Consider the following 55852-nt stretch of genomic DNA (forward strand, 5'->3'; position numbering starts at 1 on the left):
GATCGCGGGGTTCACGATGTGCACGCCGGCAGTGCTGGAGAGAACGGTGTAGCCGTCCGGATCGGCCTTCGCGACTGCCTCGGCGCCGATCATCGCGCCCGCGCCGCCGCGGTTCTCGATGTAGATCGTCTGGCCGAGGTTCTCCGACATCGACTTGGCGATGAGGCGCGACACGTTGTCGGTGGCGCCGCCGGGCGGGAACGGCACCACCATCCTGATCGTCTTGTCGGGGTAGTCGGCAGCGCGGGCGAGGCCGCAGGTCAGGGCCATCAGGCCGCCCAGAACGGCGGCAGCCACGCGGCGCCGCGCGGGGGTTCGAACCAGGGAATTCATCATGTCTCCTTGGGCAATGTCGATGTCATCTTTTGAGATTGATCCTAGGCCACGCATCCGCGCCCAGCCGTTCCAAACACGGCGCCTGCCATGCGGTCACGTCATGGCAGGCATGCGCCGCGGAAACGGGCTCAGAAGCGGTGGCGCAGGCCCAGCTCGTAGCCGCGCGAGGTGCCGCCGCCGGCCATGCCGGCCGGGCCGTCGGAGATGACGAAGCGCGCCGCGCCGCCGTTCGACAACTGCGCCGCGGTGGCGTACAGCGCCGTGCGCTTGGAGAGGTGGTGCACGTAGCCGATGCCGATCTGGCGCGCATCGTCGGCACGGGTGCTCGTGGCGCCCACGCGGCCCGAGGCATCGGAACGGACCCAAGACACCTTGACCTCGTGCGGCCCCATCGTCCAGTGGGCGCCCAGCAGCAGCAGCACCTGCTTGGCCGTGTCGACCTTGAACTCTCGCCAGGCCGCCGACCACTTGATGCCGAAGCCCTCGGCCGCACCGCCGAAGGTGGTGTCGCGGAACTTGCCCACCGCCGCGCTCTGGTTGTTCTCCGACGTGGTGCGTGCGGCGGACACGTTGAAGGCCTTGGCCGCATAGCCCAGCCGCAGACCGACCAGCTTGGCGCTGCCGCTGGTCACCACGCCGCCTTCCGATGCAGCCAGCATGAGCCCGCCCTCGAAGCCGCCCAGCGTGCTGGGCAGCAGGAACTGCACCGCGTTGTCGGAGCGCACCGTCGTGTTGTTGCTGGTGCCGAAAGCCGAGCGCACGGGCCCGAGCGGCGTGGCCGAGACGAGGTTGGCCGATCGCGCCGCGCCGATGTAGGAGAACGGGTCGTAGCGCGACCAGCTCACGTAGCTGGGCACCAGGTCGCGGCCCAGCCGCAGTTCGCCCCGCTGCGCGTGCGAAAGGCTGATGGTCGACCGCCGGTCCCAGAACTTGGTCGACGAGACCTGGGTGCCGCTGTCCGCCAGCAGGCCGTGCTCCAGGTGGAAGCCGGCGTTCCAGCCGCCGCCCAGGTCTTCACGCCCCGAGACGATGATGCGGCTGGTGGCGTTGGAGCCGCTGACCATCGAGGCCATGGACCCCACGCCCTCATTGCGGACCTGCCGGACGGCCAGGTCCAGCACGCCGGATACGTTGACGGTGCCTTGCGCCATGACGGCCGACGACGCGCCCAGGCAGGCGGCAGCGAGCGCTGCGAACTTCGGTTGCATTCGGTTTGTCTCCAGTGGTGTGATCGTGGTGCCGGCCCTCCCGGGCAGGCACGGCATCGTAGGAACGCGGACGCCGCTGCAGGTGTTCCAAATGCAGCGGCTGCGATGAGGTCAGCGCATGGCTAGACAACTTCCCGCAGCCGGGGTCTCCACGCCGCCGGCGCCCAAGCGCGGCAGGCGCCGCCCCCTCACGGGTGACGGCGCCGGTTTGCCTCTGGCCTGGCCAGCCGGCCGGCCGTTCAGCGCAGGATCAGCGCATCCACTGCCACCCCGCCTTCCGGCAGGGCGATGAACGGATTGATCTCGACGCTGGCCACCTCGTCGCGGTGCGCCACGGCGAAGCGGGACAGGTCGACCAGGGCCTGCGCGAGGGTGCCGAGATCGGCCTTCGGCTTGCCGCGTGCGCCGGTCAGCAACGGCAGGCCCTGGACCTCCTGGATCATCTCGCGCGCGGTCTGCAGGCTCACGGGCGCGCGGCGGAAGGTCACGTCCTGGAAGACCTCCACGAACACGCCGCCCAGGCCGAACATGACCATCGGCCCGAAGACCGGGTCGCGCACCGCGCCCATCACCGTCTCGACGCCGCCGGCCACCATCGGCGACACGATCGCGCCTTCGAGGCGCGCGGCCGGGCAGGCGGTGCGCACCTTGTCCATCATCGACGACCAGCCGGCCCTGACGGCCGCCGCGTCCTTGAGCCCCAGCAGCACGCCGCCCACGTCGCTCTTGTGCGCGATGTCGGGCGACAGCACCTTGAGCACCACGGGGTAGCCGCAGGCCTCGGCCGCGGCGGCCGCCTCGTCGGCCGAGCGTGCGATGGCCTGGCCGACGAAGGGCACGCCCGCGCCTTCGAGCAGCCGGCGCGCGGTGGCTTCGTCCAGCACACCTTCGGGCAGCGGCTGCGCGGCCTGCATGGCAACAGCCGCCTCCGCCGGCCGGTCGAAGCCCGCCGCGATGCGCGCCAGCGCGCCGATGGTGGCGGTGGCGCGCGAAGGGTCGGCGAAGTACAGGATGCCCTCGCGGCCCAGCTCGGCGGCGATCTCCGGCGTCGCCCGCATGCTGAGCGCCACCACCGTCTGCGGATGCGCGCGGCGCAGCTCGTACAGCGCCGACCGCACCTTGGCGAACTCCGCCTCGCTGCGGCCCATGCTGGCGTTGAAGCTGAGCACGCTGTCGAAGCCTTCGTGCCGGAACACGATGTCGAGGATGCGCGTGTAGAGGCTGCGGTCGCCCACGGTCTGCGCGGTGGTGTCGACCGGGTTCACGCCGCTGGCGAAGGGAATGATGTCGCGGATCGCCTGCTGCGTCTGCGGCGGCAGCACGGGCAGCGTCAGCCCCGCGCGCGCCGCCTCGTCGGCCGCGATCACGCCCACGCCGCCGGAAGGCGTGATGACGCCCAGCCGCGGCCCCCGCGGCAGCACGGACGTTGAGCACGCATAGGCCACGTCGACCATCTCCTCCAGCGAATCGGCGCGCCAGGCGTTGGTCTCGCGCAGGATGGCGTCGTAGACCGCGTCGGCGCCGGCCAGCGAGCCGGTGTGCGAGGCCGCCGCGGCCGCGCCCTGCGCCGAGCGGCCCACCTTCATCAGGATGACCGGCTTGCGTGCGGCCTGGGCACGCCGCAGAGCGCGGTAGAGCCGTTCGCCGTCGCGGCAGCCTTCCAGGTAGGCCATGACCACCGAGGTGGCGTCGTCCTGCGCCATCCAGTCGATGCAGTCGGCCACGTCGACGGCGGCCTCGTTGCCGGTGGCGATGAACTGGCTGAAGCGCACGCCGCGGTCGCCGGCAAGGCCGTAGAGGTAGGAGCCGATGGCACCGCTCTGGGTTGCGATGCCCACGCTGCCGGGCTCGAACAGCTCGTGCTCCAGCGCGGTCATGAAGGTGGCGTACATCGCCTGCCGCGCGCTGAAGACGCCGATGCAGTTGGGCCCCACCAGCGGGATGCCGGCCTCGCGGCAGCGCGCCGCGATCTGATCCTGGACACGCCGCCCCTCGTCGCCCATCTCGGCGAAGCCGGAGCTGAAGACGATGATGGAGCGCGCCTGCTGTGCCACCGCTTCCTCCACGGCCGCGGGCACGTGCTCGCCGGCCACGGCCACGATGACCTGGTCGACCGGCCGGCCCACGTCGCGCAGCGACGGATACGCCTGCAGGCCCTGGATCTCGCGCTGTCGCGGGTTGATCGGGTACAGCGGGCGGCTGAAGCCGCTGCGTTGCATGTAGGCGATGGGGCGCCCGCCGATCTTGCGCGGGTCGGCCGAGGCACCGACGACCGCGATCGACGCGGGGTTGAAGACGGGATCGAGCGGATGGGAGGAAGCCATGGTGTGCGGGGGCCTAGCTGCGCGGCAGCTCGAGGGTGCGGGTGGCGATCAGGTTGCGCTGCAGTTGCGCGGTACCGCCGAAGATGGTGAGCGGGCGGGTGGTCATGGCCAGCCATTCGAGGTCATGCACCAGGTCCATCGCCGGGGCAGCGCCGACGAGGCCGCCCACCGGTCCGGCCGTTTCCACGCAGGCATCGGCGATGCGCTGCGCCAGCTCGGCGTTGAAGAGCTTGAGCATCGAGAAGTCGTCTTCCGCGTCGCCGCCCGCCATCGCGGTGCTGCAGACGGATTCGAACAGCGCCTGGGCATCGGCCACGTCGCAGGCCAGGCGCTCCAGGCGCTCGCGGAAGCGCTCGCAGCGCGACAGGCCGAGCGCGCGGGCGCTCTCGCGCAGCACCTTCAACGCGTGGCGGGCCAGCTCGGGCGAGCCGTGGCTGAAGCGCTCGAAACCCAGCAAGGCCTTGCCGACCGTCCAGCCGTCGCCGATGGCGCCGATCACGTTGTCCTTCGGGATCGCCACGTCGTCGAGGAACACCTCGCAGAAGTGCGACTCGCCGCTGAGCGTGCGGATGGGCCGCACGCGGATGCCGCGCGTCGACATCGGCACGACCAGGAAGGTGATGCCCGCCTGCTTCTTCGCCTCGCGGCTGGTACGGGCCAGCAGGAACATCATCGACGAATCGTCGGCCATCGTCGTCCAGGTCTTCTGGCCGTTGACGATGAAGTGGCTGCCGCGGTCGACGGCCTCGGTGCGCAGGTTGGCCAGGTCGGAGCCGGCGTTGGGCTCCGAGTAGCCCTGGCACCAGAAGTCGTCCCCCGACAGGATGCGCGGCAGGTAGCGCGCCACCTGCGCCGGCGTGCCGTAGCGCAGCAGCACCGGGGCCAGCAGCCGCAGCCCCATGTCCATCGGACGGGCCACGCCGAAGCGCTCCAGCTCCTGCTGGTAGATGAGCTGCTTGCGCAGCGACAGGCCCATGCCGCCGTGCTCGGCCGGCAGCGCCGGCGCACGCCAGCCGTCGCGGTGCTGGGCGCGCAGCCAGCCGCGGGCGGCGTCGCCCGTCAGGCGGTGCAGCGGGTCGCGCAGCGGCGAGGTGTAGTGGGCCTCGATCCAGGCGCGCCAGCGCTGGCGGAAGTCCTCGTCGGCGAGAGCGTTCAGGTCGGTACGTGGTGGCATCGGTCAGTCCTCGTGCAGGCCCGTCAGCACGCCATGGCGGCGGCGCTGCTGCGGCGCGCTGCCCAGCCAGGCCGACAGCCGCATCGCCGATTTCAGGAAGAGGCCGGCATCGCCCTCGGCCGCGAAGCCGATGGCGCCATGCGCCTGGATGCCGAAGCGGCCGGCCTGCAAGGCGGCGTCGCAAGCGCGTGCCTTGGCGGCCGCGATGGCGGCGCGGGCCTGTGCGTCGGCCCGCGCATCGCCTTCACGGGCCGGGCCAGGCTGCCGCTGCAACGCCGCCATGCAGGCCGCCTGCGCCAGCGCGAGCTGGATGCGCACGTCGGCCGCCAGGTGCTGCAGCGACTGGAAGCTGCCGATCGTGCGGCCGAACTGCTGTCGCGTGCGCAGGTAGTCCAGCGTCAGGGCCAGCGCGGCCGAGCCGGTACCCACGAGCTGGCAGGCGGCCAGCAGCGTGGCCTCGTCGAGGGCCTGCTGCAGCGCGGCGGCCACGCGGGGGCCCTGCGCCAGCAGCGTGTCGGCCGGCAGCAGCATGTCGACATCGAGGACCGAGACGGTGCCACCGTCGCAGGCCAGCACGTCCTGCCACACGGCGCCTTCGGTGCCGCGAGGCATGCGCCACAGCGAGGGCCGGCCCTCATGCAGCGCGCTCACGAGCACGCTGTCGGCCATCGGCGCGCCCACCACGCCGAAGGCCCGGCCGGTCAGCCGGACACCGCCTGGCGCGGGCTCGGCGACGATGCCCGGCTCATCGGCGTCCATGGCCTGCGGATGCGCCTGCCAGGCCACCGTGCTCACGTGCCGGCCATCGATCAGGCCGCGGTGCAGCGGCGCCCACGCCGGCGACGGCGGCAGGGCCGCCATCAGCGCGGCCGGCATCATCGCGCAGGCGATGAAGGGCTCGGGCACCGCGTGCCGGCCCAGCGCTTCGGTGATCACGGCCGCGTGGGCCAACGCCAGGCCGCTGCCGCCCTGCGCCTCGGGCAGGCGCAGGGCCAGCCAGCCCTGCTCCGCCATCTGGCGCCAGAAGCCGCGGTCGACGGTGCTGCGCTTTTCAAAGACCGCACGCAGCCGTTCGCGGTCGTGGGCGTTCCGGAGGAAGTCCTGTGCCGCATCGGCCAGCAGGCGAGCGGTGTCGTCGTCGGGTTCGGTCATGCGCGTTGGCCCAGTCAGACGGTGGCGGCGCTGCCGAGGATCACGGTGCTCTGGCTCGACAGCACGCCGCCGTTGCCATGCGCCAGCGCCACGTCGCAGCCCGCCACCTGCCGCGCGCCGCATTCGCCGCGCACCTGCCGCGTCGCTTCGATCAGCAGCAGCAGGCCGTACATGCCCGGGTGGCAGTACGAGAGGCCGCCGCCGTTGGTGTTGGTCGGCAGCGCGCCGCCCGGCCGCAGCCGGCCGTCGGCCACCAGGGGGCCGGCCTCCCCCTTGGCGCAAAAGCCCAGGTCTTCCAGGAACAGCAGCGTGGTCAGCGTGAACGCGTCGTACAGCTCGCGCACGTTCACGTCCTTGGGGCCCAGGCCAGCCATCGCATAGGCCAGCTCGCCGGACCGGCGGGCCGCGGTCGTGGTGAGGTCGGGCATGTTGGAGATCGACACGTGGCTGGCCGACTCGCCGCAGCCCAGCACGTACACCGGCGGCTTGCGCAGCGAGCGGGCACGCGCCGCCGAGGTCATCACGACCGCGCCTCCGCCGTCGGTGACGAGGCAGCAGTCGCGCACCGTGAGCGGGTAGCTGACCATCCGGGCGCCCAGCACCTGCTCGATCGTCAGGTCGTTCTTCTCCCACGCGGCGGGGTTGAGCTGCGCCCACTGCCGCGCCGCGACGGCCACCTCGGCCAGGTGCTCACGCGTCGTGCCGTACTCGTGCATGTGCCGCGACGCGGCGAGCGCGTACGCGCTGGCGGGCAGGAAGGGCTTGAACGGCGTCTCGTAGGGGTTGACGTCCTTGCCACGCGTCGCGCTGCGGCCGTCGGAACGCTGGGTGCTGCCGTAGGTGATGACCGCCACCTCGCACAGGCCGGCCTCGATGGCGGCCTGGGCGTGGGCCACGTGCGTCATGAACGACGAGCCGCCGAGGTAGGTCGAATCGCCGTAGGTCGGATCGATGCCCAGGTATTCGCGCAGCGCCAGCGTCAGCATGCGGCTCTGGGTCGCGGCGCCGAAGAGGCCGTCGACGGCGCTCAGCGCGAGCCCGCAGTCGTCGAGCGCGCGGGTGATGCCCTGGGCCATCAGGTCCAGCGGCGACAGGCCGGGCGCCACCTGGCCCAGGTCGGATTCCGCGACGCCGACGATGGCGACGCTGCCTCGCTTCGAACTCATGGCTGCTCTCCTTCGCCGTCCGCCCCGGCCGGCACGAAGGCCGGCTGCGGCCCCTCGTCGGGCGCGCCCTCGGCCACGCGCAGCAGCACACGCAGGCCGATGTGCACAGCCTCGGGCGCCACCGCGTCGACGCGGGACATCATGCGGAAGCCTTCATCGACGTCGATCAACGCGACGTTGTAGGGCGCGCCCTCGCGCGGATGGACGACCGTGGTGGCATGCACCGTCCCCAGGCCTTCGCTGACGCGCCATTCGAGCGCCGTGCTGCCCGTGAAGGGGCAGACCAGGCGCGGGAAGAACACGGCGCGGCCGGCGGCCGGGCTGAACTGGTAAGCCAGCCGCCCCTCACGGAGGAACGCGCGGTAGCGCGCGAGCGGCGAAGTCGTGTCTTCGGTCGATGGCGTGGGCATGGGTGCAATGGCTCGTCTGGGGGCACCGTGCCATCTTGCCCCCTCCAGGCCGCACCAGGGCTTCTGGTTTGGCCCTCTGCCATGTCCCTACCGAATACCTGCACGCGCCACTGCCAACGCGATCCGCAAAAGGAAAAGGAAAAGGAAAAGGGGTTACGTCTTGCGACGTAACCCCTTCGATTCAGTTGGCTCCCCGACCTGGGCTCGAACCAGGGACCTACGGATTAACAGTCCGGCGCTCTACCGACTGAGCTATCGGGGAACTGAGCCTCGCAGTATAGCGTTATTTTTCTTCAGGTCAAAGATCTATCTGGACAGAAGCGCGAAAAGTCCGGGGGGCCAACGGATACAGGTAGACGTGTCCATACTGGAACGGCGACTCGCGCCAGGCGCCGCGGTCGCCCACGTTGTCGACGCCCAGGCGCCAGGTGAGCTGGCTGGCCGCCAGCCGCTGCACGTAGCGGGCACCCAGGTTCACCGTGGTCCAGCCCGGGATGCGCGCGCTGTTGTCGGCCAGCACCATGCGGTCGCCCTCGTGGACCAGCCCGGCCTGCAGTTGCAGGCCCGGCACGGCGCCCGGCGCATAGGCCGCCTGCAGGCGCAGCGAACGCGCGGGCACGTTGGTCGGGCGCCGGCCGTTGATGCCATCGATCGACGAGCCGCGCCGCTCGGCATGCAGCCACATCGCGCTGCCGCGCAACTGCCAGGGGCCGCGGTGCCAGGCGCCGCTGGCCTCCACGCCGCGGTGGCGGGCACTGCCGTCGATCCTGCGCGTGCAGCTGCCGTCGTCCTCGCAGGCGCCGATGTCTTCCGCCACCGGCCGGTCGATCAGGAAGCCGACGAGCGAGGCCGAGACCTCGTCGCGTTCATGCTTGACGCCCACCTCGGTCTGCCGACTCTTGATGGCGGGCAGCGCCTCGCCCGCGTTGGTGTAGCGGCTGCGGTTCGGCGCCACGTCCGACTCCAGCCCCTGCCCCCAGCTCGCGTAGACCATCGTCGCCGGCGTCCACTGGTGCGTGAGCGCCAGCCAGGGCAGCGTCTCGTTCTGTGCGTAGCCGGTCGGGCGGGAGCCGTCGGTGCGCACGCTGTCGCGGTGCAGCCGCGTGTGGCGCAGGCCGGCCCACAGGCGCCAGTCGGGCGCGAGCTGCACGGTGTCGCGCAGGTAGAGCTCGGTGCTGCGCTCGTCGCGGTTCGTGTTCTCGTCGGTCAGCTCGGGAGCCGGGTTGGTGAACACGTCGCCGTCGATGCTGCCCACGCCGGTCCAGTTGTAGGCCTGGCGCCGGAAGCGGCTCTCGAAACGCGTGAAGAGCACGCCCGCGGACAGCTGGTGCCCGATGCCGCCGGTCGCGGCACGGCCGCTCAGCGTGAGGTCGAGGGCATCGCTGCGGCGGCGCTCGTTCTCACTGCGGAAGTCGTAGAGGTCGAAGCTGCCATCGCTGCAGTAGCGCGAGTAGTTCTCCTCCGCGCTGCAGCCGAAGGGGTACGCGAGCCGGTCGTCGGTGGCGAGCCGCTGCGTCATGCCGTGCGCGGTGAAGCGCCAGTCCGCGCCCAGCCGCTGCTGCCAGCGCAGCGACGCGGTGTTGCCCTCCATCACCACCGGCTGCGACCAGGGCTGGTTGTTGAGGTTGGTGCGCGGGTCGATGTCCTTCGCGCTCGGCACCCGGTCGCCCAGCATGCTGAAGCCCGGCGCGCTCGGCTGGCGCTGCAGCGAGTGCTCGAACTCCGCCTCGATCAGCGTGTCCGGCCCGAGCCGCCAGTCGCCGGCCACGGCCAGCTGGCGGCGGTGGCCTTCGAGCGAGCGCGTCTGCGGATCGAAGTGGTCATAGGCCGCGTTGACACGCAGGCCGAAGGCTTCGTTCGCACCAAAGCGCTGGCCCACGTCGGCGGCGACGCCGATGCTGCCGTTCTCGCGCCACTCGATCGCCGCGCTGCGCACGCTGGCCTCCGGCCGCTTGACGACGAAGTTGACCAGCCCGCCGGGCGCGCTGGTGCCGGCCTGGATGCCGCTGGTGCCCTTGAGCACCTCGACGCGGTCCTTGTTGGCCAGTCCGATGGCGGTCTCCGCGTTGATCGGCAGGCCGTCGCGGCGGTAGTTGAAGCGGTTGTCCAGCACGAAGCCGCGCACGCTGAGGTAGCTCCAGTAGCCCTCGGAGTTGTAGGCGTCGGAAAGGCTGGCGTCGAGCCGCGTGATGTCGGACAGGCGCTCGATGCCGGCATCGGCCAGCGCAGGGCCGCCCGCGACGATGCCGGCGAATGGCGAGCGCGCCAGCGGCTGCTCGCCGAAGCCACCGATGCCGGGCGCCGCCTGCAGCACGCGCCCGGTGACCTGGATGGTCTGGGTGGACGGCTCCTGCGCATGGGCCGGCAGGCCGAGCGCGAGCGTGGCCGCCATGGCAAGGGCATGGCAGCGGAACGTGGGAAGGGCGTGGGTTGCCATCGTTGTCTCGGGTCGATGGCAGGGCGGCAAAGCGGAGACTGCATGCGGCGCCCGTGTGAGGCGCAGCGGACAAGGTCCGTCGGCTTCCCTGCGCGAGGATTACCTCAATCAGGTTCAAAGGGACTGTCTCAGTCGGGCCGCCACAGCACCTGCGCAGCCCAACACCCCCAGCGAAGGCTCCGGCACATCCGGAGCGGGCGCGATTCTAGTGGCCCTCGCCGCGGCTGGCGTGATAATCGGCGCCTTGCTAGGGGTGTCGCGCCGCAGCGCGACTGAGAAACACCCTTTGAACCTGAACTGGGTCATGCCAGCGGAGGGAAGCAGCACCGCCCGGCAGGCGGTTCTTCCTCCCCTCTTCGGCGCGGCCCGGGGCCCCGACCCGAAAGGCAGCGCGAATGACCCCCGCCGATGCACCCCACCACCACGCCTATGCACGCGTGCTGACCATCGCCGGCTCGGACAGCGGCGGCGGCGCCGGCATCCAGGCCGACCTCAAGACCTTCGCCGCGCTCGGCTGCTACGGCACCAGCGCCATCACTGCGCTCACCGCACAGAACACCTGCGGCGTGCGGGCGATCCATGGCGTGCCGCCCGGCTTCCTTCGCGCGCAGCTCGATGCGGTGCTCGACGACATCGGCACCGACGCGGTCAAGATCGGCATGCTGCATTCGCCCGACATCGTGCACACGGTCGCCGCGGCGATCGACCGCCATCGGCTGCAGCCCGTCGTGCTCGATCCGGTGATGGTGTCGACCAGCGGCTCGGCCCTGATCGACCGCGGGGCCGTCGCGGTTCTGGTGCGCGAGCTGTTCCCACGCTGCAAGCTGGTCACGCCCAACCTCGACGAGGCCGCCCTGCTCGTGGGCCGGCCGCTCACGGCGGCCGAGCAGCTCGACGGCGCGGCCGACGAGCTGCTGGCCCAGGGCGCCCGCGCCGTGCTGCTGAAGGGCGGCCACCTGCCGGGCGACCGGGTCATCGACGTGCTGGCGCTGCGCAGCGGCGAACGCCACCGCTTCAGCGCCCCGCGCATCGCGAGCCGCAACCTGCACGGCACCGGCTGCACGCTGTCGTCCGCCATTGCGGCGCAGCTGGCCCTGGGCCTGCCGCTGGCCGACGCGGTGGGCGCCGCGCATACCTACGTGCAGCAGGCGCTGCGCCATGGCGCAGCCGTGCGGCTCGGCGCCGGCAACGGGCCGCTCAACCACGGGCATGCGCCGCTGCCGACGCGCCTGCTGCCGCTGCACGGCAGGGCCGAAGCGGAGGCGGCATGACGGCGGCATCGCAGCACATCGGCATCGCCGGCGCCGGGCTGCTGGGCCGCCTGCTGGCCTGGCGGCTCGCCGCGGCCGGCCATCGGGTCACGGTGTTCGATCCGGCGGCGCAGGCCGCCGACCGCTCGCCGCCGCATGCCGCGGGCTGGACGGCCGCCGGCATGCTGAGCCCGATCGCCGAGCTGGAATCGGCCGATCTGCGCACCGCCGAGCGCGGATGGCGGTCGCTCGACCTGTGGGCGCAGTGGCTGCCGCAGCTGCCGCAGCCGGTGGACTTCCGCCGCGAAGGCAGCCTGCTGCTCGCCCACCGCAGCGATGCCGGCAGCGCCCAGCGGCTGCTCGCCGTGCTGCAGGGCAAGCTGGCCGCCGGCCTGGCGCCGCAGCCGCTCGATGCCGCCGCGCTGCGGGCGCTGGAACCGGCCGTGCACGGCCCGTCGCTCGGCTGGCTGCTGCCCGGCGAAGGACAGGTGCACAGCGTGCAGGCCATGCAGGCGCTGGCGGCCGGTGCCACCCTGCACGGCGCGCAATGGCGCTGGGGCACGGCCGTGCAACGCGTGGCCCCTGGCCGCCTCGACGGCGAGCGTTTCCACCACGTGTTCGAGGTGCGCGGCCTCGGCGCCCGGCCCGACCTGCCGGTGCGCGGCGTGCGCGGCGAGCTGCTGTGGCTGCACGCACGCGGCCTCGTGCTGCACCGGCCGCTGCGGCTGCTGCACCCGCGCTGGCGCGTGTACCTGGTGCCACGGCCCGACGACATCGTGCTCGTGGGCGCCACCGAGATCGAATCCGAAGACCGCTCGCCGATCTCGGTGCGCAGCACGCTCGGTCTGCTCAGCGCCGCGCACAGCGTGCTGCCCGAGCTGGCCGAGGCCCGCATCGTGCACACCGACACCAACCTGCGCCCTGCCCTGCCCGACAACCTGCCGCGCATCGATACCGTGCCGGGCCTGACGCGCATCAACGGCCTCTTCCGCCACGGCTGGCTGCTGGCGCCGGCCCTGGTGGAGGAGGCGCTCGCGGCCGCGCTGCCCGGCGCGGCCGGCCGCGCCGCGAAGGAGGCCGCATGAACCACGCCCTGCCACCCGACCCGCCGCGTGCCACGGTGACGCTGGGCGGCGAGCCGCACCCGCTGCTGCCGGGCGACACGCTGGCCGCGCTGCTGCAGCGCCTGGGCCATGCCCCCGAGGCGGTGGCCACGGCGGTCAACGGCGCCTTCGTCGCCCGGGCGCTGCGCGACAGCCACGTGCTGCGCGACGGCGACCAGGTCCATTGCTTCAAACCCATCGTCGGAGGTTGACCATGACGATCGACAACACCCCGGACGCGGACGACGCGTTCACGCTGGCCGGCGTCGTGCTGCGCAGCCGCTTCCTGCTGGGCACGGCGGGCTATCCGTCGCCCCAGGTGCTGGGCCGGGCCATCGAGGCCTCCGGCGCCCAGGTGGTCACGCTCGGCCTGAAGCGCGAGCTGGCAGGCGGCGGCGACGCCCATGCGGGCTTCGTCGAGATCGTGCGCGACGCGGTGCGCACACGCGGCGCGCACCTGCTGCCCAACACCGCCGGCTGCCGCAGCGCACGCGAGGCGGTCACGCTGGCGCACATGGCGCGCGAGCTGATGGGCACGCACTGGATCAAGCTCGAGGTGGTGGGCGACGAGCACACGCTGCAGCCCGATCCGTTCGAGCTGGTGGCCGCCGCCGGCGAGCTGGTGCGCGAGGGCTTCGAGGTCTTCCCGTACTGCACCGACGACCTGGTGACCTGCCAGCGCCTGCTCGATGCCGGCTGCCGCATCCTGATGCCGTGGGGCGCGCCCATCGGCTCGGGCCAGGGCCTGCTCAATCCCTGGGCGCTGCGCACCTTGCGCGCGCGGCTGCCCGAGGCCACGCTGATCGTCGACGCCGGGCTGGGCGCCCCGTCGCACGCGGCGCAGGCGATGGAGCTGGGCTTCGACGCGGTGCTGCTCAATTCCGCGGTGGCGCAGGCGGTCGACCCGGTGCGCATGGCGCGTGCGTTCGGCCATGCGATCGAGGCCGGCCGGCTGGGCCGGCGCGCGGGCCTGATCGCCGCGCAGGACATGGCCGTGGCCAGCACGCCCGTGGGCGGGCGGCCCTTCGAGCTGTGAGCCGCACCATGTGGGACGAGCAGTACGAGCAGCGGGTGTGCGAGGCCTTCGGCGTGCCGGCTCCGACGCCGCTGGCGGCGGCGCGGGCGCTCGGCTTCGTCGAGCGCGAGGCCGAGATCCTGGCCCGCATGTTCGAGGCCCAGCAGCACCGCCTGCCCGCCGGGGCCTCGCTGGCAGGCTTTGCGCTGCAGGCCGGCAACTTGCCCGTGCAGCGGGCCGCGGAAGGCTTCGCGCCGCTGGCCGAGCGGTCGATGGGCCTCTACGCGATCGTCGACAGCGCCGACTGGATCGAGCGCGTGCTGGCCGCCGGCGTGCGCACGGTGCAGCTGCGCGTCAAGCAGGCCGAGCCGGGCCGGCTCGCCGCGGAGATCGCCCGCAGCGTCGCGGCCGCCCGCGCGGCCGGGGCGCAGCTCTTCGTCAACGACCACTGGCGCGAGGCGATCGCCCAGGGCGCCTACGGCGTGCACCTGGGGCAGGAAGACCTCGACACCGCGGACCTCGGCGCCATCCGCCGCGCCGGCCTGCGGCTGGGCGTGAGCACGCATGCCTACTGGGAGGTCTGCCGCGCCTGGGCGCTGCGGCCGAGTTACATCGCCTGCGGCCCGATCCACGCGACGCAGCTGAAGGTCATGCCGTGGACGCCGCAGGGCGAGGACAACCTTGCCTACTGGTGCGCCCTGCTCAGCGAGGTGCCGGTGGTCGGCATCGGCGGCATGGACGCAGCACGCTGCGCCGAGGCGATGCGCTGCGGCGCGGACGGCGTGTGCGTCGTCAGCGCGGTCACGGGCGCGGCCGATCCCGAAGCCGCCATCGCCGGGCTGCAGGCCGCGGTGGCACGGGGCCGGGCCGCGCCCCGCCGGCCGGTGCCGATGCTGGCCCGGTCGACGCTGCGGGCCTGAGCATGCCGGCCGGCGTCACGGCGCCGCCAGCAGCGCCCTCAGCTTGACGAAGGCCAGCGCGGCCATGATCGCGTCGTTCACCGCATCGTGCGCGTGCCGGGTGGGCAGGCCCAGGTCGGCCATCAGCGTGGCCAGACGCAGGTCGATGCCCGCGCCGTGCTGGTAGGGCGGCAGGCGGCGCTGCTTCCAGTCGTAGTACATGGCGGAGATCTCCAGCTTGGGCTGCGGCAGGCGCACGCCCAGCATCGGGAAGATCGCGCGGTTGATCAGCGCGACGTCGAACTCGAGGTAGTAGCCCACCAGCGGCCGAGGCCCGATGAAGTGCAGCAGCCGGTGCATCGCCTCGTCGATGTCCACGCCCTGCGCCACGTCGCGCTCGCGCAGGCCGTGCACCTTCACCGCCTCGGCAGAGATGGCCTTCGAAGGGCGCACCAGCAGGCTGAAGCGCTCGCTCGTCAGCACGCGGTTGCCCACGATGCGCACCGCGCCGATCGAGATGATCTCGTCGCGGTGGGGGTCCAGGCCGGTGGTCTCGCAATCGACGGACACCCATTCGTCGGCGGGCGCGCGGTCGTAGAGGAAGCGGAAGCGCTGGTCGCCGAGGTGGTAGAGCATCCATGCACGCACCAGCCGGCGCCAGGGCGCGCTCCAGACCGTGTTCACACCAGGTCCAGCCGGAAGCGCTGGAACAGCATGGTCCGGAAGCGCTTGACCACGCCCAGCGTGTCCTTCAACAGGTCACGGTCGAGGCTGCTGAGCTGGTTGACGACGATGCCGCCGTAGGGCCGGCCGGCCTTCTGCGCCTGCAGCCCGGCCTCCAGCCGCAGGCCCATGAAGAAGTGCAGGCTGTCCACGAGGGCGCCGGCCAGGTCCGGCGGCAGGCGGTGGTCGGCGGCCAGCGCCTCGATGCGTTCGACCGTGCCGGTGGCCCGGATCCGGTGCGCCAGCGCCAGGGCGCGCACCCCATGCACCAGCGGGAACAGGCCGGCCTTCTTGATGTCGAGCCGCTCCGCTTCGTCGCCCTGCGGCAGCAGCCGGCTCCACCAGCCGCCGCCGCTGTCGAAGGCGTTGATCGCGGCGGCGAAGCGCGCGAGCAGCACGTCGTTGTCGATCACCAGCTGGAAGACCTCGCCGCGCAGCGTGTCCAGCAGCTTCGCGTCGCCGCAGACCGCGTGCGCGTCGATGAAGATGGCCAGCGCCATCAGGCTTTCGGGCGTGGGCGCCAGCAGCCAGCCGCGCACCGTGCGCGCGAACTCGGCCGCGGGGTGCCGCCACTCGGGATTGCTCAGCATGATGCGGCCGGGGCATGGCGGGTAGCCGAAGCCGGCCAGCGCGGCGGAGAAGCGGTCGCACAGCGCGGCCAGGCCGGCAGGCGGCTCGTAGCCGTCGCGCAGCACGAGGCCGTTGTCCTGGTCGGTCTTCAGCAGCTGCTCGCCGCGGCCCTCACTGCCCATCACGAAGAGGCAGCTGTTGGCCACCAGCTCGGCCGGGGCGATGAGCTGCCAGGCGCGCTCGAAGAGCCGGGCGTTCAGCTCCTGCACCAGCCGGGCGATCTGCCGCACCGGCGTGCCGCCGCGGTGCAGCAGCGCGATCAACCCGCCGATGCGCTCGGCCGGGCCCTCGAGCGCGGCCAGATCGGCGGCCTCCAGGATCTCACGCGTGATCAGGTACGAATGGTTGGACAGGAAGCTGAGCAGGTCGACCTGGTCCAACGTGCCGAGCACGCGGCCTTCGTGCGCCGGCTGGCCCTCCTCCGGCTCCACCACCACCAGCCGCCGCACCTTGTGGCGGATCATCAGCGCCTGCGCGTCGAACAGGTACGCCTGCGGCGCGATGGTGACGAGCGGCGCGCTGCTCAGCGGCCCCACGGCGAGCCGGTCCAGCGGCACGCCCTGCAGGATCGCGCGCTGCAGGCCGGTGGTCGTGAAGATGCCCAGCCGCGGCGGCGTGGCGCCGGCATCGCGCACCAGCACGCGGTCGGTGCGCTGCGCGCTGAACAGCCGCGCGACCGAGACGATGTCGGTCGACGCATCGACCTCCTGCACCGGGCGGATGGCCGCCTCCTGCACCCGGGCCATGGTCAGCGACTGCAGCTCGTGCTGGCTGCCGTGGCGCGACAGCGCGCTCAGCTTGTTGGACAGGTCGGCGAACAGCAGCGCGCCGAAGGTCGCGTTGCGCGAGATCAGGTCGTTGACCGCATCGTGCGCGAGCTGGTAGGCCAGCACCTCCTCGGCCGCCACGAAGCGGCTGCTGGCCTTGCCCGCCACCAGCGCACGCCCGTCGAAGGTGTCGTCGGGGCCGTAGGTGTCGACCAGCCCCTCGCCGTCGAACTGCCGCACGAAGCCCTTGATGACGACGAACAGGTGCGTCGGCCGGGTGCCCGGCTCCAGCACCGCCTCGCCCTCCTTGAAGTAGGCGATGTCGACGTGGTCGCGCACGAGCTGGCGCTCGTCGGCGTTCAGGCAGTCGAACGGTGACGCGTTGAAATTGAATGCGCTGGGCACGTTGCCTCCGGAGCCGCACGCCATTCTGGTCACCGATGCTGACACGAGCCTTGGGCGGCGGCTAGCATCGCGGCGGCCCCGCCGTCGCGGGGCACGGAGACCTCCATGCCGATCGAGTACCGCCGCCACCGGCCGACGTACCGCCTGCAGAAGTACCTCATGCCCATGCCCATGGCCTGGGCCGCCCTCGCCGCCACCCTGTGCGCCGCACCGGCGCAGGCGGCCTTGCTGTGGGACTGGCAGTACGTGGCGAGCGGCGTCGACGCGCGCGGCACGCTGACCACGGCCGACAACGCCGACGCCGACGGCTACTACCTCGTCACCGGCATCACCGGGCTGCGCAACGGCGACAGCATCGTCTCGCTGCAGCCCCACGGCACCGCGATCCCGGGCAACGAGCCGTTCGCGGTCGACAACCTCGTGCGGGCCGACGGCCGGCTGACCACGCACGGCATCGGCTACGCGACGGCCGGCGGCACCTACGCCAACCTGTTCCTCGCCAGCTGGCTGTCGCCGGCCGCTTACGTGGAGTTCTCGTCCGTGCCGGCCGTGCCTTCCACCGCCGAGGTGCAGGTGAGCTTCAGCGTCATGCCGTCCAGCGTGCCGGAGCCTGCCACTTTCCTGATGGCGGCCCTGGGCGGTGCGGCCCTGTGGCTGCGCCGCGGCCGCGGGGCCGGCCCGGGCCGGGCCGCGGACCGCCGCGCCTAGGGCAGGCGGTGGTCCATCGCGTCGATGTAGAGCACCGCGCAGTCGTAGCCGAACTCGAGCGCCTCGTCCTGGCTGCGCAGGTGGTGCTGCGGCAACGGGACCTCCACCTCGTCCTCGCTTTCGGAGCCGCGCACGGCGACATGCAGCGGCCACCCGGTGCCACCGCCCGGCCTGGCCGTCGACAGGCGGATGCGGTAGCCAGCGTGCGCGCCGATGGCCTCGATGCGCGGGCCGCTGCGGGTGATCTCGTACTTCATGGCAGCCCCTTCATACGTCCACTTCCACCGCGTCGCCCTTCAGCTCCATCAGCTCGCGCCGCGCGGCGGCCTCGCCCTTGCCCATCAGCTTGGTCAGCGACTGGATGGTGCCGCCGATGTCGAGCGCCCCCACGTCCACGCGCAGCAGGCGGCGCGTGTCGGGGTTGAGCGTGGTGTCCCAGAGCTGCTCGGCGCTCATCTCGCCCAGGCCCTTGAAGCGGCTGATCGTCCACGCGTTCTCGCGCGCGCCTTCCTTGCGCAGCTTGTCGAGCGCCGCCGTCAGCTCGCCGTCGTCGAGCGCGTAGATCTTCGCGGCCGGCTTCTTGCCGCGCGCCGGCGCGTCGATGCGGTAGAGCGGCGGCTTGGCCACGTAGATGTGGCCCTTGGCGATCAGCTTCGGGAAGTGGCGGAAGAACAGGGTGAGCAGCAGCACCTGGATGTGCGAGCCGTCCACGTCGGCGTCCGACAGGATGCAGATCTTCCCGTAGCGCAGGCCGCTCAGGTCGGGCTCGTCGGCCGGGCCGTGCGGGTCGACGCCGACCGCCACCGCGATGTCGTGGATCTCGTTGTTGGCGAAGAGCCGGTCGCGCTCCACCTCCCAGGCATTGAGCACCTTGCCGCGCAGCGGCAGCACGGCCTGGGTCTCCTTGTCGCGGCCCATCTTGGCGCTGCCGCCGGCCGAGTCGCCCTCGACCAGGAACACCTCGTTCAGCAGCAGGTCGCGGCTCTCGCAGTCGGTGAGCTTGCCCGGCAGCACGGCCACGCCGGAGCCCTTGCGCTTCTCCACCTTCTGGCTGGCGCGCTGGCGCGTCTGCGCCTGCTTGATGACCAGCTCGGCCAGCCGCTTGCCGTGCGCCACGTGCTGGTTCAGCCACAGCTCGAAGGTGGGCTTGGCGTACGACGACACCAGCCGCAGCGCGTCGCGGCTGTTCAGCCGCTCCTTGATCTGGCCCTGGAACTGCGGGTCGAGCACCTTGGCGCTCAGCACGAAGCTGGCGCGCGAGAACACGTCTTCGGGCATCAGCTTCACGCCCTTGGGCATCAGCGAATGCATCTCGATGAAGTTCTTGATGGCGCCGAAGAGCCCGTCCTTCAGACCCGCCTCGTGCGTGCCGCCGGCCACCGTCGGGATGAGGTTGACGTAGCTCTCGCGCAGCGTCGTGCCCTCTTCCGTGTAGGCGACGCACCAGGCGGCGCCCTCGCCCTCGGCGAAGTTTTCGGTCTCGGCCGCGCTGGCGTACTGCTCGCCCTCGAACAGCGGAATGATCGGGTCGGCCGCCAGGTGCTGCATCAGGTAGTCGCGCAGGCCGCCCTTGTAGAGCCACGTGGTGGTCTCGCCGCTTTTCTCGACCGTCAAAGTCACCGTCACGCCGGGCATCAGCACGGCCTTGCTGCGCAGCAGGTGCACGAGCTCGTGGCGCGGCAGGTCGGGGCTCTCGAAGTACTTGGCGTCGGGCCACACGCGCACCGAGGTGCCGTGCCGGCGCTCGCTGGACGCGGCCTTCACCACGGTCAGCGGCTCCACCACGTCGCCGCCCGAGAACGCGAGCCGCGCGTGCTGGCCATCGCGCCACACGGCCACTTCCAGGCGCGTGGCCAGCGCATTGGTGACGCTGACGCCCACGCCGTGCAGGCCGCCCGAGAAGCTGTAGGCGCCGCCGGCGCCCTTGTCGAACTTGCCGCCGGCATGCAGGCGGGTGAACACGATCTCCACCACCGGCACCTGCTCTTCCGGGTGCAGGCCGAAGGGAATGCCGCGGCCGTCGTCGTCGACGCCGATGGAGCCGTCGGCATGCAGCGTGACCGCGATGCGCTTGCCGTGGCCGGCCAGCGCCTCGTCGGCCGCGTTGTCGATCACCTCCTGCACGATGTGCAGGGGGTTGTCGGTGCGGGTGTACATGCCCGGCCGCTGCTTGACGGGCTCGAGGCCCTTGAGCACGCGGATGGACGCTTCGCCGTAGGTCGGTTGCTTGTTTGCCATGACGGCGGGAGTTTAGGGCGCTCGCCCGCCACGGCGGCGGCCCGGCTCAGCGCGGTGCGATCCAGCGCGCCGCTACGCGCGCCCGGTCGTACACGTTGGCCGCCGTGATGCCGTTCGAGGGCAAGCCGATGTTGCAGCTGTAGCTGATGCCAGCCGTGTACACACACAGCGGCCGGTACAACAGCTCGACCCGGTCCAGCGCACGCCCGTCGTCCGGCACGTTGAACGCCCAGGTCGCGAAGCCCTTCATCGGATCCGTGGTCGGCGAGACATGCCACGGCATCGCGAAGGTGCGCACGCTGCCGTCCTGCCATGTGACCCGCAGGTGCAGGTCATAGCCCGCCCGAAAGCCGTCGACGCCGGTACCGCGGCGCATCAGGTCGAAGTGCTCGGGCCTGGCGGGTTCCCACAGGCGCATCAGGTTCCCCCGCGTGGTCCGCACGTCGTAGATCGTGCTGGTGGCATCGTCGGTGACGTTGAAGGTGCCGAACACGGTGAACACCGGCACATCGACCTCCTGCGGAAACTTGAAGTCGTAGTAGCGCTCGAAGCGCTGGCCCGCTGGCGCCGGCGGCGGCACGTCGAGGAAGCCGGCGTCGCCGCCGGGCGGCCGCTGCAGTTGCACGTAGGCGTTGGCCGTCGCGGACCAGCGCTTCACGGTCCAGGTGCCATCGCTGTCGACGGTGGCCTGCGCACGCCCCCAGTCGGACGGGAACTGAAAGCGGGTGGCCACCGGCTGCTCCGCGCTGGAACCGGGCAGTAGCCGGCTGAAGTACGGCACGGTCCCGCCCACAGGGTCCGGGTCGCCGTTGAAATAGCGCAGCAGCTTGAAGATGGCGGAGTCCGAGAAGTGGTCGAGCTTCCGGCCGGCACGTAACGTATTGCAGCTTCGTTGCATGGGATCGTGCTGCTCCAGCGCGGTGTCAGCGCATACCGCCTGCACGATGCCGTGGTCCAGCGGGTCGTACGCCGCGGTGCGGCCGAAGCCCCCGCCGAGCGGCTGGCCGTCGCCTTGGACGGTCTCGCCCACATAGGGATGCATCAGGGCCGTCGGGCTCGTCTGGCGGGCACCGGTCACGCTGCCCAGGTGCGGCAGGCCCATCGCATGGCCCATCTCGTGGTTGAAAGGCAGGCCGAAACCGTCCGCGATGCCGACGCTGCTGCCGCCGAGGCCGCCTCCCAAGCCGCTGCCGAGACCGAGAGCGCCGTACCAGAGCGAGAGCTCGGTCATGCCGTTGGCACGCTGCAGCGCCGCCACCAACGCCAAGGCGGAGGTCAGGATCCCATAGCCGCTGTAGGGCACGCAGGTGCCGGCGGCCTTCTGCGCGGGGGTGCAACTCGGCATGCGGTCCGCCCACTGGGCGGGCGTCGATTGCGTGGCACCATTGGGCGTGAGGGAATCCCCGCGGGGGGGAATCACCAACCTCGGCAACGCCAGGTCGAACGGCAGCGTGGCCACACGCAGCCCGCTGATCGGCAGCTTGCTGCCAAACTCGGCCAGTTCGTCGCCCATGGGTTGCGGCCGGGTGTCACCGAACAGCAGCATGTTCGCGATGACCAGCGTCAGTTCCGGACTGGCCCCCACCTTGAGCTCGGACGCGCTGCGCGACACCGTTGCGCCCCCGTCCAGGTCGATCGACAGCGCCAGGCCGGGGCGCAGCCACGCCGCCGGCAGCGCCAGGGCATAGCTGTTGCCGAGATCCTGCTTCAGCGGCTGCGGTCGCATGTCGACGGCGGCTGGCAGGGCGGCCGGCGAGCGCAGGCACAGGGTCTCGCTCCGGCCGTCGGGCCAGCGCGCGGTGACGTGGCCGGTCGGCACGGCGGTGCCGGAGGGGGCGCTGACGTCCACCTTCACCAGGGCCGGGCGGTTGGCCACGAGGAAGAAGAACGGCCAGCCGGTCTCCATCAAATGGGTCTGCGCCAGCCAAACGCGGTCGATGCGCGCCGCGGGGTTGGCGCTGGGAGTGGCGGGGCACGCCCCGCCCAAAGGTGGTGCAGCCCAGCCGACCGGCTGCGGCGCAAAGCGGCCGCCCGGTGTGCTGGCCAGCGCCTGGGCGCCTAGTGCCATCAGCAGGGCGGCGCAACGGGCCCGGCCCCAAATCCTTGCAGAGAAGAACATCCTCGATCCCTGGTTGTGAAGGAGCGCGGATGCTCTTCGGCAAGCCCTCATTTCTTGAAACACCAGGGTTTCAAAAGAAACAACACGTCATCAAACTGCTGTCAACGCGCTGATATCGGCATTAGTACGCGGCCGAAGCTGGCTTGCAGGCATTGACAAACGAATCAAAAATTGATTGGAACTTGCAGTCATTTTTATGATTGACAGGGACATCGACGAACGCGACCAGGCGACCGGCCCGTTTCGGATAGATTCCGACGGATGCATTCACGCCCCTCGCGCCCGCTGTCGATGAACCAGGTGCTGCTGTGCGGCGCGATGGTGGTCACCCTCTCCATGGGCATCCGGCACGGCTTCGGCCTGTGGCTGCAGCCGATCACGATGGACCGCGGCTGGACGCGCGAGACCTTCGCGCTGGCGATGGCGGTGCAGAACCTCGCCTGGGGCCTGGCCGGCCCGCTGGCCGGCATGCTGGCCGACCGCTTCGGCGCCTTCCGCGTGCTGCTGGTCGGCGGCATCTTCTACGCGCTGGGGCTGGTGCTGATGGCGCTGTCGACCTCGGGCGTGGCGTTCATGGGCAGTGCGGGCCTGCTGATCGGCATGGCGCAGTCGGGCACCACCTACGCGGTGATCTACGGCGTGATCGGCCGCAACGTGGCGGCCGAGAAGCGCTCGTGGGCCATGGGCGTGGCCGCCGCGGCGGGCTCGTTCGGGCAGTTCCTGATGGTGCCGGTGGAGAACTGGCTGATCGGCGGCTTCGGCTGGCAGAACGCGCTCTTCGTGCTGAGCTTCGCGGCGCTGGCCATCCTGCCGCTGGCCTTCGGCCTGCGCGAGCCGGCCGCGGCCACGGCGTCCGCCGGCCCGCGGCAGAGCCTGCCGCAGGCGCTGCGCGAGGCCTTCGGCTACCCCAGCTTCCGGCTGCTGATGGCGGGCTACTTCGTCTGCGGCTTCCAGGTGGTGTTCATCGGCGTGCACCTGCCCAGCTACCTGAAGGACCATGGCCTGTCGCCCCAGGTGGCCACCTACGCGCTGGCGCTGATCGGCCTGTTCAACGTGTTCGGCACCTACACGGCCGGGGTGCTCGGCCAGCGGCTGGCCAAGCGCCACATCCTCGCAACCATCTACGCGCTGCGCACGGTGGCGATCGTCGCCTTCCTGTTCGTGCCGCTGTCGCCGGCCAGCGTGTACGTGTTCGCCGGGGCAATGGGCTTCCTGTGGCTGTCGACCGTGCCGCCCACCAACGCGGTCGTCGCGCAGATCTTCGGCGTGCAGTACCTGTCGACGCTGGGCGGCTTCGTCTTCCTGAGCCACCAGATCGGCAGCTTCCTGGGCGTGTGGCTGGGCGGCAAGCTCTACGACACCACCGGCAGCTACGACGTGGTGTGGTGGCTGGCCGCTGCGCTGGGGCTGTTCGCGGCGCTGGTGAACCTGCCGGTGCGCGAGACGCCGATCGTGCGCCGGCCGGCGGCGGTGCCGGCATGACACCGCGCCTGCGCCGGGCGGCGGGCTGGGCCGTTGCCGCGGCCGTGCTGGCCGCGGTGTTCATGGCCTACCTGCAGCCCACCCTGATGCGCGACCTGGCCGACCAGCTCTGGAGCTGCTTTTGAGCGGCAACGGGGCCGGGCCGGCCGCCGTGCCTTGCGCGGCCTCGCAGGGGACCGCCGGAGCCGAGCCGTCGGCCTGGGTGCAGCGCTGGGCCGGGCTCATCGCGCCGGGCGGCACGGTGCTCGACGTGGCCTGCGGCAGCGGCCGGCACCTGCGCTGGCTGGCGCAGCGAGGCCTGCGCGTCACGGGCATCGACCGCGACGCGGACGCGGTGGCACCGCTGCAGGCGCTGGGCCGCATCGTGGTGGCCGACATCGAGGCCGGCCCGTGGCCGCTGCCGGCCGGCGAGCGCTTCGACGCGGTGGTCGTCACCCACTACCTCTGGCGCCCGCTGCTGCCGACGCTCGTCGGCGCCCTTGCCGAAGGCGGCGTGCTGATTTACGAAACTTTTGCCGCCGGTAACGAGACGGTCGGACGCCCCGCGCGGCCCGAGTTCCTGCTGCGCCCCGGCGAGCTGCTGCAGGCGGCGCAGGCGCTGCGTGTCGTCGCGTACGAGGACGGTTTCATCGACGCGCCGCCGCGCTTCGTGCAGCGCATCGCCGCCGTGCGCGCGGGGCCCGCAACAGCCGCACTGGCGCGTTACCCCCTGTGAGGCGGCCCCGTCCCGACGGTTAAACTCCGCCGATTCCGAGGAAGCGGTACCGCTATGAAACCGATTGTTGGCAGCATCGTCGCGCTCGTCACGCCGATGCACGAAGACGGCAGCGTCGATTACCCCACGCTGCGCGCCCTGATCGACTGGCACATCGCCGAAGGCACCGACTGCATCGGCGTCGTCGGCACCACCGGGGAGTCGCCCACGGTGTCGGTCGAGGAGCACTGCGAGATCATCCGCGTGTCGGTCGAGCAGGCCGCGGGCCGCGTGCCCATCATGGCCGGCGCCGGCGCCAACAGCACGCAGGAGGCGATCGAGCTCACCCGTTTCGCGAAGAAGGTCGGCGCCGACTGCTCGCTGCAGGTCGTGCCGTACTACAACAAGCCGACGCAGGAAGGCATCTACCGCCACTTCCGCACCATCGCCGAGGCCGTCGACCTGCCCGTCGTGCTCTACAACGTGCCCGGCCGCACCGTCGCGGACATGAGCGTCGAGACCGCGCTGCGCCTGTCCGAGGTGCCGGGTGTCGTCGGCATCAAGGAAGCCACCGGCAACATCGAGCGCGCCGCCTGGCTGGTGCGCCAGAAGCCGAAGGGCTTCTCGCTCTACTCGGGGGACGACGCCACCGCCATCGCCCTGATGCTGCTGGGCGGCCAGGGCAACATCAGCGTGACGGCCAACGTCGCGCCGCGCGCGATGCACGAGCTGTGCATGGCGGCGGTGGCCGGCGACGCCCGGCGCGCCACCGAGATCCACATGAAGCTGCTGCCGCTGCACAAGCAGCTCTTCTGCGAACCGAACCCGATCCCCGTCAAGTGGGCGATGGCGCGCATGGGCCGCTGCGGCCCGGCCATCCGCCTGCCGCTGACGCCGCTCGACGCCGGCCTGCACGGCGCCGTCGAGCAGGCGCTGCGCGACGGCGGCGTGCTGGCGTCCTGAGTCTGCCCGCCCTCTCCCCTCCACGAAACACTTCGCCCGGCGTGCCCTGCGCCGGCGCCCTCACCCGATGCGTCAATTGAACCGTTCCTCTACTGCGCTGGCCGTGCTGGCGCTGATGACTGCACTGGCCGGGTGCTCCAGCGTCGAGGGCCTGATGTCGGGCGACAAGATCGACTACCGCAGCAAGTCGAAGCAGTCGCAGTCGCCGCTCGAAGTCCCGCCCGACCTCACGCAGCTCGCCCGCGAAGGCCGCTACCAGGCGCCCTCGGGCAGCATCAGCGCGACCGACTACCAGGCCACCTCCAACGTCCCCGGCGCGACCAACGCCGCGCCCGAAGCAGTGGCGCCCCAGGCCATCGGGGACATGCGCGTGCTGCGCGACGGCAACCAGCGCTGGCTGTTCGTGCCGGCCACGCCGGAGCAGTTGTGGCCCCAGCTGCAGCAGTTCTGGCAGGAGCGGGGCTTCGTGCTCGCCATGGACAGCCCGCAGGCCGGCGTGATGGAGACCGACTGGGCCGAGAACCGCGCCAAGATCAACGACGACATCATCCGCCGCACGCTCGGCCGCGTGCTCGATTCGCTGTACTCCACCGGGGAACGCGACAAGTTCCGCACCCGTGTCGAGCGCGTCAACGGCGGCACAGAGATCTTCATCACGCACCGCGGGCTGGAAGAGGTGTACGTCAGCCGCGAACGCGACCAGACCAACTGGACGGCCCGCGCCAGCGACCCCGACCTGGAAGCCGAATTCCTGCAGCGCCTGATGGTCAAGCTGGGCGCCGACCAGGCCCGGGCCAGCACGGCCGTCGCCGGTGCGGCGGCCGCGCCCGGGGGCACCGCCGGCGGCCCGCCGGCGCGTGCGCGCATCGTGCCCGGCCAGGCCGCCGCCACGCTGCAGATCGACGACAACTTCGACCGCTCCTGGCGCCGCGTGGGCCTGGCGCTCGACCGCGGCGGCTTCACGGTGGAAGACCGCGACCGCGCGGGCGGCCTGTACTACGTGCGCTACGCCGACCCGAAGATGGCCGGCAGGGAGGAGCCCGGGTTCTTCGGCAAGCTCTTCAGCTTCGGCGACGACAAAGGCAAGAATACGCTGACCGGCCCGGGGCGTTACCGCATCAACGTCAAGGCCGACGGCGAACGCACGGTCGCCGCGGTGTACACGTCCGACGGCCGCCCGGAAAACGGCGAGATCGGGCAGCGCATCGTGCGCCTGCTGGCCGAAGACCTGAAGTGACGGCCGGCGCGGTGCCGCCGCGGCCATGCTGAGATTCCGCAGCCTGGGCAGCGGCAGCACCGGCAACGGCACGCTGATCGAGACCACCCGCAACGGGCGCACCACGCGCCTGCTGGTCGACTGCGGCTTCTCGCTGCGCGAGCTCACGCGCCGGCTCGCACCGCTGGGTGTGGCGCCCGAGCAGATCGATGCCGTCTTCGTCACCCATGAACATGGCGACCACGTCGGCTGTGCGCTGCAGCTGGCGCGGCGACACCGCGTGCCGGTGTGGGCCAGCCTGGGCACCTGGGAGGCGATGGAGCGGCGCAGCAGCGCCGCCGCCCCCGCCGCGGTGGCGCCTGCGGCCGTGGAGCGCCACGTTGCGCTCGAGGGGGTCGCCATCGCGGTCGGTGGCCTGGAGATCACCCCCTTCGGCGTGCCGCACGACGCCGCCGAGCCCCTGCAACTGCGTTGCACCGATGGCCTGGCGCGGCTCGGCGTGCTGACCGACCTGGGCGCGCCCACCGACAGCGTGGTCGGCCACCTGCGCGGCTGCCATGCGCTGCTGCTCGAATGCAACCACGACAGCCAGATGCTGGCGGACGGCCCCTACCCGCCGTTCCTGAAGCGCCGCGTGGGCGGCGTGCGCGGGCACCTGGCCAACAGCCAGGCGGCCGAGCTGCTGCAGGCCTGCCTGCACGGCGGCCTACGCCATGTGGTGGCCGCGCACCTGAGCCAGCAGAACAACACGCCGGCACTCGCGGCGCAAGCGCTGGCCACCCCGCTGGGCTGCCTGCCCGCGGAGATCGTCGTGGCCGACGCCCGCGAGGGCTCACCCTGGCTCGACGTGGCCTGAGGGGCCGGCCACCACCTTGAGGATGGCCGAGGCGGTGACGACGTCGGCACCCGCCACCGACACCTGCCCCTGCATGAACACCAGCGACGAGGTCGCGCGGACCACGCGGCCGCGTGCCTCGAGGAACTGGCCTTCGCGCGCCGACGCGATGAAATGCGTGTCGAGCTGCACGGTGAGGCAGGCCCGGCGGCCCACCGCCTCCCAGGCGATGGCGCTCAGCGCATGGTCCATCAGCGAGGTGAGCAGGCCGCCGTGCACCACGCCCGCCGGGTTAAGGTGGGCGACTGCGGCGAGCAGGCCGTAGGCCCACACTGCCTCCTCCTTGCGCGTCCACAAGGGGCCGACCAGGCCGATGAAGCCGGGCAGCTGCCGCTGGCGCCAGCCGGCCGCGGCCAGCGTTTCCGCCGTGGCAGGCGCCGCTGAGGGTGCAGGCGCCGCCTGCGCATCCATCGCCGTCATCGCCGTGCCGCCAGCAGCTCGGACAGCGTCTGCGCCTCCGCCTGCAGGTCCTTCGCGAGTGCCTGCCCCTTGGCCGCGTTGAGCTGGTCGGCCACGCCGGCGGCCACCAGCGAATGGGTCATCCGGCCCTGGCCGTCGAACACCGGCACGGCCACCACCGACACCCCGTTGATGTAGTTGCCGCGGTCGATGCTGACGCCCTTCTTGCGCACGGCCTGAACCTCCTTGCGCCAGGCCTCGATGTCGGGCGGTTGCTCCCAGCGCAGCGCACGGAACCGGCGCTCGATCTCATCCTCGGGCAGCTCGGTGAAGGCGGCCACCAGGCGCCCAGTGGCACTGATCAACGCGGGAAAGCGGCTGCCCACGTCCACGTGCAGCCTGAACGGTGCCTTCGAGCGCGACAACGCCAGCACCACCATGTGGTCGAGCCCACTGATCTCGACGCCGATGGCGGTGACGTTCCACGTGCCGGCCAGCCGATCGAGCACCGGCTGCACCAGCGCCGCGAACGGGCTGCCCTCGATGACGCTGCGCGCGAGCGCCAGCATGCCCACGCCGAGGCCGTAGCGCTTGGTCTCGGTGTCGACCTTCACAAGCCCTTCTTCGACCAGCACCCGCAGGATGTGCAGGCACGTGCTGGTGACCATGCCGAGTTCCTGCGAGATGGCCTTCAACGTCATCGGCGCCGCGCTGCGGCCCAGCAGGCGAAGGATCGCGATCGACCGCGTGACCGCCGGAACCGGCCGCACGCGCGAGCCGGCGGCGGCCCGGCCTTCGGGGGGAGATGCACTCATCGGTGTGTCGTCAGTTGTACCGGGACAAGCATAAGGCGCCGGCGGCTGCGGGCCACAGCTCCGGTCGATCTCGCGTTGATTGTCTATATACAATCCATGCACGCTATTGACAATCTCACCCACGGCGCGCAAAGTTCAACGCACACGCTGCATGAACGAGAGACGCCCGAAATGACCCGACTGACCGAGTACCTGTCGTACGCCGATGCGCAAGCGCACTGCTCCCCCGACAAGCTGTGGGAGCTGTTCGACGGCGACCGCGAGCGGATGAACATCGCGCACGAATGCATCGACCGCCATGCGGACACGCAGCGCACGGCCGTGGTCATCGTGCGCAGCAACGGCGAGGACGAATCGCTGGGCTTCCGCCAGATCTCGGAAGAGTCGGCCCGCTTCGCGCACTACCTGGTCGAGCGCGGCATCCGGCCGGGCGACCGCGTCGCGGTGATGCTGGAACCCTCGCGCGAGTTCTACGTGGCCATGTTCGGCGCGATGAAGATGGGCGCCATCGCGGTGCCGCTCTTCACGCTCTTCGGGCCCGACGGCATCCGCCTGCGCATGCAGGACTGCACCCCCCGCATGCTGGTCACCAACGCCGATAAGGCGCCGCTGGTGGCCGGCACGCCGGACCTGCAGGTGGTGATCGCCGACGGCGGCTTCGTCGATGCGCTGAAGCGCTTCCCGTCCGAATTCGTGCCGAAGACGAAGGCCGACGACTTCGCGATCTTCCAGTACACCTCGGGCACCACGCGCGAGCTGCCCGATGCCGTCAAGCACACGCACCGGTCCATCGTCACGCTGATGCTGGCCACGCTGTACGGCACCGGCGTGCGGCCGGGCGACCGCTTCATGTGCCCGTCGTCGCCGGCCTGGGGCCACGGCCTGTGGCACGGCACGCTGGCCCCGCTGGCGCTGGGCGTGACGATCGGCGCCTACGCCGGCAAGTTCAACGCCGAGCGGCTGCTGCAGGCGCTGCAGGACCACGGCTTCACCAACATCTCCGCGGCCGCGACGCACTACCGGATGATGCGCAACTCCGGCGCCGCCGCGCGCTACCGCTACGCGCTGCAGAAGGTGTCGTTCACCGGCGAGCCGATCGACAGCGAGACGGCGCAGTTCGTCGAGGCCACCTTCGGCCGGCCGGTGTGCAGCATGTACGGCACCACCGAGATCGGCGTGTGCCTCGTCAACTACCCCGGCGCGCCCGACTTCACCGTGAAGCCCGGCTCGCTCGGCAAGCCGGTGCCCGGTGTGCGCGTGGAGGTGCAGGACGCGAGCGGCGCCGCCTGCGCGCCCGGCGTGACCGGCGAGCTGAAGCTCTGGCGCCGCGGCGCCTGGGTGGCGACGAAGGACCTGGGCCGCGTGGACGAGGACGGCTACTTCTGGCACGGCGGCCGGGCCGACGACGTGATCATCTCCGCCGGCTGGACGATGAGTGCCGTCGAGATCGAGGACGCGATCCTCAAGCACCCCGACGTGCAGGAGGCCGCCGCCATCGGCGTGCCCGACGCGCTGCGCGGCCAGGTCGTCAAGGCCTTCGTCGTCACGCACCGCCGCGGCGACGACGCCTTCGTGCAGGAGATCCAGGAAGCCGTGCGCACGCGGCTGAGCCAGCACGAGTACCCGCGCCAGGTGGTCTTCGTGCCCGAGCTGCCCAAGACCCCCGCCGGAAAGATCCATCGCAAGAAGCTACGGGAGCAAGAGCTCGCCGCTGCCATCCCCCTCACGGCGCCCGCCGTCCTTTGATTCACCCAGTGAGAGCAGGAGACACCATGTCCACCACCGAACGCAGCTTCCCCAAGATCACCGACAGCGGGCTCGACGACCTGCGCGAGCGCATCGGCCTGAAGATCGGCGCGACCGCCGAACCCTGGTGCTACGAGGCGACGCGCGACAACATCCGCCACTACGCCCACGGCATCGGCGACGACAACCCACTGTGGTGCGACCCGGACTACGCGGCCAAGACCTCGCACGGCGGCCTGATCGCGCTGCCCAGCTTCCTCTTCTCGACGAGCCGCATCGTCTCGGGCTATGTGGGCGGCCTGCCCGGCGTGCACGCGATGTGGTCGGGTGCCGACTGGACCTGGCACCGCACCGTGAAGCGCAACGACACCATCTCGACCGAGGCCTACCTGAAGGACCTGGTCGAGCACCAGACCCGCTTCGCCGGCCGTGCCATCCAGCAGATCTACCACGTCGACTTCTTCAACCAGCAGGGCGACAAGGTGGCCGAGGCCGACAGCTGGTGTTTCCGCACCGAGCGTGACCACGCGCGCGAGCAGGGCAGCAAGTACAAGGAAGTGCGCGCCCGCGAGCCGCGCCGCTATACGCCGCAGGAGATCGGCGAGGCCTGCAAGCTCTACGCGAACGAGGAAGTGCGCGGCAGCACGCCCCGCTACTTCGAGGACGTGAACGAGGGCGACGAGCTGCCGGTCATGTTCAAGGGCCCGATGACGGTGACCGGCTTCATCGCCTATGCGCAGGGCTGGGGCGGCCTGTACATCCGCGCCAACAAGCTGGCCTGGAAGCTGATCGACGCGCACCCGGGCGTGGGCATCACCAACCGCTTCGGCATCCCCGACGTGCCCGAGCGCGTGCACTGGGAAGAGGACTTCGCGCTCGAAGTGGGCGCCCCCGGCGCCTACGACTACGGCCCCGAGCGCAACTCGTGGCTCACGCACCACCTCACCAACTGGATGGGCGACGACGGCTTCCTGCGCAAGTCCACGTGCAAGATCCGCCGCCACAACCCCGAGGGCGACATGCTGTTCTTCAAGGGCAAGGTCAAGCGCAAGTACATCGAGAACGGCCGCCGCCTGGTCGAGATCGAGCAGGAAGCCCACAACCAGGACGGCGAGCTGTCGGTGCTGGGCACCGGCGTCGTCGAGCTGCCCACCCGCGGCTGAAGCCGGCCGGCGCCACCGAGATCGACGATGTCTGATCGATCAGAGCACGGTTCGCTGGCAGGCATCCGGGTGGTCGACCTGTCCCGGGTGCTGGCAGGTCCACTGTGCACCCAGATGCTGGCCGACCACGGCGCCGACGTGATCAAGGTCGAGCCGCCCGGCGGCGACGAGACCCGCACGCTCGGCCCGCCCTTCGACGCGCACGGCGACGCGGCCTACTACACGGCCGTGAACCGCGGCAAGCGGGCCATCGCGCTCGACCTGTCGCACCCCGGCGGGCAGGCCGCGCTGCTGCGCCTGCTGGAAGGCGCCGACGTGGTGGTGGAGAACTTCATCCCCGGCACGATGGCGCGCTGGGGGCTCGACTACGAGACGGTGCTGAAGCACCGCTTCCCGCGGCTCGTGTACTGCGCCATCTCGGGCTTCGGCCCGGACGGCCCGCTGGGCGGCCTGCCCGGGTACGACGCCATCCTGCAGGCCATGTGCGGGCTGATGAGCATCAACGGCGATGCCGCCTCGGGGCCCACGCGCATCGGCATCCCGATCGTCGACCACCTCACGGGCCACACCGCGATGTCGGGCATCCTGCTCGCGCTGTTCCACCGCGAGCGCACGGGCCGCGGCCAGCGCGTCGAGGCCACGCTGTTCGACACCGCGCTGAGCCTGCTGGTGCCGCACGGCGCCAACTGGATGCATTCCGACCGCACGCCGGAGCTGCTGGGCAGCGCGCACCCCAACATCGCGCCGTACGACAAGTTCGCCTGCCGCGACGGGCTGGTGTTCCTGGGGATCGTCAACGACCGGCAGTTCCGCCGCTTCTGCGAGCACGTGGGGCTGGCCGGGCTGCCGGCCGACGAGCGGTTCTCGAGCAACGCGCGGCGGGTGAAGCACCGCGATGCGCTGCGCGCCGAGATCGAGGCCGCGCTGTCGACCCGCCCGCGCGAGCCACTGTGCCGCGAGCTGATGCGCCAGGGCGTGCCGGCCGGGCCGGTGAACACGGTGCCGCAGGCCTTCCAGCAGCGGCACGTGGACCACCGGCGCATGCGCGTCGAGCGCGACGACGGCTACCGCGGCATCGGCGTGCCGATCCGGCTGTCGGCCACGCCGCCCTCGCCGGCCGGCTCGCCGCCGCGCTACGGCGAGCACACCAACGCCGTGCTGCGCGGCGCGGGCCTGGGCGACGAACACATCAAGACGCTGCGCGAGAACGGCGCCCTTCCTCCGCGGGCCGGGCCCTAGCGCCACGCGCGCCGCACGGACCGAGAGCCACAAAGCAAAGAGACCGGAGACAAAACCATGAAAATCCTGAGCCTCGTCGCGGCCGTCGCCGCCTTCCTGCTGCCGCTGGCCTCCGAGCCTGCCGCGGCGCAAACCTACCCGAGCCGCTCCGTACGGATCATCGTGCCGTACCAGCCGGGCCAGGGCACCGACGTCGCCACCCGCTACCTGGCGGAGTACCTCACCAAGGCCATGGGCCAGAGCTTCTTTGTCGAGAACCGCGCGGGCGCCGGCGGCAACATCGGCGCCTCGGAAGCGGCACGCGCCGCGCCCGACGGCTACACGCTCGTGATGGGCACCAACGGCACCCACGTGCTGAACCAATACCTCTACGGCTCGATGCCCTTCGACCCGGAGAAGGACTTCGAGCCGGTGATGCTCGTCAGCTCGTTCCCGATGGTGGTGCTGGCCGCGGCCAACTCGCCCTACAACAGCCTGTCCGATCTTCTGGCCGAGGCGCGCGCCAAGCCCGACACGGTGAACGTCGCGCTGCCCAGCACCACGGCGCGGCTGGTGCTGGAGCTGCTGAAGCAGCAGAGCGCGACCAGCCTCCGCGGCATCCCGTACAAGGGCTCGGGCACGTCGATGACCGACCTGGTCGGCGGCCAGGTGCCGGTGGCGATCGACACGGTCAGCGCCTCCCGGGCGTTCATCAGCAGCGGCAAGCTGAAGGCGCTGGGCGTGACCTCGCTGAACGCATCGGCGCTGCTGCCAGGCGTCAAGCCGGTGGCGGCCCAGGGCGTCGACGGGTTCCAGGTGGTGGCGTGGAACGGCCTCTACGTGCCGCGCGGCACACCGCCTGCGGTGGTGCAGAAGCTCAACGCAGAGCTCGGCAAGATCCTCGCGCTGGCAGAAGTGCGCCACCGCCTGCTGGAGCTGGGACACGAGCCCGCGCTCGGCTCGCCGGCGGAGCTCGCGGACTTCGCGAAGAGCGAGCGCCACAAGTGGGGACCCTTGATCACCAAGGTGGGTCTCAAGGCCGAGTGACGCACTGCCGCGCGGCTGCGCCAGCTCAGCGCAACCGCAGGCGGGCCGAGGGTGTGGTCGGGATCTTCAGCACCTGCCGAAAATGCTGCAGGGCCGCGCGTGCGCGCGCCGGCGTCTGGGAGCCGACACAGTCCGATGGCACCACGGCCTGCCGATCACGCATGCGTGCATCCGCCACGGTGGCGAGCACACATTGGTCGCTCGCCACGCCGGTCACGATCAGCCGGGCGGCCTGCAGTTCCTGCAGCAGCAGCTCGAGCGGTGTGGCGAAGAACGCGGAGTGCTTCGGCTTGAGCAGGAAATAGTCGTCCGGGTGCGGCGCCAGCTGTTCCGTGACCGCCGCGCCCGCCCCGCCGCCGCCCAGCGACTGCATGACCAGCTGCCGGAAGTCGGAGCGCCAGCGTCCCAGGTTGTCGTTGGCGTAGATGACCGGCACGCCCGCGGCACGGCAACGCGCCTTGAGCCGGGCGAGCCGGGGCGCCACAGCCACGGCAGCGGGCAACAGCTTCTCTGCATCGGGAAAATCCCAGGTGCTGATCATGTCGATGATGACGAGGACGGAGCGGGCAGCGTTGTTCATGGCGTGTGCAATGCACCGGGCGCACCGCGGAGCGGCAACCCGCATGCCGGCATCCTGTTTGCCAGCAGGCGATGCGATGTTCGATCTGTCAGTGCCATGGTGGGAGTTGCTTGCACGGGCCGCGCTGGTCTACGGCGCGCTGTTGGCGATGGTGCGCGTGTCGGGCAAACGCTCGGTGGGGCAGTTCACGCCGTTCGACCTGCTGGTGGTGATGTTGCTCAGCGAAGGCGTCAGCAACGGCCTGACGGGCGGCGAAGCGTCGGTGACGGGCAGCCTGCTGATCGCAGCCACGCTGATCGGCTGCAATGCGCTGGTCGGGTTCATCGCGTCGCGCAGCCGGAAGGCCGAAGCCTGGATCGAGGGCACACCCGTGCTGATCGCGCGTGACGGCCGGGTCTTCGAACACACGCTCCGCGCCCACCGCGTGGGGCGCGGGGACATGGAGAAGGCGCTTCGCGAGGCCGATTGCCGGGAGCAGGACGTGCAGTACGCCTTCCTGGAAGCGGACGGCAACATCAGCATCCTGAAGAAGCCGCCGACGGCCTGAAGGGCCGGCGGCGGCCACCGATCGGCGCTGTGGCGCCGAACCGGTCAGGCCGTGGCAGCGGAACGGCTGCGGCGCCGCGCGACCAGGCCCATCACGCCGCCGCCCAGCGCCAGCATCAGCCAGGTCGAGGGCTCGGGCACCGCCTGGATCGTGTCCCACGCCACCGCCTGCAGCGCATAGGCTTCGCTCGCGGTGATGCCCAGCTCGAGCGCCGCGTACTCGTTGCCGCCCAGCGAGCGGGGATCGATGCCGGTGATCATGCCGAAGTCCACCAGCGCATGCAGGTAGTAGCCGTGGTTGCTCGCGTGGTAGTTGTCGCTGGCCCAAAGGTTGATCTTCCCGGTGGCGATGCCGTCGTACGGGTTGCCGTCGGCGATGCCCAGGTTGATCGCACGGTTCCACGCCAGGCCCACGGGGTTCACCGCACTGACGATGGTGGGGTTCTGCGCCGCGGCGACTTCGTAGCCGGCCTGCACGTCGATGCCCATCTGGGTGATCGGCTGGCCGTACCAGGGGCTGCTGGTGTTGGCGAAGGTCAGGTCGGCGCGCGACCAGGTCGCGGTCAGGCTGATGTCGACATTCGGGTTCTGCGCCTGGAACACGTTGCCGAGGATGCCGGTGTACGTGGAGATCTTGGCCGGGTTGTTCGGCGCCTGGAAGTCCAGGTTGCTCTGCCCGTGCATCACCACCTTGTCCCAAGGCTTGTTGATGAGCGCCAGGCGGTTGTTGTAGTGGAAGTCGAGGTTGCTGCCAGGCTCGGTCTCCAGGCTGACGTTGTAGTCCAGGCCGGCCTGCACGGTGAAGGCCTTGAACAGCGCCGGCACGCCGCCGATGTTGGTGCCGTTGAGGTCCGTCACGGTCGAGCTGCCCCACGTCTCGACCGACGCGAGGGCGCCATAGGTGAAGCTGTTGCCGATGAAGAGGATCGAGGTGGCTGCGCCGGCCGGCATGGCCTGCAGCGCGATCAGCGCGGCCGCCGCGGCGAGTGCGCTCTTGGGCAGTCCGGCCGGCCTGGCGTGCCGACGTGTCTGGGCTGCGCTTTCAACTCCTGGCATGTTGTATCTCCGATGTGTTGTGTGATGCTCGTTGCCACGGCATGGCCATGGCGCGCTCTGGAACGGGAATCGATGGCAAGGCTTCGCTAGTACTGCATGGGCGGCCCTCCTCAGGTTGTCGTCCGACGGCAGGCCGGGCGGACGCCGGCACGGCAAGGCGCCGTGCGCGAGTGCAAATATGGTCTGCAACGCAGGAACCCGCCACCGTGCGCACCCCTAGGCGGGCGCCGGCGCTGCACCTGGATCGACACACGCATGGCCCACCCGCCTCAGGCGCCGGGCACCTCGCCGCCCTGCAGGCGGCGGTAGGCATTCAAGTGGCGCAGCATGGCCTGCCGGTCGCCGATCCTGTCGAACAGCCGGGCGGCGTTGTAGTGCGCGTCGGCCAGGTAGGGCGCCAGCACCAGGCAGCGTTCGTAGCTGCGGATGGCGTCGCGGTCCATGCCGAGGTCCTCCAGCGCGAGGGCGCCGTTGAAGTGCACCCGCGGGTCGTCGGGGGCCCATTCGGCGGCGCGCTCGTACAGGGCCAAGGCCTCTTCGCAATGGCCCGCCTCGCACAGCAGCGCGCCAAGGTTCACGTACGCGGCCGCCAGGTCGGGCGACAGCTCGAGTGCACGGCGATAACACTGCATGGCGGCGGACGGGTCTGCGCCCTCTTGCGACTCGCCGCGCCGGAACCAGCCCTCCGCGGTCAACCCATCGATGAACGAGACCGATCCGTCGCCGGCGGACACCTCGAAGTCGATGAGCAACTGGCCGCTTTCAGGCTCCCAAGGGGTGCTGCCGTCGTGGACGGCGACGGTGTCGCCGATGGCCCGGATGCGCAGCCCGCTGAGCGGCACGGCGGAGGGCAGCCTCGCGCGCAGTTGCCGCAGCGACCTCAGCAGCCTGCGCCGCGGCACGTTGGCCGCCTGCAGTTGCTGGGCCGTGCGCAGCAGAACGACATCGCGGAAAGTGAAGCGGTACTCGTTGCGAGGCCCCCGGCTCGGCGACACGAAGCCCGCGCTGACCAGCCGGGCGACGACGCCCCTGCGCATGCCGAGCATCGCCTCGATGCTCTGCAGGTTGTACGCCGCATCCGGCGGGGTCACTTGCGCGCCCGGAGCTTGACGGGAACCGCCGCCGCATCGTCCGCCTTGGATGCACGGCGGGCGGGCTTGCGGTCCTTCAATGCGCCGGCGGGAACGACATCGGCAGAGCGCGCCGCCGGCTTGCTGGCCGCCTTGCCGGGCCGGTGCGCCAGGCTGGCCCGCAAGGCCTCCATCAGATCGATGACCTGGCCACCGCTTGCAGGCGCGTCCGGCCGTGCGGACTCGACCACGTCCTTGCCGGCGATCTTGCGGTCGATGGCCGCCAGCAGGCGGACCTTCTCCTCGTCCTGGAATTCGGCCGGGTCGTAGGCCTCGCGGGAGATCGATCCGATGAGCTGCAAGGCCAGCGCCAGTTCCGACTTGGAGACGGGCGCGTCCTCGATGTCGAGCTCCTTCAGGGAACGGACTTCGTCGGCGTAGAGCAGTTGCTGCAGCACCAGGCCGTCCTCGGCCGCGCGCACCTGCGCCACATACTGCTTGCCCTTCATCACCCAGCGCGCGAGTGCGCAGCGGCCGCTTTCGCGCATCGCGGCCTTCAGCAGCGCGTACGGCTTGCCGCCGCGCTTGTCGGGCGCGAGGAAGTAGGCCTTGTCGTAGTAGAGCGGGTCCACGGTGGCCTCAGGCACGAAGGCGACGATGTCGATGACATGGCTGGCCGCCTCATCGAAAGCCTTGAGTTCCTCGGACGTGAAGACCACGAAGCGGTCCTGCTCGAACTCGTAGCCCTTCTTCATCGCGGACCGCTCGACCACCTTGCCGGTGGTGGCCGAGACGTATTGCTGCTTGACCCGGGCGCCGTCCGGCGCGAGCAGGTTGAAGCGGATGGCGTCCTTGGTCTCCGTGGCCGAGTACAGCTTGACCGGCACGTTGACGAGGCCGAAGGACAGCGTGAGTGACGCCAACGAGCGCGCGGCCATGGGAGCTCTCCAGAAGCGAGGCTGCTACTGCGCGGCGCCGGGGGCGTGCCGGCGCTCGATAGTTGCGAGGACGGTGGGTGCGGGCATGGCGGCCTCCGGATGTGTGCTGCGTCAACCGGCCGAGCTTGACGCCGCAGGCGCGCGGCGGATGCCCGCCGATGCCGCGTCGTCACGCCAGACATGTCCGACACCCGAGGCTCCCGATCCGCAGCCGCGCACGGGGTAGGCCATCCCTTACATCCGAAGCATGCCGCCGCCCCGCAGACGCCGGTGTGCCGGCGCGCGAAGATGAGCCATTGCCTCATCGAGGCGCAAGGAGGACGCGATGGCCAACCCTTTTCTGAAGAAGAACCCCTTCATGAGCCTCTGGTTGAGCGGCTTCCACAAGGCCGCGGGCACGGCGAGGGGCCAGGCCGCCGCTGCGGCGAAGCGGCAGGGGACGGATGCCGTGGCGAAGGCCACGGCGGACTGGTTGTCGCTGTGGGGCGCCGCGCCACGGCCTGCCGGGCAACGACGCGGCAGGCGCAAGACGCGGTAGGCCGGCGCGGCCCGTCGTCACGGCGCACGACCGCCGTATGCAGCACCAGCCGGTGGCCGCCCACAAACGGCGCGGGCCCCAAGTGGTTGATCCACTTGGGGCCCGGCTTCTTGCTTACTGGCGGAGTCGGAGGGATTCGAACCCTCGATGCGCTTTTGGCACATACTCCCTTAGCAGGGGAGCACCTTCGGCCACTCGGTCACGACTCCAAATCGAGAAGCGGGATTCTAGCCTATGCAGAAGCCGTTTCCTGCTCCAGATCGAAGGCTTTGTGCAAGGCGCGCACTGCGAGCTCCATGTACTTCTCGTCGATGACGACGCTGGTCTTGATCTCGCTGGTGCTGATCATCTGGATGTTGATGCCTTCCTCGCTCAGCGCCCCGAACATCTTCGCGGCGATGCCGACATGGCTCTTCATGCCGATGCCCACGATGCTGACCTTGCAGATCTTCGGGTCGCCGACGACCTGCGACGCACCGGTCGCGGGCAGCACCTTGGTCTTCAGCAGGTCGAGCACGCGGCTGTAGTCGACGCCCTGCACGGTGAACGAGAAGTCCGTCTTCCCGTCGTGCGACACGTTCTGGATGATCATGTCCACATCGATATTGGCCTCGGCCACGGCACCCAGGATCTGGTAGGCGAGGCCCGGCTTGTCGGGCACACCCATCACGGTGACCTTCGCCTCGTCGCGGTTGAAAGCGATGCCCGATACAACGGCTTGTTCCATGTTTTCGTCTTCCTCGAAGGTGATCAGGGTGCCCGACTTGGCTTCCTCGTCGATGTCGATGTCCCACGGCGTGAAGCTCGACAGCACGCGCAGCGGCACCCGGTACTTGCCCGCGAACTCCACCGACCGGATCTGCAGCACCTTGGAACCCAGGCTGGCCATCTCCAGCATCTCTTCGAAGCTGATGGTGTGCAAGCGCCGCGCCTCCGGGACGATGCGCGGATCGGTCGTGTAGACGCCGTCGACATCGGTGTAGATCAGGCACTCCTGCGCCTTCATCGCCGCGGCCACGGCGACCGCCGAGGTGTCGCTGCCGCCGCGGCCGAGGGTCGTGATGTTGCCGTCGGGGTCGACGCCCTGGAAGCCGGTGATGACCACCACCTTGCCCGCGTCCAGGTCCGCGCGCACACGTGCGTCGTCGATCGACTGGATGCGTGCCTTGGTGAAGGCGGAGTCGGTCTTGATCGGCACCTGCCAGCCAGCGTAGCTGACGCATTGCAGGCCCTCGGCCTGCAGCGCGATCGACAGCAGCCCGACGGAGGCCTGCTCGCCGGTCGAGGCGATCATGTCCAGCTCTCGCATCACTTCGGGCGTGATCTGCGCCGGCTGCAGTTCCTTGGCAAGGCCGAGCAGGCGGTTGGTCTCGCCGCTCATCGCCGAGGGAACCACCACCATCTGGTGGCCAGCGCGGGCCCACTTGGCGACGCGCTTGGCGACGTTGGCGATGCGCTCCGTGGAGCCCATCGACGTGCCGCCGTACTTGTGAACGATCAATGCCATGACGGGTGACGGCGAGCGGCCGATGGCCCGCACGTTCTGCTAGGAAAAGTTGGTCCCGCCGACGCGGGGAAACCTGCGATTCTAGCGACCGGCAGAACCTTTCGAGGTGCCGGCGAGCGACGGCGACCACTCGAAGCTCACCCGCGGCGTGCCGTCCGGCGGCAGCGCCAGGGCGCGTGCATCCACGCCGAGACCCGGCACGAACAGCAGCCGGCCGCCGGACCACAGCAGCGGCCCGCCTCGCGCCCACTCCGGCACCCCGGCGGCCTGGAACGCCTTCTTCAGGCTGCGCGCCGGCCGCGACGCCTCGAGCTGGAACTGCTCGCCCCCGTGGCGCGGCCGCAGTTCGCAGCCGTGCAGGCTGCCGAGGGGCACGCCCCGCGCCTCGGACTTGAAGACCTGCAGCACCCCGCCCCAGGCAGGCACGTCCACGCTGCCGGCGCACGTGATGGACAGCGGGGCCACCGCCGGTGGAGGCGGTCGGCCGCCCGCATGCGCCTCGGGCACGGCCCGAAGCGAGCCGCGGTAGCTGCACAGCGACCACCCCGGCACCGCTGGCCAGCGCGCCGATGCAGCCGCGCTGGGCCATTCGGTGGTCAATCGATCCAGCAGGCGCTGCGGCGCGCCCTGGCCCAGTTGCGCGCGCACCCAACCGCGCAGCACCATCGCGCGCCTGGCCTCGGACAGTGCCAGCCAGGGCTCGACACACAGCTCGCCGCCCGCCCCTGCACAGGTTGCCAGGTCCATGGCGGTCCACTCGCGCAGCGCCGCATCGGCCTGTGCACTCCGCGCCGCGGACGCTGCGAGCGCCGCTTCGGCAGCGGGGAAGGCCCCGGCCAGCGCCGGCATCACGCCGAGGCGCAGCCGGTTGCGGGCGAACCGCAGGTCGCCGTTGCTGTCATCCTCGACGTACGGCAGGCCATGCTGCTCGACATAGGCCTCGATGGCCTCGCGGGGCATGGCGAGCCAGGGGCGGGCCCAGGTGATGCCGCCCCGGACCGCGCTGCGCGGCATCGACGCCAGCCCGGCCGGGCCGGCGCCGCGCAAGGCCTGCAGCAGGAATGTTTCGGCCTGGTCGCGGCGGTGGTGGGCCAGCAGCACGAGCGACGCCCGCGCTTGGCCGGCCAATGCCGCCAGCGCGGCGTAGCGCTCCCGGCGCGCCCAGGCCTCGATGCTGTCGCCGGGCTGCGGCCGGCCCGACAGCCTGCCCACGTGAAGGGAGATCTGCCATTCCTCGCACAGCAGGCCTACATGCGCCTGCCAAGCATCGGCCGCGCGCTGCAGCCCGTGGTGCACGTGCAGCGCATGGACTTCGAGGCCCAGCGCCGCCGAAGCTTGCCGGGTGGCATGCAGCAGCGCCACGGAATCGCGGCCGCCGCTGACGGCCACCGCCACGCGGTGCGGCACGGGGCGGCCCCGGCGCGGTGTCAGCGCTCCTTGGTGTCGCTGAAGCGGCCGTAGGCCTGCAGGCGCTCGTAGCGGCGCTGCAGCAGCTCCTTCGGCTTCAGGTCGACCACCTGGCGCAGCGCATCGTTGAGCGCGCGCTTCAGCGACGCCGCCATCGCCTTCGGATCGCGGTGCGCTCCGCCCACCGGCTCGTTGACGATCTTGTCGACCAGGCCCAGCGCCTTCAGCCGGTGGGCGGTGATGCCCAGCGCCTCGGCCGCGTCGGACGCACGCTCCGCGGTCTTCCACAGGATCGAGGCGCAGCCCTCGGGCGAAATCACCGAGTAGACCGAGAACTGCAGCATCAGCGTCTGGTCGCCGACGCTGATGGCCAGCGCCCCGCCCGAACCGCCTTCACCGATGATGGTGGCGATGATGGGCACCTGCAGCTGGGCCATCTCGAAGATGTTGCGGCCGATGGCTTCCGACTGGCCCCGCTCCTCGGCGCCGATGCCGGGGTAAGCGCCCGGCGTGTCGACGAAGGTGAACACGGGCAGGCCGAACTTCTCGGCCAGCTTCATCATGCGCAGCGCCTTGCGGTAGCCCTCGGGGCGCGCCATGCCGAAGTTGCGTGCGGCACGCTCCTTGGTGTCCCGGCCCTTCTGGTGGCCCAGCACCATGCAGGCCATGCCGTTGAAGCGCGCGAGGCCGCCGACGATGGACTGGTCGTCGGAGAAGGCGCGGTCGCCGTGCAGTTCCTGGAAGTCGGTGAAGATGTCGTTGACGTAGTCCAGCGTGTAGGGACGCTGCGGATGCCGCGCGATCTGCGTGACCTGCCAGGGCGTGAGCTGGGTGTAGATGTCCTTCGTGAGCTGCAGGCTCTTCTTGTCGAGCCGGTCGATCTCCTCGGAGATGTCGACGGCCGACTCGCTCTGCACGAACCGGAGTTCTTCGATCTTGGCCTCGAGTTCAGCGATCGGCGCCTCGAACTCCAGGAAGTGCTTCTTGCTCATGTGAATGAGTCCTCTTGTTCAGTACGCGACGGGCAGCGGATCGAGGCTGCGCCAGAGGTACCAGGTGGCCACCGAGCGGTAGGGTGCCCAGGCGTCGCCGACTTCGCGCGCCTCGGCCCGGGAAACCGGTTCACCGCTGAAGTAGTTGAGGCTGATGCCCTTGAGCAGCCCGACGTCGTCGAGCGGCAGCACGTTGGGGCGCATCAGGTGGAAGATCAGGAACATCTCGGCCGTCCACCGGCCGATGCCGCGGATCGCCACCAGTTCCTCGATGATGGCCTCGTCGTCCATGTCGTGCCACTGCTGCACGTGGACGGCTCCGCTGTCGAAGTGCTGCGCGAGGTCGCGCAGGTACTCGACCTTGCGCCCCGAAAGCCCCGCAGCGCGCATGACGTCGACCTCGAGCCTCATCACCGCCGCCGGGCGCAGATGGGTCGATGGCTGCGGCAGCAGCGCGGCAAAGCGGTCCCAGACAGACTGGGCGGCCTTCACCGAGATCTGCTGCCCCACGATCGATCGCGCCAGGGTCGTGAACGCATCGCCGCGGCTCTCGAGCCGGCCTTCGCCGAACCGGGGGATGAGCTTCTTCATCACGCGGTCGCGCTTGCTCAGATGCCGGCAGGCATCGTCCCAGTAGGTCGGCGTCACGATCACGCGTGGCGCCGAAGGCGAGGCGGGGCGCGGCACGGTCAGGCTTTCACCCAGGTGGTGCCCTGGGCCGAATCCTTGAGCACCACGCCCTGCGCCAACAACTCGGCACGGATGCGATCGGCTTCGGCGAAGTTGCGTGCCAGCTTGGCAGCGGTGCGCGCGTCGATCGCGGCCTGCAGCGCGGCTTCGTCGAGGCCGCTGCCGCCGCCCTGCAGATAGCTGCGCGGCGGCAGCTGCAGCACGCCGAGCACACCGCCGAGCGATTTCAGCAAGCCCGCCTGCTCGGCCGAGCGCGTGCGGTTGACCTCGGTGGCGAGTTCGAACAGCACCGCCAGCGCGGCAGGCGTGTTGAGGTCGTCGTTCATCGCCGCGCGGAACGCCGCAGCGGCGGGCTGCTGCCAGTCGATCTCGCCCACGTCGGCGGGTGCGACCGCATCGAGCGCGGTATAGAGCCTGCGCAGCGCCAGGCGCGCGTCATCGATGTGCACGTCGCTGAAGTTGAACGGGCTGCGGTAGTGCGTGCGCAGCATGAAGAAGCGCAAGGTCTCGCCGTCGTAGCGCTGCAGGACCTCGCGGATGGTGAAGAAGTTGCCGAGCGACTTCGACATCTTCACGTCGTCGACGTTGAGGAAGCCGGTGTGCATCCAGTGGCGCACGAACGTGCTGCCGGTGGCCCCTTCGCTCTGCGCGATCTCGTTCTCGTGATGAGGGAACTGAAGGTCCATGCCGCCGCCATGCAGGTCGATCGGCAGCCCGAGCAGGCTGCAGGCCATCGCCGAGCACTCGATGTGCCAGCCCGGGCGGCCCGCACCGTAACGGCCCTCGTACTTGGCCTCCTGAGGCTCCTCGGGCTTGGCGGCCTTCCACAGCACGAAGTCCAGCGGATCGCCCTTGCCCTCCTGGACGGCAACGCGCTCGCCTGCACGGAGTTCGTCGACGCTCTTGCCCGAGAGCCTGCCGTAGCCCTCGAAGCGCCGCACGGCGAAATTGACGTCGCCGTTGTCCGCTCGGTAGGCCAGGCCCTTGCCTTCGAGCTGCCCGATCAGCTCCAGCATCTGCGGCACGTAGGCGGTCGCGCGCGGCTCATGGGTCGGAGGCAGCAGGCCGATGGCTGCGAAATCCTCGTGCATCGCGCGCGTCGTCTGCTCGGTGAGCTCGCGCAGGGTGATGCCGCGCTCGACCGCGCGCCGGATGATCTTGTCGTCGATGTCGGTGATATTGCGGACGTAGGTGACCTCGTAGCCCAGCGTGCGCAGCCACCGGTAGGCAACGTCGAAGACCGTCATCGTGCGTGCATGGCCCATATGGCAAAGGTCATACACGGTGATGCCGCACACGTACATCCGCACCTTTCCGGGTTCGACCGGCTGGAAGGTCTCAAGGGTGCGGGTGAGGGTGTTGTGCAGGCGAAAGGTCATCGCGAAGGCCGCAAAGACAGCGGCCTCATCGTGGGAGGCCGCTCGTTAGAATCAGCAGGTCAGTATAGCGGCGCCCTGCCGCGGCCTCACCCCTCCTCACCCCCGCCACATGAAGATGAAACAAGGCTTGGCCATCGGCCTCGTACTCTCCTTTTTCGCCGCCTCTTCCGCCTGGGCGGAGAAGGTCAGGCTCGTCACCTCGATGGGCACGATCGTCATCGAGCTCGATGCCGCCAAGGCCCCCAAGACCGTCGCCAACTTCGTCGACTACGTGAAGGCCGGCCACTATGACGGAACGGTGTTCCATCGCGTGATCGACGGCTTCATGATCCAGGGCGGCGGCATGGACGCCTCGCTCCAGGAAAAACCGACACGCCCGCCGATCCCGCTGGAAAGCCGCAATGGCCTGGTCAACAGCCGCGGCACGGTGGCGATGGCGCGCACGATGGATCCCCATTCCGCGACCGCGCAGTTCTTCATCAACCTGAAGGACAACGCGTTCCTCGACCAGGCCAACTCGCGCGACGGCAACGGCTACGCGGTGTTCGGCAAGGTGGTGTCCGGCATGGACGTGGTCGACAAGATCAAGGCCGTCCCGACAAGCAACAAGGGTCCGCACCAAAACGTCCCCGTACAACCCGTGGTGATCAAGCAAGCCACTCTGGAGAAATGAGATGACCAAGACCGTTGAAATCACCACCACCGCCGGCGTGATCCGCGCCGAGCTCGACGATGCGAAGGCCCCGGCCACCGTCGACAACTTCCTGGCCTATGTGAAGAAGGGTCACTACGACAACACGGTGTTTCACCGCGTCATCAAGGGCTTCATGATCCAGGGCGGCGGCTTCGAGCCCGGCATGACGCAAAAGCCCACCGACGCGCCGATCAGCAACGAAGCCAACAACGGCCTGAAGAACGAGCACTACACGCTGGCGATGGCACGGACCTCGGCGCCCCATTCGGCAACCGCGCAGTTCTTCATCAACACCACCAACAACGGCTTCCTCGACTTCAAGTCGGAATCGCCCCAGGGCTGGGGCTATGCCGTGTTCGGGAAGGTCGTCGAAGGGCAGGACGTCGTCGACCAGATCGAGCGCAGCCGCACCGGCCGCCGCGGCATGCATGACGACGTGCCGGTCGACGATGTCGTGATCCAGCGCATCGTCGAGGTCTGAGCCCGCCCCCAGCGATGCCGTTGCCGGCTTGCCACGAAGTCAGCGCCCCCGCTGCGTGGCAATGCATCGAGTTCATTTCCGACCTCCATCTGAGTCCGGCAACGCCCCGCACCTTCGACGCCTGGTCGAGCTACCTGCATGACACCGAGGCGGACGCCGTCTACATGCTGGGCGACGTGTTCGAAGCCTGGGTGGGGGACGATGGCGCAAACGAGCCCGGCAGCTTCGAGCAGCGGTGTGCGGACGTTCTGCGGTCTGCCACGCAACGGCGCACCATCGGCTTCATGGCGGGCAACCGCGACTTCCTCGTGCAGCCCGGCTTCCTCGCCGGGCTGGGCGTCGAGGCGCTGCCCGACCCCACGCTCCTGCGCGCTTTCGGCGAGCGCCTGCTGCTGACCCACGGCGACCTGCTGTGCCTGTCGGATTCGGCCTACCAGGCGTTCCGCAGGCAGGTGCGCAGCCCTTCTTGGCAGCAGGCGTTCCTCGCGAGGCCGCTCACCGAGCGGCGTGCCCTGGCCCGCCAGATGCGCGAGGCCAGCCAGGCCAGCCAAAGGAACATGCCGCCGCACGCCTGGAGCGATGTCGACAACGATGCGGCCGCCGACTGGCTCCGCGCCGCGCACACCCCCGTCATGGTGCACGGCCACACCCACCGCCCGGCTCAGCACGTGCTGCCCTTCGGCACGCGCCACGTCTTGAGCGACTGGGACTTCGATGTGCCCGCACCGCGCGCGGACCTGCTGCGCTGGACACGCGACGGCCTGAGCCGCCAGGCCGTGCCTGCACCGTGAGGCCACGCACGTGATCCGCTCCCTGCTGCAGGCCTGGCGGCGCACCCGCGAAGCGGGCGTGCTGGCCCGCCGGGCCATCCCGGACGCCTTGTGGGAACGCACCCTGGCGCGGTACCCGTTCCTTTCAAGGCTGCCGGCGGACGATCGGGCCGAACTGCGGCGCCTGGTCAGCCTGTTCCTGGACCAGAAGGAGTTTTCGGGTGCCGCGGGCCTGGTGGTCTCCGACGACATGGCCGTCGCCATCGCTGCCCAGGCCTGCCTGCCGGTGATGCGCCTCGGACTGGCGCTCTATGGCGACTTCGTGGGCATCGTCGTGCACGCGGACGAAGTCGTCGCGGCCCGCGAGGTGACGGATGAGCAAGGCATCGTCCATCGGTACGATGAAGTGCTCGCCGGCGAGGCCATGGCCGGCGGCCCGGTGATGCTCAGCTGGCGCGACGCCGATGCCGCCAGCGATGCGGGCCTGGCACCGTACAACGTCGTGATCCACGAATTTGCGCATGTGCTGGACATGGCCGACGGCCTGGCCGACGGCATACCCCCACTGCCCACGGCGGCAGCGCGCAACGCATGGTCGGAGGTGCTGATGGCGGAGTTCGACCGGTTCACTGAAAAGGTCGTCTGCGGCTACGAGACCACGGTCGATCCCTATGGCGCAGAAGCACCCGAGGAGTTCTTCGCGGTGGCCAGCGAGGCTTTTTTTGTCGCGCCACAGGCCCTCAAAGAAGAGCAGCCGGCGATGTACCGGCTGCTTTCCTCGTTCTACCGGCAGGCGCCTTGACGCCCGCCTGACCCCGCGGCAGCTCAGGCTGCCGTGGCCGGCTCCGCCTTCGGCTTGTCCTTGCGCGGCGGCTGGATGTCCAGCACCGCATTGCCGTCGTCATCGATGTCCACCGTCAGGCGGCCGCCATCGACCAACCTGCCGAACAGCAGTTCATCGGCCAGCGCACGGCGGATGACGTCCTGGATCAGGCGCTGCATCGGCCGGGCACCCATCAACGGATCGAAGCCCTTCTTCGCCAGGTGCTTGCGCAGCCCGTCGGTGAAGGCCACCTCCACCTTCTTCTCGGCCAGCTGGCTTTCGAGCTGCAGCAGGAACTTGTCGACCACCCGCAGGATGATCTCTTGATCCAGTGCACGGAAGCTCACCGTGGCATCGAGACGATTGCGGAACTCCGGCGTGAACAGGCGCTTGATGTCGGCCATCTCGTCGCCGCTCTCGCGCACGGTCGTGAAGCCGATCGTCGACTTGCTCATGGTCTCGGCGCCCGCATTGGTCGTCATGATGATGATGACGTTGCGGAAGTCGGCCTTGCGCCCGTTGTTGTCGGTCAGCGTGCCGTGGTCCATCACCTGCAGCAGCACATTGAAGACGTCCGGGTGCGCCTTTTCGATCTCGTCGAGCAGCAGCACCGCATGCGGCTTCTTGGTGATCGCCTCGGTCAGCAAACCACCCTGGTCGAAGCCGACATACCCCGGAGGCGCGCCGATCAGGCGGCTGACCGCGTGCCGCTCCATGTACTCCGACATGTCGAAACGAATCAACTCGATGCCGAGAATGTAGGCCAGCTGCTTGGCCACCTCGGTCTTGCCGACGCCCGTGGGACCGCTGAAAAGGAAAGCGCCGATCGGCTTGTCCGGCTTGCCCAGCCCAGAGCGTGCCATCTTGATGGCAGCCGCGAGCGCATCGATGGCAGGATCCTGGCCGAAGACCACGCTCTTCAGGTCGCGATCCAGCGTCTTGAGCTTGCTGCGGTCGTCGTTCGAGACGGACGCCGGCGGAATGCGGGCGATCTTCGAAACGATCTCTTCCACCTCGACGCGCGTGATCGTCTTCTTTTGCTTGTTCTTCGGCAGGATGCGCTGCGCCGCGCCCGCCTCGTCGATCACGTCGATCGCCTTGTCGGGGAGGTGCCGGTCATTGATGAACTTGGCCGAAAGCTCCGCGGCCGCCTGCAGGGCCCCGAGCGCGTACTTCACGCTGTGGTGCTCCTCGAAGCGCGACTTCAGGCCCTTCAGGATCTCGATCGTCTGCTCGACGGACGGCTCGACCACGTCGACCTTCTGGAAGCGCCGCGACAAGGCCGCATCCTTCTCGAAGATGCCGCGGTACTCGGTGAAGGTGGTTGCGCCGATGCACTTCATCGCACCGGAACTGAGCGCCGGCTTGAGCAGATTGCTGGCGTCCAGGGTGCCCCCGGAGGCCGCACCGGCACCGATCAACGTATGGATCTCATCGATGAAGAGAACCGCGTTCGGCTGCTCCTTGAGCTGCTTCAACACGCCCTTGAGGCGCTGCTCGAAATCGCCGCGGTACTTGGTGCCCGCGAGCAGCGCACCCATGTCGAGCGCATAGACGACCGACTCGGACAGCACGTCCGGGACGTCGCCCTCGGTGATGCGCCAGGCCAGGCCCTCGGCGATGGCCGTCTTGCCGACACCGGCCTCGCCGACCAGCAGCGGGTTGTTCTTGCGCCGGCGGCACAGCACCTGAATCACACGTTCCACTTCGTGCTCGCGGCCGATCAGCGGATCGATCTTGCCGTCGCGCGCCATCTGGTTCAGGTTCTGCGTGAACTGGTCGAGCGGCGAACCCTTGCCTTCGGCAGCCTCTTCCTTCTCGCCCTCTGCCCCGGGGTTGTCGTTCGACTTGGCAGGCTCGGGGGGATCCGACTTCTTGATGCCATGGGCGATGAAATTCACCACATCCAAGCGCGTCACACCCTGCTGGTGCAGGTAGTACACGGCATGTGAATCCTTTTCCCCGAAGATGGCCACCAGCACGTTCGCGCCAGTCACTTCCTTCTTGCCACTGCCTGTGGACTGCACGTGCATGATCGCCCGCTGGATCACGCGCTGGAAACCCAGCGTCGGCTGCGTGTCGACCTCTTCCGTGCCGCCCACCGTCGGCGTGTTTTCCTTGATGAAGCTCGACAAGCTCTTGCGCAGATCATCGATGTTCGCTGCGCAGGCGCGCAGCACTTCGGCGGCGGAAGGATTGTCGAGCAGCGCCATCAGCAGGTGCTCGACGGTGATGAATTCATGACGCTGCTGGCGTGCTTCAACGAACGCCATGTGCAGACTGACTTCAAGTTCTTGCGCGATCATGCGGCCTCCAAAATGCACTGCAGCGGGTGCCCCGCACGGCGTGCGGCAGCGAGCACCAATTCAACCTTCGTCGCGGCGACGTCCTTCGTGTAGACGCCACAGATGCCGCGACCTTCATGGTGGATCTTCAGCATGATCTGCGTCGCGGTGTCGAGATCACGCAGGAAGTATTCCTGCAACACCAACACCACGAACTCCATGGGGGTGTAGTCGTCGTTGAGCAGCACCACCTGGTACATGCGCGGCGGCTCCGTTCTCTGCGCTTGCCGCTCGGCGACAACAGCGCCCTGCCCGTCTTCAACGCGGGGAGTTCCGGGGGAAACCGGAGGCAGGGAAGGAGGATCCGCAGGCATGAATCGATTCTATAGACAGTGGGTGCCACGACGGCTTGTCTGCATATTGCACTGCCGCCCGAAGTCTCAAGGCCCGAACAACGCGTCAAAACAGGAATTCACGGCAACAACCGCACAGATGATCGATGTGATACCAATGATCGTCGATTGACATCAACGATAAATTTGTGTTGAATGTGATCCCCAATGCGAGGCGCGGTTGCCTCTTTGTGGAGAAATTCATGGCAAATGGAACCGTCAAGTGGTTTAGTGATACGAAAGGTTTCGGATTCATCGAACCTGAGGGAGGGGGCGCCGACGTGTTTGCCCACTTTTCCGCTATTCAGATGGAGGGCTTCCGAACACTCAAACCTGGGGCCCGTGTCACGTACGAGTTGGTCCAGGGCCCGAAGGGCGACCTCGCTCAGAACATCCAAGCGTCCGACATGCCCGTAGGCCTCGCGCATTTGGCGGGCTCTGGCGCCGGGGCCATGTCTGCGGCAGCCGATTGAACTGAGCGAGCCACCCGCTCCGCCCGCTCCATGGAAGCAGCCCGCCTTCTGGCGGGCTTTTTTTTCCCAAGCTGGACGCGACATCGAACCGTCCGGAGCAAACGACAAAAGCCGCAAGCTCCGTGTGGAACTTGCGGCTTGTCGTGTTGGTGGGCCCTGAGTGACTCGAACACTCGACCAACGGATTAAGAGTCCGCTGCTCTACCAACTGAGCTAAGAGCCCTTGAACTGTGTCAACTCCTGAGGCAGCGAGCTGGTGGGTTGTACAGGACTTGAACCTGTGACCAACGGATTAAAAGTCCGCTGCTCTACCGACTGAGCTAACAACCCGTCTGCAGAGCCTTGCACTATAGCATGTTTTTCGACGCTGCCAAGCTTTTTGCGATTCAACAGCATCTGGATGGCTTCGCCTGCCGCGACCAGCCCGAACGTTGCCGTCACGGTCACCGTGGAACCGTAGCCATGGCAGTTGAGGCTGCCGTCGACATCACAAGCGCCTGCGGGCGCACGCACCGGCTCTCGCGAGAACACGCAGCGCACATGCATGGCGCCCTGCCGAGGCAATCCCGCCTTCCGCAGGCGTTGCCGCAGCGATGCAAGCAACGGGTCATGCGTGACCTCGGACAGATCCTCTACCTGCACATGCTGCCCAAGCTGCTTTCCGCCCGCAGCGCCCACCGTGATCAGAGGAACATGTTGCGCATGCGCCCACGCAGCAAGCACCTGCTTGGCCCGCACCTGGTCACAGGCGTCGATCACCACATCCACCGGGACGGGCAAGAGCGCCGGCCAGTTGTCCGGCTCCACGAACTCCTCGATGCAGACCACCTTGCACTCGGGGTGGATGTCGGCGAAGCGCTCCTTCAGAGCGTCGACCTTGGATTGGCCCAGGGTGGCGCCGATCGCCTGGATCTGCCGATTCACGTTGGACTCGCTGACGTGGTCCAGATCGATCAGCACCAAGGTCGCCACGCCGCTGCGTGCAAGCGCTTCCGCGGCCCATGATCCGACACCACCCACGCCGACAACCGCCACGCTGGAAGCGCGCACACGCGCATAGCCCGCATCGCCGTACAGGCGACGCAGGCCGCCGAACCGGCGATCGAGGTCTGCTGCTGAGTCTTCCATGGGATCGACCACGCCGGACGTCCTGCATCCGGCGTAGGAGAGGCTATTTCAGCGCGGCCAGCCGCTCCTTGCCTGCCACCGCGGCTTCCGACTGCGGATAGGCCTTCAGCAACTCGTTCAGCGTGGCCCGGGCTGCCTTCGCGTCCTTCATCTCGACCTGCGTGTTGGCCACGGCCAGCAGCGCTTCGGGGGCACGCGGGTTCTGCGGCGCCGCAGCCAGGAAGGATCGGAACGTCGCGATCGACTCCTTGTAGTCCCGCTTGCCGTACAACGCATTGCCGAGCCAGAAGCGGGCCGAGTCCAGGTAGCCGCTGCGCGGATAGCTCCGGACAAAGCCGTTCAATGCGTCGGAGGCGCCGGCAAAGTCGCCGCCACGCAGCAGCTTGACGGCCGCTTCGTACTGGCGCGTTTCTTCAGGATCCGCGAGGAACTCCTTGCCGTCGAGGCTGACCTTCTGCGGCTCGAGCTTGCGCATGCGCTCGTCCACACCCTGAGCGATGTCCTTCTGCTGGCGCTGCAGCTCGGCGACATCGCGCAGCAGCTGCTCCTGCTGGCCCCGAAGCCGCGCGTTGTCGCTTCGCAGCGCCTCCAACTGGGCGTTGAGGTCCAGCAGGCTGCGGCGCATCTGGTCGGTCGACTGGTTCAATTCGGCCAGTCGGCTGCGCAGCAGGTCATCGGTCGCCTGTTGCTTCGTGCGGAGATCGAGGATGGCGCGCCGGGCCTCGTCATCCTCGAACAACGCGGCCTGGGCGCCCAGCGCCAGCACCGCAAGGGCCGTGGCGATCAGGGTGCGGCGCATCTCACTTGTCCTTCAGCTCGGCGCGGCGGTTCTGCGCCCACGCCGCTTCGTCGTTACCCGGATTGGCGGGCCGCTCCTTGCCGAAGCTCACCGCCTCGATCTGTGCGGCGTTGGCACCCAGCAGCGCCAGCGACTTGGCGACCGCTTCCGCGCGCTTCTGGCCCAGCGCCAGGTTGTACTCGCTGCCGCCGCGCGCGTCGGTGTGGCCCTCGACGCTGATGCGCTTGTTGCGGTTGGCCGCCAGCGCCTTGGCGTTGGCTTCGATGACGTTGCGGTATTCGTCCTTGACCACGAAGCTGTCGAAGTCGAAGTAGACGATCCGTGCCGCCGCGGACGACGCGTTCGACGCATCGAGGTTCACCGTCGACACCTGCGACTGCGAGGTCCCGGAACCGGCGGCACCACCGGCGGCAGCGCCGGCGGGGTTGCGCGATTCGACCGGTACGTTGGCGTTTTCGTCGAGCTTCACGTTCGAGCCGCAGCCCGCCAGCACGGCGGCAACGGCGAAGACGCTGAGGGTTGTACGCAAGGCAGTCATGGTGCTTCCTTTGGGGACTGGAAAGAGAAGAGAGAGGGGGACGGAAAAAGGAGGATCGGCGGCTAGCGGCCGTACGGGCCCCACACGGGCTCGCGCACATCGACGCCGGACGACAGCAGGCGCGCCTTGATCTTGCCGTCGAGCGTGGTCGTCATCAGCACGTCGCGTCCCTGGGCGCGGGTCGCGTAGATGATGAGCCGGCTGTTGGGCGCAAAGCTCGGGCTCTCGTCGGCGCTGGTGTCCGTGATGGTCTGTGCGTTGCCGCCGGCGCTGTCGGCCACCACGAGCCGGAAGCCGCCGTTCTGGCGTGTCACCCAGGCCATCGTGCGCCCGTCGGGGCTGACGGCAGGGCTGATGTTGTAGTTGCCGGTGAAGCTCACCCGCTCCGCATTGCCGCCGCTGGCCGGCATGCGGTAGATCTGGGGGCTGCCGCCGCGGTCGCTGACGAAGAACAACGACCGGCCGTCGGGCGAGAACGCAGGCTCCGTGTCGATGGCCATCGTGTTCGTGATGCGCCGCAGGTTGCCGCCATCGCGCCCCATCAGGAAGAGCTGCGAACCGCCGTCGCGCGAGAGCGTGACCGACAACTGGGAACCGTCGGGCGACCAGGCAGGCGCACTGTTGCTGCCGCGGAAATTGGCGACCTGCCGGCGGTGGCCGGATGCCACGTCCTGGACCCACACCACGGCCTTGCGCGTCTCGAACGACACGTAGGCCAACTCGCGGCCGTCAGGTGACCAGGCCGGCGAGATGATGGGCTCCGGGCTGGCGAGGGCGACCTGGCCGCCCTCGCCGTCGGCATCCGTCACGCGCAGGGTGTGGCGGTTGGCGGTGCGGGTCACGTAGGCGATGCGGGTGGAGAACACGCCGCGCTCGCCCGTGAGCTTCTCGTAGACGGCATCGGCGATGCGGTGCGCGGCCAGCCGCAGGTCACCCGCGACGACCGGCAGGCTCTGCCCACCCAGGTCCGCACCCTTGACGATGTCCCAGAGCTTGTAGCGCACGTCGAACCGGCCGTCGGCCAAGCGTGTGACCGACCCGAGCAGCAATGCATCGGCGCCGCGGCCGCGCCACTCCGCCACCGCGGGGTTGGCGGTCTCATCCATTGCGCCAGGCGCATCGACGCTGCGGAACAGGCCGCTGCGCTCGAGATCGGCCCGGACGATGCCGGAGATCGACTGGCCTGATCGATCCTCGTCGCGGAACGCCGCGATGGCCACCGGCAGCTGCGTCGCGCCGACGCCGCTGATCTCGACCCGGAATTGCGCGAGGCCCGGCAGGGCAAAGGAGGCGCCCAGGGCGCCAAGGAGGGTTCTTCGACGTGTCATGGCGGGGATGGACCCGCGGAGCAGCAAACGGTTCACTCAAGAAGGGGAGTGGCCACGATACGGGGGATTGTAGGCACCCGCCGCTGATAATCGCCGGCGATGCCAACCTTGCTTCAACGTCTCAGGCGCGTGGCGCCCTACTTCCGCCCGAGCCGCCCAGGCATCGTGCTTGCCCTGCTGGCGGCGGCCGTGAGTGCCGCGACCGAGCCGATGATCCCCGCGTTGCTCAAGCCGTTGCTGGACAAGGGCTTCACGGGTGGCGAACTCTCGCTTTGGCTGGTGCCCGTGGCGATCATCGGGCTGTACGTCGTGCGCGGCGCAGCCTCGTTCTGCGCGCAATACGCGTTGTCCTGGTCGGCCAACGGGGCCGTGCTCGGCCTGCGCGAATCGATGTTCGGACGCCTGCTTGATGCGGCGCCTTCGCTGTTCGGCGCCCGCACGGCCAGCGGCCTCACCAACACGGTCGTCTACGAAGTCCAGCAGGGCGCCGGCCAGCTGGTGGGCGCCATGCTCACGCTCGTGCGGGACTCGCTCACGATCGTGGCCCTGCTCGGTTACCTGCTGTGGCTGAACTGGCGGCTCACGCTGTTCGTGCTGCTGCTGGCCCCGGCGGTGGCGATCGTGATGCGCGTGGTGTCCAAACGCCTGCAACGGCTGGCCGTGGCGGGGCAGAACGCCACCGACGAACTGGCGTACGTGGTGGAAGAAAACGTGATGGCCTGGCGCATCGTGCGCCTGCACGGTGCCGGCGCGTCGCAGCAGGCGCGCTTCCGCCAGCAGGGCCAGCGCCTGCGCCACCTCGTAATGAAGTCGGCCGCCGCCGGGGCCATCGTCTCGCCCATCACCCAGCTGCTCGCCTCGGTGGCGCTGTCGGCGGTGATCGCGATGGCGCTGTGGCAGAGCCAGGGCGGGACGACCACGAGCGTCGGCGACTTCGTCGCCTTCGTCGCGGCCATGCTGATGATGACCTCGCCGATGAAGCACGTCGCCGACATCGCGGGCCCGCTGACCCGTGGGCTCGCCGCGCTGGAGCGCGGCATCGACCTCGTCGAAAACGTGGCCGCGGAAAGCGGTGGCAGTTATGCGCCGCCGGGCCGCACGCGCGGCGAACTGGTGCTCGAGCAGGTGAGCCTGCAGTACCGCGCCGATCAACCCCCGGCACTGGACCGCATCGACCTGCAGTTGAAGGCGGGCGAAACGGTGGCGCTCGTGGGGCCGTCGGGGGCCGGCAAGTCGTCGCTGGTGCACCTGCTGCCGCGCTTCCTCGAACCGACGGACGGCCGCATCACGCTGGACGGTGTGCCGCTGCAGGATTGGCAGATCGCAGCGCTGCGCCGGCAATTCGCCCTGGTCAGCCAGGATGTCGTGCTCTTCAACGACACGCTCGCCGCCAACGTGGCGCTGGGCGACACGCTCGACCCGCAGCGCGTGCACAAGGCGTTGCGCGATGCCAACCTGCACGAGTTCGTCGAGCGCCTGCCGCAGGGCATCGACACGCCCATCGGCCACAACGGCAGCCAGCTCTCGGGTGGGCAGCGCCAGCGCGTGGCCATCGCCCGCGCCATCTACAAGGATGCGCCCATCCTGATCCTCGACGAAGCGACCTCCGCGCTCGACAGCGAAAGCGAACGCGCCGTGCAGACCGCGCTGGAACGGCTTATGCAAGGCCGCACGACGCTGGTCATCGCGCACCGGCTGTCGACCATCGAGCACGCCGACCGCGTCGTCGCGATGGA

Annotated in this window: 53 protein-coding genes, 4 tRNA genes, 1 pseudogene and 1 riboswitch (2 of these 59 only partly in view); of the genes and pseudogenes, 24 read left to right on the forward strand and 34 right to left on the reverse strand. The window is 69.8% G+C overall.

Annotated features, from left to right (window positions below; translation table 11 throughout):
- The 9 genes from V4F39_RS26135 to V4F39_RS26175 form a co-directional block, all read right to left on the reverse strand.
- Positions 1-333, reverse strand: partial view of a Bug family tripartite tricarboxylate transporter substrate binding protein gene (locus V4F39_RS26135; protein ID WP_332293178.1) — the beginning only. The gene continues 666 nt to the left of window position 1, outside the view; the window shows 333 of its 999 coding nt (coding positions 1-333); the start codon lies at positions 331-333; the stop codon falls past the left edge of the window.
- Positions 334-464: 131 nt separating this feature from the next.
- Entirely contained in the window at positions 465-1544 is a 1080-nt protein-coding gene (locus V4F39_RS26140; RefSeq protein WP_332293179.1) for a porin, read from the reverse strand.
- 239 nt (positions 1545-1783) lie between these two features.
- A complete protein-coding gene (locus V4F39_RS26145; protein ID WP_332293180.1) occupies positions 1784-3868 on the reverse strand; it encodes an acetate--CoA ligase family protein in 2085 nt (694 codons plus the stop codon).
- Positions 3869-3881: 13 nt separating this feature from the next.
- A complete protein-coding gene (locus tag V4F39_RS26150; RefSeq protein WP_332293181.1) occupies positions 3882-5042 on the reverse strand; it encodes an acyl-CoA dehydrogenase family protein in 1161 nt (386 codons plus the stop codon).
- Between the two features lie 3 nt (positions 5043-5045).
- Positions 5046-6194 carry an acyl-CoA dehydrogenase family protein gene (locus V4F39_RS26155; RefSeq protein ID WP_332293182.1) on the reverse strand — a complete coding sequence of 383 codons (1149 nt, stop codon included), beginning with the start codon at positions 6192-6194 and terminating at the stop codon, positions 5046-5048.
- Positions 6195-6208: 14 nt separating this feature from the next.
- Positions 6209-7360 carry an acetyl-CoA acetyltransferase gene (locus V4F39_RS26160; RefSeq protein ID WP_332293183.1) on the reverse strand — a complete coding sequence of 384 codons (1152 nt, stop codon included), beginning with the start codon at positions 7358-7360 and terminating at the stop codon, positions 6209-6211.
- Positions 7357-7770 carry a Zn-ribbon domain-containing OB-fold protein gene (locus tag V4F39_RS26165; RefSeq protein ID WP_332293184.1) on the reverse strand — a complete coding sequence of 138 codons (414 nt, stop codon included), beginning with the start codon at positions 7768-7770 and terminating at the stop codon, positions 7357-7359. The genes V4F39_RS26160 and V4F39_RS26165 overlap by 4 nt, the downstream gene beginning before the upstream one ends.
- 186 nt (positions 7771-7956) lie before the next feature.
- Positions 7957-8032: transfer RNA gene (locus V4F39_RS26170), tRNA-Asn, on the reverse strand.
- A gap of 36 nt (positions 8033-8068) precedes the next feature.
- Entirely contained in the window at positions 8069-10207 is a 2139-nt protein-coding gene (locus V4F39_RS26175) for a TonB-dependent siderophore receptor (protein ID WP_332293185.1), read from the reverse strand.
- Between the two features lie 239 nt (positions 10208-10446).
- Positions 10447-10543: riboswitch (TPP riboswitch) on the forward strand.
- Positions 10544-10602: 59 nt separating this feature from the next.
- Between V4F39_RS26175 and thiD the strand changes: the two genes are divergently transcribed.
- Genes thiD through thiE form a run of 5 tightly spaced genes read left to right on the forward strand, consistent with a single transcriptional unit; the run spans position 10603 to position 14495 of the window.
- Positions 10603-11478, forward strand: a complete 876-nt coding sequence (thiD, locus tag V4F39_RS26180; RefSeq protein ID WP_332293186.1) for a bifunctional hydroxymethylpyrimidine kinase/phosphomethylpyrimidine kinase — start codon at positions 10603-10605, stop codon at positions 11476-11478.
- Complete coding sequence (locus tag V4F39_RS26185; protein WP_332293187.1) at positions 11475-12542, forward strand: FAD-dependent oxidoreductase; 1068 nt, start codon at positions 11475-11477, stop codon at positions 12540-12542. Before thiD ends, V4F39_RS26185 begins: the two co-directional genes overlap by 4 nt.
- On the forward strand, positions 12539-12772 hold the full coding sequence (gene thiS / locus V4F39_RS26190; RefSeq protein ID WP_332293188.1) for a sulfur carrier protein ThiS: 234 nt from the start codon (positions 12539-12541) through the stop codon (positions 12770-12772). Before V4F39_RS26185 ends, thiS begins: the two co-directional genes overlap by 4 nt.
- Positions 12773-12774: 2 nt before the next feature.
- Positions 12775-13596, forward strand: a complete 822-nt coding sequence (locus tag V4F39_RS26195) for a thiazole synthase (protein ID WP_332293189.1) — start codon at positions 12775-12777, stop codon at positions 13594-13596.
- Complete coding sequence (gene thiE, locus V4F39_RS26200) at positions 13593-14495, forward strand: thiamine phosphate synthase (protein WP_332293190.1); 903 nt, start codon at positions 13593-13595, stop codon at positions 14493-14495. Before V4F39_RS26195 ends, thiE begins: the two co-directional genes overlap by 4 nt.
- Positions 14496-14510: 15 nt before the next feature.
- On the opposite strand, the gene V4F39_RS26205 is transcribed toward thiE, so the two are convergent.
- Positions 14511-15158, reverse strand: a complete 648-nt coding sequence (locus V4F39_RS26205; protein ID WP_332293191.1) for a 3'-5' exonuclease — start codon at positions 15156-15158, stop codon at positions 14511-14513.
- A complete protein-coding gene (locus V4F39_RS26210; RefSeq protein ID WP_332293192.1) occupies positions 15155-16999 on the reverse strand; it encodes a DUF294 nucleotidyltransferase-like domain-containing protein in 1845 nt (614 codons plus the stop codon). Before V4F39_RS26210 ends, V4F39_RS26205 begins: the two co-directional genes overlap by 4 nt.
- A 105-nt stretch (positions 17000-17104) precedes the next feature.
- Between V4F39_RS26210 and V4F39_RS26215 the strand changes: the two genes are divergently transcribed.
- Positions 17105-17707, forward strand: coding sequence for a PEP-CTERM sorting domain-containing protein (locus V4F39_RS26215; RefSeq protein WP_332293193.1), 603 nt, complete (start codon positions 17105-17107; stop codon positions 17705-17707).
- Here V4F39_RS26215 and V4F39_RS26220 read toward each other — a convergent pair.
- From V4F39_RS26220 to V4F39_RS26230, 3 genes are read right to left on the reverse strand one after another with little or no spacing between them, the layout of a single operon-like run.
- Positions 17704-17964: a hypothetical protein gene (locus tag V4F39_RS26220; protein ID WP_332293194.1), complete on the reverse strand. Its 261-nt coding sequence runs from the start codon at positions 17962-17964 to the stop codon at positions 17704-17706. The two genes, V4F39_RS26215 and V4F39_RS26220, sit on opposite strands and share 4 nt — an antisense overlap.
- 10 nt (positions 17965-17974) lie before the next feature.
- On the reverse strand, positions 17975-19945 hold the full coding sequence (locus tag V4F39_RS26225; protein WP_332293195.1) for a DNA topoisomerase IV subunit B: 1971 nt from the start codon (positions 19943-19945) through the stop codon (positions 17975-17977).
- 46 nt (positions 19946-19991) lie between these two features.
- On the reverse strand, positions 19992-21851 hold the full coding sequence (locus V4F39_RS26230; RefSeq protein ID WP_332293196.1) for a M66 family metalloprotease: 1860 nt from the start codon (positions 21849-21851) through the stop codon (positions 19992-19994).
- Between the two features lie 474 nt (positions 21852-22325).
- Here V4F39_RS26230 and V4F39_RS26235 point away from each other — a divergent pair, with 474 nt between their 5' ends.
- The 6 genes from V4F39_RS26235 to V4F39_RS26260 all read left to right on the forward strand — a co-directional run bounded on the left by V4F39_RS26235 (position 22326) and on the right by V4F39_RS26260 (position 27275).
- Complete coding sequence (locus tag V4F39_RS26235; RefSeq protein WP_332293197.1) at positions 22326-23546, forward strand: MFS transporter; 1221 nt, start codon at positions 22326-22328, stop codon at positions 23544-23546.
- The gene (locus tag V4F39_RS26240; RefSeq protein ID WP_332293198.1) at positions 23543-23671 is read left to right on the forward strand and encodes a hypothetical protein; all 129 of its coding nucleotides are present in this window, start codon (positions 23543-23545) and stop codon (positions 23669-23671) included. Before V4F39_RS26235 ends, V4F39_RS26240 begins: the two co-directional genes overlap by 4 nt.
- Before the next feature lie 26 nt (positions 23672-23697).
- The gene (locus tag V4F39_RS26245; protein ID WP_332293234.1) at positions 23698-24261 is read left to right on the forward strand and encodes a class I SAM-dependent methyltransferase; all 564 of its coding nucleotides are present in this window, start codon (positions 23698-23700) and stop codon (positions 24259-24261) included.
- A 54-nt stretch (positions 24262-24315) separates the two neighbouring features.
- A complete protein-coding gene (gene dapA / locus V4F39_RS26250) occupies positions 24316-25203 on the forward strand; it encodes a 4-hydroxy-tetrahydrodipicolinate synthase (RefSeq protein WP_332293199.1) in 888 nt (295 codons plus the stop codon).
- 67 nt (positions 25204-25270) lie between these two features.
- Positions 25271-26440, forward strand: a complete 1170-nt coding sequence (bamC, locus tag V4F39_RS26255; protein WP_332293200.1) for an NlpB/DapX family lipoprotein — start codon at positions 25271-25273, stop codon at positions 26438-26440.
- Between the two features lie 25 nt (positions 26441-26465).
- Positions 26466-27275: an MBL fold metallo-hydrolase gene (locus V4F39_RS26260; RefSeq protein ID WP_332293201.1), complete on the forward strand. Its 810-nt coding sequence runs from the start codon at positions 26466-26468 to the stop codon at positions 27273-27275.
- Here the strand turns inward: V4F39_RS26260 and V4F39_RS26265 are convergent.
- Both V4F39_RS26265 and V4F39_RS26270 read right to left on the reverse strand, forming a co-directional pair.
- Positions 27252-27734 carry a PaaI family thioesterase gene (locus V4F39_RS26265; protein WP_332293202.1) on the reverse strand — a complete coding sequence of 161 codons (483 nt, stop codon included), beginning with the start codon at positions 27732-27734 and terminating at the stop codon, positions 27252-27254. The two genes, V4F39_RS26260 and V4F39_RS26265, sit on opposite strands and share 24 nt — an antisense overlap.
- The gene (locus V4F39_RS26270) at positions 27731-28528 is read right to left on the reverse strand and encodes an IclR family transcriptional regulator (RefSeq protein ID WP_332293203.1); all 798 of its coding nucleotides are present in this window, start codon (positions 28526-28528) and stop codon (positions 27731-27733) included. The genes V4F39_RS26265 and V4F39_RS26270 overlap by 4 nt, the downstream gene beginning before the upstream one ends.
- A 171-nt stretch (positions 28529-28699) precedes the next feature.
- Between V4F39_RS26270 and V4F39_RS26275 the strand changes: the two genes are divergently transcribed.
- From V4F39_RS26275 to V4F39_RS26290, 4 genes are read left to right on the forward strand one after another with little or no spacing between them, the layout of a single operon-like run.
- Positions 28700-30274 (forward strand): acetate--CoA ligase, encoded by a 1575-nt coding sequence (locus V4F39_RS26275; protein WP_332293204.1) that lies wholly within the window; start codon positions 28700-28702, stop codon positions 30272-30274.
- Positions 30275-30300: 26 nt separating this feature from the next.
- On the forward strand, positions 30301-31437 hold the full coding sequence (locus tag V4F39_RS26280; protein WP_332293205.1) for an FAS1-like dehydratase domain-containing protein: 1137 nt from the start codon (positions 30301-30303) through the stop codon (positions 31435-31437).
- Between the two features lie 27 nt (positions 31438-31464).
- Positions 31465-32676: a CaiB/BaiF CoA transferase family protein gene (locus V4F39_RS26285; protein WP_332293206.1), complete on the forward strand. Its 1212-nt coding sequence runs from the start codon at positions 31465-31467 to the stop codon at positions 32674-32676.
- A 57-nt stretch (positions 32677-32733) separates the two neighbouring features.
- Positions 32734-33702: a Bug family tripartite tricarboxylate transporter substrate binding protein gene (locus tag V4F39_RS26290; protein WP_332293207.1), complete on the forward strand. Its 969-nt coding sequence runs from the start codon at positions 32734-32736 to the stop codon at positions 33700-33702.
- Positions 33703-33727: 25 nt separating this feature from the next.
- On the opposite strand, the gene V4F39_RS26295 is transcribed toward V4F39_RS26290, so the two are convergent.
- Complete coding sequence (locus tag V4F39_RS26295; RefSeq protein ID WP_332293208.1) at positions 33728-34282, reverse strand: cysteine hydrolase family protein; 555 nt, start codon at positions 34280-34282, stop codon at positions 33728-33730.
- Between the two features lie 76 nt (positions 34283-34358).
- Between V4F39_RS26295 and V4F39_RS26300 the strand changes: the two genes are divergently transcribed.
- Positions 34359-34829: a DUF421 domain-containing protein gene (locus tag V4F39_RS26300; protein WP_332293209.1), complete on the forward strand. Its 471-nt coding sequence runs from the start codon at positions 34359-34361 to the stop codon at positions 34827-34829.
- Between the two features lie 44 nt (positions 34830-34873).
- Here the strand turns inward: V4F39_RS26300 and V4F39_RS26305 are convergent, their stop codons facing one another.
- From V4F39_RS26305 to ku, 3 genes are all read right to left on the reverse strand, one after another.
- On the reverse strand, positions 34874-35884 hold the full coding sequence (locus V4F39_RS26305; protein ID WP_332293210.1) for a PEP-CTERM sorting domain-containing protein: 1011 nt from the start codon (positions 35882-35884) through the stop codon (positions 34874-34876).
- 269 nt (positions 35885-36153) lie between these two features.
- Entirely contained in the window at positions 36154-36975 is an 822-nt protein-coding gene (locus V4F39_RS26310) for a tetratricopeptide repeat protein (RefSeq protein WP_332293211.1), read from the reverse strand.
- Positions 36972-37892 carry a non-homologous end joining protein Ku gene (gene ku, locus V4F39_RS26315; protein WP_332293212.1) on the reverse strand — a complete coding sequence of 307 codons (921 nt, stop codon included), beginning with the start codon at positions 37890-37892 and terminating at the stop codon, positions 36972-36974. The genes V4F39_RS26310 and ku overlap by 4 nt, the downstream gene beginning before the upstream one ends.
- A 325-nt stretch (positions 37893-38217) precedes the next feature.
- Here ku and V4F39_RS26320 point away from each other — a divergent pair, with 325 nt between their 5' ends.
- Entirely contained in the window at positions 38218-38430 is a 213-nt protein-coding gene (locus tag V4F39_RS26320) for a hypothetical protein (protein ID WP_332293213.1), read from the forward strand.
- A gap of 118 nt (positions 38431-38548) precedes the next feature.
- Here V4F39_RS26320 and V4F39_RS26325 read toward each other — a convergent pair.
- The 6 genes from V4F39_RS26325 to cysS all read right to left on the reverse strand — a co-directional run bounded on the left by V4F39_RS26325 (position 38549) and on the right by cysS (position 44405).
- Positions 38549-38639, reverse strand: a tRNA-Ser gene (locus V4F39_RS26325).
- A gap of 23 nt (positions 38640-38662) precedes the next feature.
- Positions 38663-39937 (reverse strand): aspartate kinase, encoded by a 1275-nt coding sequence (locus tag V4F39_RS26330; protein WP_332293214.1) that lies wholly within the window; start codon positions 39935-39937, stop codon positions 38663-38665.
- Positions 39938-40018: 81 nt separating this feature from the next.
- Complete coding sequence (tilS, locus tag V4F39_RS26335; RefSeq protein WP_332293215.1) at positions 40019-41344, reverse strand: tRNA lysidine(34) synthetase TilS; 1326 nt, start codon at positions 41342-41344, stop codon at positions 40019-40021.
- A 20-nt stretch (positions 41345-41364) separates the two neighbouring features.
- Complete coding sequence (locus V4F39_RS26340; protein WP_332293216.1) at positions 41365-42336, reverse strand: acetyl-CoA carboxylase carboxyltransferase subunit alpha; 972 nt, start codon at positions 42334-42336, stop codon at positions 41365-41367.
- 18 nt (positions 42337-42354) lie between these two features.
- The gene (locus V4F39_RS26345; protein ID WP_332293217.1) at positions 42355-43023 is read right to left on the reverse strand and encodes a DNA-3-methyladenine glycosylase family protein; all 669 of its coding nucleotides are present in this window, start codon (positions 43021-43023) and stop codon (positions 42355-42357) included.
- A gap of 2 nt (positions 43024-43025) precedes the next feature.
- Positions 43026-44405: a cysteine--tRNA ligase gene (gene cysS / locus V4F39_RS26350; RefSeq protein WP_332293218.1), complete on the reverse strand. Its 1380-nt coding sequence runs from the start codon at positions 44403-44405 to the stop codon at positions 43026-43028.
- A gap of 115 nt (positions 44406-44520) precedes the next feature.
- Between cysS and V4F39_RS26355 the strand changes: the two genes are divergently transcribed.
- Genes V4F39_RS26355 through V4F39_RS26370 form a run of 4 tightly spaced genes read left to right on the forward strand, consistent with a single transcriptional unit; the run spans position 44521 to position 47152 of the window.
- Complete coding sequence (locus V4F39_RS26355; protein ID WP_332293219.1) at positions 44521-45078, forward strand: peptidylprolyl isomerase; 558 nt, start codon at positions 44521-44523, stop codon at positions 45076-45078.
- A 1-nt stretch (position 45079) separates the two neighbouring features.
- On the forward strand, positions 45080-45580 hold the full coding sequence (locus tag V4F39_RS26360) for a peptidylprolyl isomerase (RefSeq protein WP_332293220.1): 501 nt from the start codon (positions 45080-45082) through the stop codon (positions 45578-45580).
- A gap of 14 nt (positions 45581-45594) precedes the next feature.
- On the forward strand, positions 45595-46371 hold the full coding sequence (locus V4F39_RS26365) for a UDP-2,3-diacylglucosamine diphosphatase (protein WP_332293221.1): 777 nt from the start codon (positions 45595-45597) through the stop codon (positions 46369-46371).
- Positions 46372-46381: 10 nt separating this feature from the next.
- Complete coding sequence (locus V4F39_RS26370) at positions 46382-47152, forward strand: M90 family metallopeptidase (RefSeq protein ID WP_332293222.1); 771 nt, start codon at positions 46382-46384, stop codon at positions 47150-47152.
- 23 nt (positions 47153-47175) lie between these two features.
- Here V4F39_RS26370 and clpA read toward each other — a convergent pair whose 3' ends face one another.
- Positions 47176-49479 carry an ATP-dependent Clp protease ATP-binding subunit ClpA gene (gene clpA / locus V4F39_RS26375; RefSeq protein WP_332293223.1) on the reverse strand — a complete coding sequence of 768 codons (2304 nt, stop codon included), beginning with the start codon at positions 49477-49479 and terminating at the stop codon, positions 47176-47178.
- On the reverse strand, positions 49476-49832 hold the full coding sequence (gene clpS, locus V4F39_RS26380) for an ATP-dependent Clp protease adapter ClpS (RefSeq protein ID WP_332293224.1): 357 nt from the start codon (positions 49830-49832) through the stop codon (positions 49476-49478). Before clpS ends, clpA begins: the two co-directional genes overlap by 4 nt.
- Before the next feature lie 221 nt (positions 49833-50053).
- Between clpS and V4F39_RS26385 the strand changes: the two genes are divergently transcribed.
- On the forward strand, positions 50054-50323 hold the full coding sequence (locus V4F39_RS26385; protein ID WP_332293235.1) for a cold-shock protein: 270 nt from the start codon (positions 50054-50056) through the stop codon (positions 50321-50323).
- 147 nt (positions 50324-50470) lie between these two features.
- Here the strand turns inward: V4F39_RS26385 and V4F39_RS26390 are convergent.
- The 6 genes and pseudogenes from V4F39_RS26390 to tolB form a co-directional block, all read right to left on the reverse strand.
- Positions 50471-50546, reverse strand: a tRNA-Lys gene (locus V4F39_RS26390).
- Positions 50547-50577: 31 nt separating this feature from the next.
- A tRNA-Lys gene (locus V4F39_RS26395) sits at positions 50578-50653 on the reverse strand.
- Positions 50654-50755: 102 nt separating this feature from the next.
- A pseudogene (locus tag V4F39_RS27250) lies at positions 50756-51451 on the reverse strand (tRNA threonylcarbamoyladenosine dehydratase); the annotation flags it as partial.
- 43 nt (positions 51452-51494) lie between these two features.
- On the reverse strand, positions 51495-52250 hold the full coding sequence (gene ybgF / locus V4F39_RS26405; RefSeq protein WP_332293226.1) for a tol-pal system protein YbgF: 756 nt from the start codon (positions 52248-52250) through the stop codon (positions 51495-51497).
- 1 nt (position 52251) lies between these two features.
- Positions 52252-52788: a peptidoglycan-associated lipoprotein Pal gene (gene pal, locus V4F39_RS26410; protein WP_332293227.1), complete on the reverse strand. Its 537-nt coding sequence runs from the start codon at positions 52786-52788 to the stop codon at positions 52252-52254.
- Between the two features lie 62 nt (positions 52789-52850).
- Complete coding sequence (gene tolB / locus V4F39_RS26415) at positions 52851-54116, reverse strand: Tol-Pal system beta propeller repeat protein TolB (RefSeq protein WP_332293228.1); 1266 nt, start codon at positions 54114-54116, stop codon at positions 52851-52853.
- Positions 54117-54215: 99 nt separating this feature from the next.
- Between tolB and msbA the strand changes: the two genes are divergently transcribed.
- On the forward strand, positions 54216-55852 hold the 5' portion of the coding sequence (gene msbA, locus V4F39_RS26420; protein ID WP_332293229.1) for a lipid A export permease/ATP-binding protein MsbA. It continues 109 nt past the right edge of the window; the window shows 1637 of its 1746 coding nt (coding positions 1-1637); its start codon is at positions 54216-54218; its stop codon lies beyond the right edge, outside the window.

Origin of the sequence: Aquincola agrisoli (assembly GCF_036621135.1) — a bacterium.
In the GTDB taxonomy this organism is placed as follows: domain Bacteria; phylum Pseudomonadota; class Gammaproteobacteria; order Burkholderiales; family Burkholderiaceae_C; genus Aquincola; species Aquincola agrisoli.

Bases quoted from the DNA above. Each gene is read 5' to 3' on its own strand.
- V4F39_RS26140 (WP_332293179.1), bottom strand. From the start codon at position 1,544: ATGCAACCGAAGTTCGCAGCGCTCGCTGCCGCCTGCCTGGGCGCGTCG.
- pal (WP_332293227.1), bottom strand. From the start codon at position 52,788: ATGACTGCCTTGCGTACAACCCTCAGCGTCTTCGCCGTTGCCGCCGTG.
- V4F39_RS26355 (WP_332293219.1), top strand. From the start codon at position 44,521: ATGAAACAAGGCTTGGCCATCGGCCTCGTACTCTCCTTTTTCGCCGCC.
- V4F39_RS26305 (WP_332293210.1), bottom strand. From the start codon at position 35,884: ATGCCAGGAGTTGAAAGCGCAGCCCAGACACGTCGGCACGCCAGGCCG.
- V4F39_RS26295 (WP_332293208.1), bottom strand. From the start codon at position 34,282: ATGAACAACGCTGCCCGCTCCGTCCTCGTCATCATCGACATGATCAGC.
- V4F39_RS26195 (WP_332293189.1), top strand. From the start codon at position 12,775: ATGACGATCGACAACACCCCGGACGCGGACGACGCGTTCACGCTGGCC.
- ku (WP_332293212.1), bottom strand. From the start codon at position 37,892: ATGGCCGCGCGCTCGTTGGCGTCACTCACGCTGTCCTTCGGCCTCGTC.
- bamC (WP_332293200.1), top strand. From the start codon at position 25,271: ATGCGTCAATTGAACCGTTCCTCTACTGCGCTGGCCGTGCTGGCGCTG.
- clpA (WP_332293223.1), bottom strand. From the start codon at position 49,479: ATGATCGCGCAAGAACTTGAAGTCAGTCTGCACATGGCGTTCGTTGAA.
- V4F39_RS26340 (WP_332293216.1), bottom strand. From the start codon at position 42,336: ATGAGCAAGAAGCACTTCCTGGAGTTCGAGGCGCCGATCGCTGAACTC.
- V4F39_RS26275 (WP_332293204.1), top strand. From the start codon at position 28,700: ATGACCCGACTGACCGAGTACCTGTCGTACGCCGATGCGCAAGCGCAC.
- V4F39_RS26330 (WP_332293214.1), bottom strand. From the start codon at position 39,937: ATGGCATTGATCGTTCACAAGTACGGCGGCACGTCGATGGGCTCCACG.
- V4F39_RS26225 (WP_332293195.1), bottom strand. From the start codon at position 19,945: ATGGCAAACAAGCAACCGACCTACGGCGAAGCGTCCATCCGCGTGCTC.
- V4F39_RS26220 (WP_332293194.1), bottom strand. From the start codon at position 17,964: ATGAAGTACGAGATCACCCGCAGCGGCCCGCGCATCGAGGCCATCGGC.
- V4F39_RS26175 (WP_332293185.1), bottom strand. From the start codon at position 10,207: ATGGCAACCCACGCCCTTCCCACGTTCCGCTGCCATGCCCTTGCCATG.
- V4F39_RS26300 (WP_332293209.1), top strand. From the start codon at position 34,359: ATGTTCGATCTGTCAGTGCCATGGTGGGAGTTGCTTGCACGGGCCGCG.
- thiS (WP_332293188.1), top strand. From the start codon at position 12,539: ATGAACCACGCCCTGCCACCCGACCCGCCGCGTGCCACGGTGACGCTG.
- V4F39_RS26150 (WP_332293181.1), bottom strand. From the start codon at position 5,042: ATGCCACCACGTACCGACCTGAACGCTCTCGCCGACGAGGACTTCCGC.
- tolB (WP_332293228.1), bottom strand. From the start codon at position 54,116: ATGACACGTCGAAGAACCCTCCTTGGCGCCCTGGGCGCCTCCTTTGCC.
- dapA (WP_332293199.1), top strand. From the start codon at position 24,316: ATGAAACCGATTGTTGGCAGCATCGTCGCGCTCGTCACGCCGATGCAC.
- V4F39_RS26265 (WP_332293202.1), bottom strand. From the start codon at position 27,734: ATGACGGCGATGGATGCGCAGGCGGCGCCTGCACCCTCAGCGGCGCCT.
- V4F39_RS26270 (WP_332293203.1), bottom strand. From the start codon at position 28,528: ATGAGTGCATCTCCCCCCGAAGGCCGGGCCGCCGCCGGCTCGCGCGTG.
- clpS (WP_332293224.1), bottom strand. From the start codon at position 49,832: ATGCCTGCGGATCCTCCTTCCCTGCCTCCGGTTTCCCCCGGAACTCCC.
- V4F39_RS26280 (WP_332293205.1), top strand. From the start codon at position 30,301: ATGTCCACCACCGAACGCAGCTTCCCCAAGATCACCGACAGCGGGCTC.
- V4F39_RS26360 (WP_332293220.1), top strand. From the start codon at position 45,080: ATGACCAAGACCGTTGAAATCACCACCACCGCCGGCGTGATCCGCGCC.
- V4F39_RS26320 (WP_332293213.1), top strand. From the start codon at position 38,218: ATGGCCAACCCTTTTCTGAAGAAGAACCCCTTCATGAGCCTCTGGTTG.
- V4F39_RS26285 (WP_332293206.1), top strand. From the start codon at position 31,465: ATGTCTGATCGATCAGAGCACGGTTCGCTGGCAGGCATCCGGGTGGTC.
- V4F39_RS26385 (WP_332293235.1), top strand. From the start codon at position 50,054: ATGGCAAATGGAACCGTCAAGTGGTTTAGTGATACGAAAGGTTTCGGA.
- V4F39_RS26155 (WP_332293182.1), bottom strand. From the start codon at position 6,194: ATGACCGAACCCGACGACGACACCGCTCGCCTGCTGGCCGATGCGGCA.
- V4F39_RS26215 (WP_332293193.1), top strand. From the start codon at position 17,105: ATGCCGATCGAGTACCGCCGCCACCGGCCGACGTACCGCCTGCAGAAG.
- V4F39_RS26230 (WP_332293196.1), bottom strand. From the start codon at position 21,851: ATGGAGACCGGCTGGCCGTTCTTCTTCCTCGTGGCCAACCGCCCGGCC.
- V4F39_RS26165 (WP_332293184.1), bottom strand. From the start codon at position 7,770: ATGCCCACGCCATCGACCGAAGACACGACTTCGCCGCTCGCGCGCTAC.
- cysS (WP_332293218.1), bottom strand. From the start codon at position 44,405: ATGACCTTTCGCCTGCACAACACCCTCACCCGCACCCTTGAGACCTTC.
- V4F39_RS26240 (WP_332293198.1), top strand. From the start codon at position 23,543: ATGACACCGCGCCTGCGCCGGGCGGCGGGCTGGGCCGTTGCCGCGGCC.
- V4F39_RS26290 (WP_332293207.1), top strand. From the start codon at position 32,734: ATGAAAATCCTGAGCCTCGTCGCGGCCGTCGCCGCCTTCCTGCTGCCG.
- V4F39_RS26260 (WP_332293201.1), top strand. From the start codon at position 26,466: ATGCTGAGATTCCGCAGCCTGGGCAGCGGCAGCACCGGCAACGGCACG.
- V4F39_RS26185 (WP_332293187.1), top strand. From the start codon at position 11,475: ATGACGGCGGCATCGCAGCACATCGGCATCGCCGGCGCCGGGCTGCTG.
- V4F39_RS26235 (WP_332293197.1), top strand. From the start codon at position 22,326: ATGCATTCACGCCCCTCGCGCCCGCTGTCGATGAACCAGGTGCTGCTG.
- V4F39_RS26365 (WP_332293221.1), top strand. From the start codon at position 45,595: ATGCCGTTGCCGGCTTGCCACGAAGTCAGCGCCCCCGCTGCGTGGCAA.
- ybgF (WP_332293226.1), bottom strand. From the start codon at position 52,250: ATGCGCCGCACCCTGATCGCCACGGCCCTTGCGGTGCTGGCGCTGGGC.
- thiD (WP_332293186.1), top strand. From the start codon at position 10,603: ATGACCCCCGCCGATGCACCCCACCACCACGCCTATGCACGCGTGCTG.
- V4F39_RS26145 (WP_332293180.1), bottom strand. From the start codon at position 3,868: ATGGCTTCCTCCCATCCGCTCGATCCCGTCTTCAACCCCGCGTCGATC.
- V4F39_RS26160 (WP_332293183.1), bottom strand. From the start codon at position 7,360: ATGAGTTCGAAGCGAGGCAGCGTCGCCATCGTCGGCGTCGCGGAATCC.